This window comes from Roseofilum acuticapitatum BLCC-M154, assembly GCF_030068475.1.
In the GTDB taxonomy this organism is placed as follows: domain Bacteria; phylum Cyanobacteriota; class Cyanobacteriia; order Cyanobacteriales; family Desertifilaceae; genus Roseofilum; species Roseofilum acuticapitatum.
Genome location: NZ_JAQOSP010000124.1, coordinates 1 through 57,671, shown reverse-complemented (window position 1 = coordinate 57,671; position 57,671 = coordinate 1). Strand labels below are relative to the sequence as shown.

Genomic DNA, 57,671 nt, shown 5'->3' with positions numbered 1-57,671 from the left:
GGGAGATAATTTTTCAAACTGGGCGAATCTTCTAAGGCGTACAGAATGCGGGTGCGATACTGGGTAATGCTTCCCGACCAACTACCGGTGCGAAATTCGGGCTGAAACTCCCCCTTTAAAAGATGCATGAGGACAACGGTCAGATTGCTCTTGATGCTACGGCGTTCGCTTTTTCCCATATCCTCAATTTCTTCAAGCAAATTCTGCCAGTCTACCTGGTTGTAGTCGCGATCGCGTAACTGTTGTAAAGTGGTTTCAATCCACAGCAGGTAATCAATCTCGTAAAGTGTCGTTACTTTTTCTGGTGATACAGCAGTTTTCGCGCTTTATGTGGGACATCTTGATCCCCCTTTCATGTCCGCTTGCGGAAAATCCCCCTTAAAAAGAGGGGGACTTTCCTATTCCCCCCTTTTTAAGCAGGGCAAGGGGGGATCTTTTCCTACTGTCCACCGATACAGCGCAAAGCGCTGTAAGGTCATCACTCATGGCCCTTCAATTTCTTCAACCGCTTATATCAAGTCCGGTTTCCGCAAGCGGACTTGAAAATTTGTTAAGAAGCGGGCAAGATGCCCGCACTCCTCGAATTCTTTGATATGACTGGAGTGGGAGCATCTTGCTCCCTGGATTTTTAATTAGGGTATTTCCGCTTCGCGGACATGAATAAGCGAACTTGATATTACTTCATCGTTGAAAGATCCAGCGCATCAAAAGATTGCAAAAAAGTGAGTAATTTACGAGCAATTTTAGGGACTCCCCCGCTCACATTCGATTCGATATTCAAGGGAATAACTGGATCGTGAAGAGACAAACGCAACAGAAACCAGCCCTGTTCTTCGGGAGCAGTGCAGGAAACTCGTACACCTTCATAATTATGGGGAACCACGCTCCAGCTAGGTTGGCTATTAGCAAAGGTAGAGAGGGCTTTAATGACCTGATTTCCATAGGGTTTAAAATCATCTAGGGCGAGTTTAATACGGAATTCTTGGCTTTCAACGGGTTCTTTAAGGTTGGCGATTAAATCGGTGAGCGATCGCCCTTCTAATTTCCCTTTAGCCAATTCGATCGCCAGTTTACTCACTAAGTAGGCTCCGTCATCCAGAAAGTAATTTTCTTTCATCGCCCCATGACCGGAGGTTTCAATCGCCAACCAAGATTCTTGACCTTCTCCATTCAACCGTTGGGCTTCATTAATAACATTTTTATACCCGCGCTTAAACCGATGATGGACTCCTTTCAAGTCTTCAGTAATGAACCTCGTTAAACCATCCGAAGTAATGGAATCCGTCACCACCGTCGAGCCAGGATGTTCCCGCAGCACAATGGCAGAAATCAAAGCAATCAGGCGGTTGCGGTTCAGTTCTTTACCCGTTTCGTCTACGGCTCCGCCGCGATCAACATCTGTATCAAAAATAATGCCAAAATCCGCATTATTCTCAATGACAGCTTGACAGATAGCATCCATCGCTTTCCCATTTTCCGGATTCGGCACATGGTTGGGAAAGTTGCCATCCGGGTCAAGAAATTGACTACCTGTCGTGTCTGCCCCCAAGGGTTTTAGCACTTGACTGACGTAAAAACCCCCTGCCCCATTCCCGGCATCAACGACAATTTTTAGACCTTTCAGGGGCTGCTCGAAGTCCGTGGGATGGTTCACCCCTGCGCGGATTTTCTCTACCAGTTGCCCCGAATAGACGCTCATAAAGTCTTTGGGGGTAATGGTTCCGGGGGTGGATGCTGGAGTAAAGTCAGCTTCCGAGCAGAGCGCCAGAATCTCACTAATATTTTGTTTTTCCAAGCCCCCTTTCGCGGTAAAAAACTTACAGCCATTCCGATTCGAGGGTAAATGACTGGCGGTGAGCATTATTGCTCCATCGCACTCAAAGCCAGGAGTTACCGTACTCATAAACATCGCAGGGGTGGAAGCCAGTCCGAAATCATACACCTTAGCACCAAGTGCGATAATGCCTTCCATCATAGCCTTCATCAGCTCCGGCCCAGAAATCCGGCTATCGCGTCCTAGAGCGATGGTTAATTCTGTTACTGGTTTTTCTAAACTTTGACTCAGCCAAGTGCAAAAACTTTGACCAATTTTCCGGCACACTTGAGCCGTTAAATTAACCGGTTCATCAGGGATAGAGGGAAGTGCAACCCCCCGAATATCCGAACCATTTTGTAATTTTTTCCAATTGATATCGTTAATCATAGCGAGTCAGCATAGGTAAAGCTAATTTGTACATTACCCTAAGTTGCGCCTTTTTCCCCTAAGCTTAAGATAATTTACCGAATATTGATAGAGTCGTTATGCAACCCATGTTAACTCTCGATCTATTATGTCAAGAAGCAAAAAAGTTTGCTCAACTTGAGTCTAATCATCATGAATCTTCTCTCTATGGTGTTACCGATGGTAAAGCCCTCGGAACCTACTTTGAGCATAAGTTTCAAACTTATCTAGAAACCTGCTACACTTTTGAGCGAGGAAGTTCAGCTAAAGGTATGGATTTTCCGGGATTAAATGTAGATATGAAAGTAACCAGTTATCGGCAACCCCAATCCTCTTGTCCTTTCCAATCTGCACGTCAGAAAATTTATGGTTTAGGATATAATTTACTGATTTTTGTCTATGATAAGACTGATAACTCCAATACTAAAACCGGTCAACTGAAAATACTAAATTCAGTTTTAGTCACTGGAGAAAGGACAGCAGACTACCAAACAACACGGGGAATTCAGCAACTCTTAGACAATGATGCAAACCTAGATGACTTAATCGCTTTCTTTGCCGAGCGGATGCTTCCTCTCGATGATATTCAAGCTCAACAACTAGCGGAAGAAATCATGCATAATCCTCCTGATTTAGGCTATTTAACCATTTCCAATGCCTTACAATGGAGGCTTCAGTATCGCCGTGTGATTGCCGAAGCAGGTAATATACCGGGAATTATTCGAGTTTTATAATATGACTATCAGTCAACGGAAAAAAAAAGAATATGGTGATTTTCAAACCCCCTGGGAACTCAGTCATAAAATATGTAAACTGCTGTATAATCAGGGAATTAGACCTCAGTCAATTATTGAGCCAACTTGTGGTCAATGTAATATATTGATGGCTGCTATGGAATGGTTTGATTCTGTAGAATTTGGCTTAGGATATGATATCAATGATTGGTATATCCAGCAAGTAAAAACTAAACTTTGCGATCAGCCTTATGCGGGTAAAATCAAAGTTGTTAACGCTAATTTTTTTGCTCTTGACTGGAAAAGTATCACCGCTCAATTGCCAGAACCGATATTATTTATTGGCAATCCTCCTTGGGCAACAAATTCTTTTTTGGGAGGTTTAGAGAGTGGCAATCTACCAGCAAAAAAGAACAGCGATAAATATTGTGGATTAGATGCACTTACGGGTAAAAGCAATTTTGATATTTCGGAATGGATGTGGCGCTATCTTCTAGACTCTCTAGGGAAAAAGTTAGGTTGGGTTGCCCTGCTGACTAAAACAGTTGTTGCTCGTAAAATTATCCAATATAGTTATAAACATCAGTTGCCAATTATGCAATCTAGCCTCTATATAGTTGACGCGAAAAAATATTTTCATGCTGCGGTAAGTGCAGGTCTACTTGTGTGTCATTTAGGTCAGGAAAAATCTAATTATAGTTGTTCGGTTTATGAAAACATTGAAAATCCAGTGAAGCAGTCAACTTTTGGTATCCATGAAGGACACTTAATTGCAGATTTAGCGAATTTCAATCAATGGCAGCATCTTCAAGGAAGGACGGTTTATCAATGGCGATCGGGGATTAAACATGACTGTGCTAAAATCATGGAAATGACGGGGAATTTTGCAGATCTTAAAAATGGATTGGGAGAACCAGTGAATCTGGAAAATAATTATTTATATCCTCTGTTGAAAAGCTCTGATATTGCTCATCAGAAAAGCAGTTCGCGTTATGTTTTAGTGACTCAAAGTAAAGTGGGAGCAGAGACAGACTCGATTGCTATTCATGCACCATTGACTTGGCGGTATTTAAGTCAATATCAAGCATTTTTTGATCGGCGCAAAAGCTCGATTTATAAAGGTAAACCCCCTTTTTCTATTTTTGGCGTAGGTGATTATTCCTTTGCTCCTTGGAAAGTGGCTATTTCAGGACTGTATAAAAAACTGGCTTTTTGTCTAATATCACCTCATGAAGGAAAACCGGTTATGCTGGATGATACTTGCTATTTTATTGCTTGTAAGACGGAATCAGAAGCTGTTGTCCTGGAACATTTATTAAATTCAAAAGTTGCCCAAGAATTCTTGAGCGCTTTTATTTTCTGGGATGCCAAACGTCCGATTACTGCCTCGCTGCTTAATCGTCTGGATTTGTTTAAACTGGCAGATGAATTAGGTAAAGGTGAGGAATTAAGAGGGTATCATGATTTCTGTGATGGTTCACCTATAATTAAGGGAATGATGCAGAGATAGGAAAGTGGGAATGAGTCAAGTTTTTCTGACGCTAGGATCGAGTTTAGCGGCGATCGCCGTTGCCGGGGGTGCTTTTGCCTCCCATGCGCTCAAAGGACAACTGAGCGATCGCTCCCTGGAAATCTTTGAAACCGCCACCAAGTACCAAATGTATCACGCCCTCGGCATCATCCTGGTTGCCCTCTGGCTCTCTTCCCTGCCTACTGCTAATCCCTGGATGGTAACGGCAGGATGGGCATTTTTTGCCGGAATTCTCCTCTTTTCCGGTAGCTTATATGCCCTCAGCGTCACCGGAATTAAGATCCTCGGAGCCATTACCCCCTTGGGAGGAGTCGCCTTTTTAATTGGTTGGGGCTGTTTAGCCGTTTCTGCGTGGATGAAATAAGTAATACAGCCCTAATTTAGGCGCTAGGGAGAGAGCTTAATTTAGGCGTTAGGGAGCGAGCTTAATTTAGGCGTTAGGGAGCGAGCTTAATTTAGGCGTTAGGGAGCGAGACGCTCCCACTCCAAAACAGGAGTGCGGGCATCTTGCCCGCTTCATAACCAATAACTTAATTTAGGCGTTAGGGAGCGAGACGCTCCCACTCCAAAACAGGAGTGCGGGCATCTTGCCCGCTTCTTAACCAATAACTTAATTTAGGCGCTAGGGAGCGAGACGCTCCCACTCCAAAACAGGAGTGCGGGCATCTTGCCCGCTTCATAACCAATAACCAATAACTCATAACCCCTTACCCATAACTCATAACTCATAACTCATAACTCATTCTCAAACCTTACCGAAACTTCCCCCAAACCCTCATATCGCGCTCGAATCATCATCGGCTCCTTCACCGGAGTTAGGGGGGTAATCGTTCCCAGCGATAACAAATCTCCCGGTTTGAGCTGAATTCCCGCAGCATTCAAATCCTCTTTCAGCCATAATACCGCTTGCAAGGGATGCCCTAACAGTGCCGCACTGCTGCCTTCCGATAACGTCTCACCTTCTCCATTTTCCATCACCACCGCAATTTCGCCTAAGCGCTTTTCCCATGCGGGAGTTGCTGCGAGTGCCACCGGTTCCCCCAACACTCCTAACCTCGCTCCAGCATTGATGGCGACTAAGGCGGGGGCATTTAAGGGTACAGTGCGATCGTACATCAAATCCGCCAGCTCAATAAACGGAATCACGGCATCTAAACTTTCTAATACCTCTCGGTGAGTTGTCGCTTGATTAATCTTTTCATCTGCTACACGCACCATTAAATCAGCTTCAAATACCCCACGAGCGCCAAAGTTAACTGGAACCGTTGCCCCAGTAGAGAGTAACATTTGTTGTAATAACGTTCCCCGCACCGGATGGGAAACCCCAAAGCGCTCCTGAGCCACAGGACTCGTTAAAGCAGCCTTATAGCCGACAATGGGGCCCAGTTGGGGAATTAGGGCTTGTACCAATTGTTGCTGAAATTGGGCAGCTTGTTCTAAAGTCCAATTGGGGGCGATCGCCGAAACTGGAGTACCATTAAGATAATCCGTCGCCAAACGCTCCACAGCACTCGGCATCGAACGCACCTCAGCCCAGACACTAGCCGTGAAGAGGATGCCCCCAGAAAATCCGGCTACTAAAGCTTTCCCCGATTTCCACACCATTATTCTCTCCCATCTCTCCTTCTAGCTTCAATATCTCACGTTTTGGGCAGAGGGCTATTCTCCATTCCCTGCTCCCTGACAGTGATGATCGTGAAGCGCGATGTGGCACAATAAATGGGAAGCGCAAGAAATAGGGTAGAGTTCGGGAAATGACCAAGTTCGTATTTGTCACCGGGGGTGTAGTTTCCAGTATTGGCAAAGGAATTCTCGCCGCCAGTTTAGGACGACTGCTCAAATCACGAGATTATTCCGTCTCCATTCTCAAACTTGACCCCTATATTAATGTAGACCCCGGCACGATGAGTCCCTTTCAGCATGGGGAAGTCTTCGTCACCGAAGATGGAGCAGAAACTGACCTCGACTTGGGACACTACGAGCGCTTTACCGACACCTCCATGTCTCGCCTCAATAGTGTCACCCAAGGCTCCATCTATCAAGCTGTCATTAATAAAGAGCGTCGGGGAGACTACCAAGGGGGAACCGTACAAGTCATTCCCCACATTACCCACGAAATCAAAGAACGTATCCACCGCGTCGCTCGCAACTCCACCCCCGATGTACTCATTACCGAAATTGGCGGAACTGTCGGTGATATTGAATCTCAACCCTTCTTAGAAGCCATTCGCCAATTCCGTAAAGATGTGGGACGCAACCAAGTTATCTATATCCATGTTACCCTCGTGCCCTGGATTCCTTCGGCTGGAGAAATGAAAACCAAACCCACCCAGCACTCTGTCAAGGAATTGCGCTCGATAGGCATTCAACCTGATATTTTAGTCTGTCGGTGCGATCGCCCCCTACCCGACTCCCTAAAATCCAAAGTCTCCGAATTCTGCGATGTCCCCGTAGAATGCGTCATCCCCGCACAAGATGTCAGCAGTATCTACGAAGTCCCCCTCAGAATGGAACAAGAAGGGTTAGCCACCCAAGTCATCGACCGACTGCGCTTAGAACAGCGTCCTCCCCAGCTCCAGAAATGGCAAAGCCTCGTCCAGTGTCTCTCCAATTCTAATCGCTCCCTAGAAGTGGCGATCGTCGGCAAATACGTCCGCCTCACCGATGCCTACCTTTCCGTCATTGAAGCCCTACGTCATGCCGCCATTACCATTAACTCCCATGTTAATATTCGCTGGGTCAACTCAGAAGACTTAGAAGGAGACGGATATGAACAACATCTCCAAGGTATCCATGGCTTAATTGTCCCTGGAGGCTTCGGTATTCGCGGCGTAGATGGCAAAATTCAAGCCGTAGAATATGCCCGCGTTCATCAAATCCCCTTTCTGGGTTTATGCTTAGGAATGCAATGTTGCGTCATCGAATGGGCGCGAAATGTAGCCAGCTTAACCCATGCCCATAGTGCCGAATTTGAACCCAAAACCCCCAACCCCGTCATTAACTTACTACCCGAACAAGAAGATGTCGTAGACTTAGGCGGAACCATGCGTTTAGGACTCTATCCTTGCCGAATTTTGCCCAATACCTTAGCGGCCCAACTCTATCAAGAAGAAGTCATTTACGAACGTCATCGCCATCGCTATGAATTTAATAATGCCTATCGCAACCTTTTGTTAGAAACCGGATATCTCATTAGCGGTACTTCTCCCGATGGCCGGTTAGTCGAAATCATTGAATATCCCCAACATCCATTTTTTATTGCCAGTCAATTCCATCCTGAATTTCAATCTCGTCCTAGCCATCCCCATCCCCTATTCCAAGGGTTTATCAAAGCTGCCCAAAAGTATACAGGAGATCCTTTGCAAACTTCAGAAATACAGAAAATAGACGATCTTGAAACTCCACTTCCAGCCAATTTAATTTAAGTTCTGAATCTGGAGGTAAACCGGTGGCATTCTGGGCTAAAATTCCATTTGAACGTCAAATTTATGTGATCGACTTAGATCGCATAGATACATTTATTTGTGCCACTAATGGAAAAATTTCCTTTTGGTTACCCGACAGTCAAACCCCCATTGTTCTCACTCCCCAAGGCGAATCTGAAAGTTACTTAAAAGTGCAAAAGTATATTCACCACTGTTTAGAAAGCCGAAAGGATAAGAATTGGCTCAAGTTTCACTATGACCGAAATGATTATTTTATTAATTTGATTCAGATTAGTCTGTTTGCCTATCATCCAGGAAATAAAAAGCTTACCTTTTGGTTGCCTAATAGTCAGACGGAAATTGTCCTCAATCCTAAAATTCATGAGGAAGCCTATCATGAAGTGATCGAGTATATTCGAGAACAAACTCATTATTCCTTAAATGAGTAATCAGTAAGAGGGATAAATACTTACCATTGAATTCAAGAAGCTTCTTTATCTTTTTTTTAATGTTGATGAGTGAAAATCACATTACTATGGTAAGCTAAAAACTATTTCCCTATCGATCGAGACATCATGGCCAATTCAACCCATCATCAAATTGTAATTGTGGGCGGAGGTTCCGCAGGGATCACTGTAGCAGCCCAGCTCTTAAATGCTAATTCTAGCTTAGATGTGGCAATTATTGAACCTTCAGATAAGCATTATTATCAGCCCGCTTGGACATTAGTGGGGGCAGGAGCTTATGCGGCGGAAGATACGGTGAAACCCGAAAAAGAATGTATTCCAGAAAAAGCAACTTGGATTAAAGCCTATTGTCAGCAATTTGAGCCAGATAAAAACCAAGTCACAACCCAGGATGGAGCGGTGATTACTTATGATTATCTGGTGGTTTGCCCTGGACTGCAAATCCATTGGGAGTGGGTGGAAGGGTTGCCCGAAACGTTAGGCAAAAATGGGGTGTGTAGTAATTATGCCTTTGACCAAGCTCCCAAAACTTGGGAAATGATTCGCAATTTTAAGGGCGGTACAGCCATTTTTACTTATCCAGGGACGGCGATTAAATGTCCTGGTGCGCCCCAGAAGATTATGTATTTAGCGGATGAAGCCTTCCGGAAAAATGGGGTTCGCGATCGCTCGAAGATCATGTATTGTACAGCAACAGGGGGAATTTTTGGGGTTCCTGCCTATGCCAAACCCTTGATGGAAATTGTGAACCGTAAAGATATTGAGATGAAAGTTAAATATAACTTGAAAGCGGTTAAAACCGATCCCAAAGAGGCTATTTTTGAGGTGACGACAGATGAGGGAGTGGAGTCGGTGAGTATTCCCTTTGAGCTGCTCCATGTCAGTCCACCGATGAGCGCTCCAGATTTTATTAAGAATAGTCCTTTAGCGGGTACGGAAGGGGCGGCTAAAGGGTGGATTGATGTGGATAAGTTTACTCTCCAACATAATCGCTATCCGAATGTGTTTGGTTTGGGTGATGCGTCTTCTTTGCCTACCTCAAAAACGGCGGCAGCAGTGCGCTCAGAAGCGCCGGTGGTGGTGAAAAATTTGTTGGCTCTGATGGAGTCTAAATCGTTGAATAATAAGTATGATGGTTATGCCTGTTGTCCGTTGGTGACGGGGTATGGCAAGGTGATTTTTGCGGAGTTTGATTATGATAAGAATCCGAGTCCGACGTTTCCTCTCGATCCGACGGAAGAACGCTATAGTATGTGGTTACTGAAGCGCTATGGGTTGCCTTTCCTCTACTGGAATCGGATGCTTAAGGGTAATAATTTTGAGCGATCGCTGCTCAAAAAATAGGTAATATCGAGTCCGGATAAAGGGTGAAGAAGCGGGCAAGATGCCCGCACTCCTCTAATCCCTTGATATTACTGGAGTGGGAGCATCTTGCTCCCTACTATGAGGCTTACACCTTCAAGGAGGGTAAAAAGCTGACAATCCCAGGGAAGAGAATCAATAAAACCATGACAATTAATTGCAGAATAATAAAGGGAATTGCCCCTTGATAAATCTCTTCGGTTCGCACTTCTGGGGGGGCAACACCGCGCAGATAGAAGAGGGCAAAGCCAAAGGGAGGAGTGAGGAAGGAGGTTTGCATGTTTGCGCCTAAAATTACGCCAAACCAAACCAAATCTAGGTTAAATTGTTGGGCGATGGGCACAAACATGGGCACGACGATAAAGACGATTTCAAAGAAGTCGATAAAGAAGCCGAGGATAAAGACGATCGCCATACTGATAACCAGAAATCCGATCGCTCCTCCCGGTAGATTGGTAAACCATTCCCGGACTAGGCGCTCTCCCCCTAAACCGCGAAAGACTAAACTAAAGGCTTTGGAGCCGATTAAGATAAATACCACCATGCAAGTAGTGCGTAAGGTAACATCGCAGACTTCTCGCAAACTGCTCCAGTTGAGTTGCCTATTGGCAGAGGCTAAGACGATCGCCCCTAAACACCCCACTGCACCCGCTTCTGTGGGGGTGGCGATGCCAAAGAAGATACTGCCCAAAATCATGAAAATCAGTAAAATGGGGGGGATCATGACTTTAAGGACACGCATGGCTAAACCTGGTGCTTTGCGGACTTCAGCCGGTAGGGGGGGAGCTAGATCGGGACGAATGGATGCAATGACGAATACATGAATTAAAAAAGCGGCGGTAATCATCAAGCCCGGAATAACCGACCCCAAAAACAAATCCCCAACCGATACCCCTAATTGGTCTCCAAGTACCACCAATACGACGCTAGGGGGAATAATCTGCCCTAGGGTTCCCGATGCGGTAATCACCCCGGCAGCGAGGGCATGATTATACCCATAACGGAGCATAGTCGGTAAAGAAATTAACCCCATGGCGACGACGGTGGCGGCTACGACTCCGGTAGTGGCAGCCAGGAGCGCTCCGACAAGGATAACGGCGATCGCCAAACCTCCCCGCACTCTCCCAAACAAAATCCCCATGGTTTCCAGAAGATTCTCAGCAATACCGGACTTTTCCAGCATCGAGCCGATAAAAATAAAATAGGGAATCGCCAGCAACGTAAAATTATTCATAATGCCAAAAATCTGCTCTGGCATCGCTGACCAAAAGATCGGATCAAAAGTCCCCACCGCCATACCGATGAGGGTAAACAGAAGAGCAGTAGCGCCGAGGGAAAAGGCCACCGGATAGCCGATCGCCAGCAGAAACAGCGCTCCGATAAACATCAAGGGGCCAAGCCAATCCATGGGAGATGACGAAAACGGAATGTGACTACCCTATCATTAAATGGCCTAGGAATGGCTAATGGGTAATCCGTCATTAGTAATCCCCAGAAATTTCGTCAGGTTTTTCGGAGTGATTCAAGACAAAATTTAAGTTTTTAATTGCCTCAGAAACTCCTTGTAAGATCAGCAAACCAAAACTCACCAAGATCATGGTTTTAATGGGATAGCGTATCAAACCACCGGGATCGGGGGAATTTTCCAACAGTTTCCAAGAATTGACCACTGACCCGGTAGAATAGAAGATAATCATGGTACAAAAAGGGATTAAAAATAGCAGAGAACCCACGAAATCAATCCAGGCTTTTTGTTTAGGATTTAAGCGACTTTGCATCACATCTACCCGGACATGATTGTTATGTTTAAGGGTATAAGCTGCACCCAAAAGAAAGATCAGATCAAAGAGATACCATTGAATTTCTAGAAGGGCATTGGAGCTAAGATTTTGACCGATCGCCCGCCCTACATAGCGCCCAAACACATTCCAAGCCCCAACCCCTACCATAACCAAGGTTAACCAATAGGTAGCTGTGCCAATCCTCTCATTTAAGCGATCGATTTGCCCAGACAGACGTAATAAGAACTTCATGCACTCTTACCCTAGATGATGTATTATGAACTCCGATCCAAAATTTGGACTTCAATCGGTAAAGTAAACCAAAACTGTGTCCCTTGATTTAATATGCTATCCACACCAATTTTGCCCCCATGGGCATGAATAATCTGGGAACATAAATATAATCCTAATCCTAATCCACTTTTGCGTTTTTCCCGATCGCCCCTCGTATAGGGTTGAAACAAGGTTTCACATTGCTGGGGACTCATCCCTGTACCATTATCACCCACGGTACACCGCACAACATCCCCCTCCACTGTAGCCCCCACCGTAAGCGTCAAACCAGGGGGATTATGCTTGAGAGCATTGGCGAACAAATTTTCAAATACTCGCCAGAGTTGCTGGCGATCGCCATCAATCAGAGGTAAACTCGGCGGGATATCATACTCTAAACTCGCCTGATTTTGGCTCAACAGGGGTTCCCAATCTGCCCCTAACTGCTCCATTAAAGCCAGTAAAGACAAGGGTTCACACTTGAGCGACACCCCCCAAATCTCGCTGCGCTGGGTTTCCAGCAAAGAATTAATTAAGTTTAACTGGCGATCGCAACTATCCGCCATCCGCTCCACCATCGAGCGCGTCAAGGTAAACGAATCCCGTTTCAACAAATTCTTAAACACCATCAACATCCCCGTCACCGGATTCCGCAAATCATGGGAAACCGCATGTAATAAAACCTTCAAACCCGCTTCCGCCTTTTGCCGTTCCACAATTTCCCCTTGCAACTGAATATTTTGCGCCTCTAACTGTTGCTGCAAGTGATGAATCTGTAAATGATTGGCAACCCTTGCCAACACCTCCGGCGCTTGAAAAGGTTTGGTAATATAATCCACGCCTCCCACATTAAACGCCCGCACCTTATCCACCGCCTCATCTAAGGCACTAATAAAAATTACTGGAATATCTTGGGTACGAGCATCCGCTTTCAGAATCTGACATACTTGATAGCCATCCATTTCTGGCATCCGAATATCCAATAAAATCAAATCCGGTTTCACGACCTCAATCGCTTTGAGTGCCCCTTTCCCATCCACCGCCTTACGCACCTTATAGCCTTTTTCCGTGAGCATTGACGATAACAAGCGTAAATTATTAGGCGTATCGTCCACAATTAACAAATCAGCGAGAACCTTACTGTTCATCGGTTAATTCTACCAAAGCATTGAAATGGAAATGATGCACCCAATCAGACAGAGTATTGATTAAAGCTTGGTGATGGGGAGGAATTTGGGCAATGAGTTGTTGAATTCTCTCATCATCTCCACTTAAGGCCGATTCATGAACAGCCTGAATCCACTCTGATGGCATTATTTTAAGCCGATCGGGGGTCAGGGTAAAGGATTGGGCACTCTCTGTTAGCGGTGAGACTTCCTCATAGACATACTCTAGATGTAAATGTTTTGCTAAGGTATTCCAAATCGTTTCTTCCTGAAAGGGTTTGGCAATGAAGTCATCACATCCAGAAGCAAAGACTAGCTCTCGTTTTTGGGAAAAAGCACTAGCTGTCAGGGCAATAATAATGGTTTTGTGGGGCAAGGCGGCTTGATGCTCTAACTCCCGAATTTGACGGGTAGCTTCGTATCCATCCATACCCGACATGCGGATATCCATCCAGACTAAATGGGGGTGATGCCGTTGCCAAAGGGCGATCGCCTCTTCTCCCGTTTCCGCTTCCGTAATCTCAAAAGCTAAAGGTTGTAATAGACGCACCAATAACAGCCGATTTTCCGGGATATCATCGACAATGAGCATCCGATATTGAGGTTGTCCAGGAGCTAAACCCATCACTCGATTACGGAGAATTACAGGTTCTACATCCTTTTCCCTGGCTAGGGTTGCCTCAATTTCAAACTCAAAACAACTGCCTTGACCGAGAACACTCTGGACTTTAATTTCGCCTCCCATCAGTTGGACAAATTTTTGACTAATTGATAACCCTAATCCTGTCCCTTGATGCGATCGCCTTCCGGACTCCGTTTGCACAAAGGGATTAAACAACTGCTCTAACTCCTCTTTGGCAATGCCAATTCCGGTATCTTCAACAGCAAACTTTAAGCGAACTTTCGGATCTTCTCGCACTTGAGATATGCGTAATTCAACGGTTCCTTGATCGGTGAACTTAATCGCATTTCCCAGGAGATTAATTAACACTTGGCGCAATTTTTGTTCATCGGTTTGGATATATTGTACTAAATCTGGGGGGCGATCGAAAGTCAAGGTTAAGCCTTTAGAAGTCGCCCGGATATGTAACATCCCTTCCAAGGTTTGTAATAATTGCTCTAGATCGAACGCAGAAGATTGAAAAGTAATTCGACCCGCTTCTATTTTAGACATCTCCAAAATATCATTAATCAGATCCAATAAATGTTCGCCACTGCGGTTAATGATATTCAGTTCTGAGGCTCCCGCCGCAAATTTAGGATCGTTGGCCATCAGTTGACTAAAGCCCAAAATTGCATTCAAAGGTGTGCGTAATTCATGGCTCATATTGGCCAAAAATTCACTCTTTGCCCGGTTCGCCATTTCTGCCGCTTCTTTGGCTTGTTGGAGGGCTGTTTCTGCCTGTTTTCGGGCGCTAATATCTTCAGAAATACAGAGTAAATGGGTTGCCTCTCCCTGCCGGTTATAGAGGGGTAATTTCAGGGTTCTCAGGAGAATTTTACCTCGCGTCAGGGATTGAAAGGGATGCTCGGCAATCTCTAGGAGTTTCCCTTGTTGCAGGGCTTGCAGGTCATAGGCACTACATCGGGCTGCTTGTTCTAGGGGGTAGATTTGGGCATCGGTTTTACCAATGACGCGATCGCTCGATAAGCCAAAAATGTCTTCGCTGGCTTGATTCCAAATCAGATATCGGAAATCCTGGGTAATATCCTTGGTATAAATGGCTAGGGGAATATGATCGATAATACTGTCTAAAAAATGTTGCGATCGCACTAATTCTTCTTCTAGATGTTTGCGATCGGTAATATCCGTGGTCACCGAAAGTAAACACACTTCTCCATTTACGGTAATTACATCGGAGGAGAGCAGAGCGATCCGATATTCTCCGGCTTTAGTCCGATAGGTAAATTCATAATTTTTTACCTGTTGTTTATCCTGAATCAGGTTAAACAATTGCATTCTTTCTTCTACATGAACCCAGAGATTTAACTCTAAGGCTGTGCTACCAATCACTTCTTGATTGGTATAGCCGGTTAACTTCAGAAAACTATCACTGACTTCCAGATGTTTCCCATCCGCTAAACGAGTAATGGTAATCGGGTGGGGAGTGCGACGAAAGGCTTTAGAAAATTTTTCTTCTGATTCTCGTAAGGCCCTTTCTACCATTTGCCTCTCCCGGATTTCTTGTTCGAGTTCTTCCGTTCTAGCTTGGATTTTGGCTTCTAAAGACCGAGAATAGGATTGCAGTTGACGATGGGATCGCTTAAGCTGATAGCGCATTCGCTCGAAAGCTAAAGCTAAGTTACCGAGGGCATCCGTGCGATTGTACCAAGGATTAGCCGTGCGATCCCAGTTTCCCTCAGAAAGGGCGATCGCCACGTCTGAGAGTTGGCGAATAGGACGGATAATGTGGTAACTGGTGAGCCAACCCACTACAGTTGCAGCGATCGAGGCCATCAAACCTAAGATGAAGATGGTATTGCGTCCTTGCTCAATATCCTGCATCACCGTATCTTTGGGGACAAGGATCGCAATCAGCCAATTTAAGTCTTGATGATGACTCAGAGGACTCAAGTAAAGAATGTATGGGGTATCGAGCAGGTTTACTTCCCGTTGAGTCGCTACTTTTAGGCGGGAGTGCTGGTCTAAATCGGATTTGAGATAGTCCCCAACCTTATCGATCAGGGGATAGCTTGGCCCCAGGGCAGTTAAAGCAGGAACAAGGATCTCATTGGTCTCACTGAGAATGAGGATGTGCCCGTCTAGATGATTGTCCAAAGTGGCTATAAATTGCTGAATGGGGGAGAGCCAGATAGAGGCCGAAAGTACACCGGTCAGGGTTTCATGGCGATCGGTGATGGGCAAGACCGCATCAATACTCATCTCCCCACTCTTGGAGAAATAAGGGTCTGTCCAAGGCTGCCTAGAATCCCTGTAGAGGATGGCATTGCGGGTCGCTTCTTGATACCAAGAAGATTTACGGGGGTCAGAGTTAGGGAGCGATCGCAACAATGAGCTATGCTTTCCAGGTTCGATAGCATAAACATGCAGTTCCCCCCCAGTCTCGGAGGAGGAGATCTGCATTTCTAAAGCCGTCGGACTATCGGCTCGATGGCACAAAGCCACCCATTCCCCTTCTGGATTGGCAAAGCGGATTTCACTCACAGTCGGTAATAACTGGAGTTGTTCCTGAAAGGTTTGGCTTAACTGCTCAAAGTTGTTAGGATCGATTTCCCCCCAGGCAATCGCCCTAGCATTGACTTGATTAATGCGATCGGCAATAGAAAGGATTTGAGCCAAATGCTCGTCTACATGGGTACTGATTGATTCTTGTAAGCGATTAGTGACATTTTCGACTGCTGTTTGTCCATGATCTAATGAAAAATACCCAGTTAAGCCCACAGCTACCATAATTTGCAGGGCAAAAGGCACAATTAAGGCCACTGCTAGGGGTACAGTTTGCAGAAGTCGATGAAACTGTTGCTTAAGGCGAAGCATGGCATTAATCGCAATTGTCTATGGACTTAATGCTAGTATCGGAGGATTCCTGATCGATCCCTTTCCATTGCTTAGGAAGGGGAAGTCGAATACTGACTTAATACTTCTTTGGAACGCCGTACCATATGTTCTGGCCCTTCAATCATCAGGAGATATCGCCCCTGTTGCAGGTGATGGCGATAAATACTAGAGGTGTTGCCTTCACCAAAAAAGCCCATAAGCGCTCCGACGAGACTGCCACATAGGCCACTCATGAGTCCAGCAGACAGAATGACTAAGCTCCATTCTAGGCGATCGAAATCGGGGATTTCTAGCTTTACGATCCAGAGGAGCATCGCAGCGATCGCACTCCCGGCTAAAGCTGAGAGCAGCCCCAGTCGATAGGCCTTAGCGAAGATAATCTTCATGGGTTTATATAATCCTACCCATTCGGGAGGATTATATTCTCGCCCCACAATGGCTAAGTATTCGGGGGATACACCTTGGCTATAGAGTAATCGGTACGCAGCAAAGGCTGCATCGACATCGGGAAGCACGGCGATCGCCAAGTGGGGACGGCGTTTAAATTTAGGTTTACGACCAGATAAATTCGGGGACATTGTGTAACATGCTTAAGAGAGAGCCGCTCTACTCTTTTTAGATTAACCGACATTATGCAACCTGCCCATATGATCGGAATTTGTCTTAACAAAGAGTAAAGGGTGGGGAGATGGGGGGATAGCTTACGACTCTAACTGAGCGATTGGCGCGATCTTGTTGGCGATCGCGCTCGAATTCAGCACTCTCTGCTCTTTTCTCTGGAGTTAGGTAGCGATCGCCCTTCGCAATGACATCCTGTAACTGATTATTCGGATTTGATATTACATCTATGTCTGCTTGCGGAAATCCATGGGAAAAACTATAGTTATAGTATGGATTACCACACTAATCACTTATGGCTTTTACTTTTTTAGATGAGCAATTAGCCAATATTGAGCTTTCGGAGCAAGTCCGCCAGAGAGCTATCGAGAGAGCAAAGGAAGGTTATGTAATTGCACTCTTGGAAGTTGGAGAAATCAGTAGTGGACGAGCGGCAAAAATACTGGGTATCTCCCGTTTAGAGATGATGGATCGAATGAATAAATGGGGGATTTCTGTCTTTGATGATTCACAAGATTTACAGGCGTTACGCCAGGAAGTGGAGCAAGCTGAGTCTATATTAAATCAATCGATTTGATCCATGATTATTGTTTCAGATACTACTCCACTGAGTGAATTAGCTAAGGTGGATTATTTGTATTTATTACCTCAACTCTTTGGGAAACTGATGATTCCCCAAGGCGTTTTTAATGAGTTGGTTGTGGGAGATCATCCAGCAGCGCAACAAGTACAGCATTTGTCGTGGTTACAAGTGGTTACTGTAAACAATCACGAGCTTGTAGATGAGTTACAGGCATCTTTTCATTTAGATTTAGGAGAGTCAGAAGCAATCGCCTTAGCAGAAGAAACTAAAGCGGATCAATTACTGATTGATGAACGGGCGGCTAGACAAGTTGCGCTAGAAAGAAAGTTACCGTTAATTGGAACCATGGGTGTTTTGCTATTGGCAAAGCGCCGAGGGTTACTCTCTAACGTTAAGGATGTTTTAGACCGGATGCAAGATGAGGGTACAAGGATTTCAGAGCATCTCTATGAACAAGTTTTAACTTTGGCCCAAGAAATATAGCATCAGGGAACAGGCTATACTAGAAATTCTGGCTCGTTAAACATTATTCATTGTGCAACCGGTTGATTTTACAACGTTGATGGCCCTTTGTGCCGATTTGCGCGATCGCTCTTTACCCGCTCGCTTAGAGCAAGTTTTTCAACGCGATCGCTTTACCCTATCCCTTGCCCTGCGGACGCTTCAGGGGCGGGGATGGTTAACCCTATGTTGGCATCCACAAGCAGCTCATTTAGCCATGAGTAGCCCTCCCCCCAAAGCCCCCGATACCTTTACCTTTAGCGACCAATTGCGCCATCAACTCAATGGGTTAGCACTGGTTGCCATTGCTGAAATTGCCCCTTGGGAGCGAGCCGTTGATTTGCAGTTTGCCCAACGACCCGGCGATCCAATTCTTTGGCATTTAATCGTGGAGGTGATGGGTAAATATAGTAATGTGATTTTGGTCAATCAGGAGCATATTATTGTTACTGCTGCCCATCAGGTGAGCCAGCAACAGTCGAGTGTACGCCCCATTTTGACGGGACAACCCTATCTGAATCCCCCAGCCTTGACCAATCGGATACCGACTTTAGAAGAGTCCTTCAGTGCTTTTCGGGAACGGGTGGCTCTGATTCCAGGGCCGATTAATCGCCAGTTGCTGCAAAGTTATCGGGGGTTAAGTCCCCGATTGATTGAGTCTTTGCTGTCGGGGACGGCGATCGCCCCCCATCAACCCACCGACAGTTTAAGTGATGACAATTGGTCTCTTTTATACGAGCGCTGGCGCTATTGGTTACAGTGTTTACACCAGGGCACATTTACACCAGGATGGACACAAAAGGGCTATACAGTCATGCCTTGGGATCGGATTGAGGCAGTGTCCGTCCAGAATTTAATCAGTCAGTATTATAACGATCACTTAAACCGCCAACAGTTTAGTCAATTACATCATCAATTACAGCAAAAGGTGCGATCGCACTTAGGCAAGCTCCATCAAAAAGCTCTCCTGTTCCGAGAGCGCTTAAACCAATCCCAGGATGCCGATCGCTATCGCTATTTAGCTGACTTACTCATGGCCCACTTGTATGAATGGCAACCGGGAATGAGGGCGATCGAACTGGCCGATTTTGAAACCGGAAAACCCGTTCAAATTCCCCTCAACCCCGAAAAAAATGGCGTACAAAATGCCCAAGCTCTCTACAAAAAACACCAAAAACTTAAGCGCTCTCAACTGGCCGTTCAACCCCTCCTAGAAGCCGTTGAAGCCGAACAGCGCTATCTCGAACAAGTCGAAACCACCCTACTACAAGTCTCTGAGTATGGAACACCAGAAGATTTATCCACCCTCGAAGAAGTGCGCGACGAATTAATCGAACAGAACTATTTAGACTCTCCAGCATCCGACTATCAACGCAGTAGCAACGACTCCCAACCCCATCGCTACCAAAGTCCGAGCGGGTTTGAAGTTCTCGTTGGTCGCAATAATCGCCAAAACGATCGCTTAACCTTTAGACTCGCAGGAGCTTACGATCTGTGGTTCCATACCCAGGAAATTCCCGGAAGTCATGTCTTGCTCAGAGTCGATCCGGGACAGGTTCCCGATCGCCAAGATCTCCAGTTTGTGGCGAATCTAGCAGCCCACTATAGTCAAGGACGGCACAGCAAGCAAGTTCCCGTGATTTACACAGAGCCGAAATCGGTGTATAAACCAAAAGGCGCTCAACCGGGAATGGTGATCTACAAGCACGAGCGTATTCTCTGGGGATGTCCCCAGAAAGCAGCGATCGAAGCATAACTCCGATCTTTGATTATAAATAGTTATCAAAAGGGAAATGGTTAAGTATGAACTTTTATTAAAAAAATGCGTATTCTCTGTTACGATTAGTAAAGAGAGACAAAAGAGACCGATTCCTCCTCGTGTTGTGGGAACGCGCAGTCAGGATTTTCGGAAACGACAATTGATATTCATGATATCGATTCAACACCAGCTAGAACCTAGCTGGTTTTTTCTCATTTCAGCCTAAAGCTCTGTAGGTCTGCACTCCACTAAGCTAAATTAAGGTAATCACCGTTAATTCTGGAGGGCAAAACAATCGCCCAGGGGGATAAGTCCCCAATCCCCGATTAACATAAAGACGATTTTGATTGAGTTGATACAATCCAGCATACCATTCCCAATGTTTAACGATGCGATCGCACTTGCGTTGCAGTAAAGGTATCCATTCCCGCAGCCAAGAGGGTGTTGCCATGATTGCTCGTTCTTGATAAGCAATCAATGGCCCCAATTCAGGTAACACAATTTGCCCCCCATGGGTATGACCGGATAACTGTAAATCCACGCGCCATTGCTGCAAAACTTCCGCACTATCCGGTTGATGGGAAAGCACAATTCGCGGAAGCTGAGGATCGAGATCGTTGAACACCGAAGCAGGATTAAATTCGGCTGACCAAAAATCAGGCAGTCCCACCAAAGCTAATCCCTTTCCCAGAGGATAAATTACTTCATTGGATAAAACCTGAATCCCCGTATCGGTTAAAGCTTTAATAATCCTTGATTTTACACTATCATAGTAACTATCATGATTGCCTAAAACCGCATAAATCCCTTTACGAGCCTGAAGTAACTTTAATCGCTTCACTAAGGTGTAAATTGGCTTGGGATCGTAGGTAATAAAATCCCCTGTTAAGACCACGAGATCGGGATGAACACTATTACTGGTCTGAATGGCTTCGCCTAAGAGTTCTTCAGAAAGTTTGACTCCATCATAATGAAAATCAGAGAACTGGGTGATTTTCATCCCTCGTAACTCTGGGGGTAAATTATCAACAGTAAGGGTTAGATTCTCAACGGTTAGGGGCCCAGAAAAAATGGGGTGCATAAGCCTACTGAGTGCAAAGGATTTCTTTTAGGATAGCTCAAACTTTTAGGAGTGGGAGCGTCTCGCTCCCTAAGTTTTTAATCATGGTATTCAAGGAGAACATGAACCTCAACCCAATTCAAAAAAGTCAGGCGAAGTGGTTTCTTTGTTTTGACTTCAATTGACTTCCCACGACCGGCGATCTAAATTCAGATCCCCAAAGGCTAGATACTCGCGCTCTGATTTTTGCGATCGCCCACTTCATCCTTAGCAGTCAGTAAAATAACAGGAATATTCTCCCCTGTCTGGCGTAAACGGCGACAAATATCAATCCCACTTAACCCCGGCAACATCCAATCTAAAAGCACCAAATCCAGCTTTAACTCTCAAATGCAGGTTAATCCCGTCCAACCATACCCCGCTCACGTTACCTGGTATCCTTCATATTGAAGTTCCCATTCCACAAAACGAGCCAGTTTCGCTTCATCTTCGATCGCTAGGATATGGGAACTCATGACCTTAGACCTAATTGGGAACTTAATCCACCATAATACTATGGTAAGGGCGAAAGATTTTTCGCCCCGACGGAGAGATCCCCCCAAGAGAGTCATCCAACTCAGACCCTAAATCACCATGGGGAAATCTAACCTGCTATTCTGAAAGATGCAAGGAGTAATGCCTAGCCTTATCGCCACCTGCTACTGAGTTGTAACACCCCCATGATTATTCTTATCCCCTCTTAAATCAAGATTCTGGATTCCCCAGATCTTCAGACGTACTCATTAACAATTCTCCTAACTCAAAAGACTAACTCTAAAGAACCCTATGGATATCTCACCAGATGCACAAGTGATCGTTCCCGAACTAGCCCAGATTTATCGAGAGCTGGAATCAAAGCTCGATGAAATGGATCGTCATCGTCTCCCTTCCTTACAAGAATCTTGGGTGGAAGGAGAAGAAGAAAGGGTTATGATCCTTGAAGACCGCTCAGACTGGAAAAAAGTGGTAGAGCTGTGGCGGGAAGAAAATATGCCCTCAGAGCAAATCATCTTCATGTTTCATGAAATGCTCGATCTCTGGGAACAGCTTGAAACTGTCCATTGTCGTCAAAGCCTCCTAGAAGTGAGCAATCTCCTACTGGATGAAGATGAAATTCTCTGCCTCCAATGTTTACATCTGGATACTAACCCCGAAGCAGTGAGCCTCAAAGAGTTAGGTAAATTGTGGCAACAACTCTTTCAGCAGTCAGAGATGACTCAAGTGGGATCTTTACTCTCTCTCTTGCAAGACCTACAAGCGGAAAAAATGACCTCCGTTGACCAAGTGCGCGATCGCCTAGAAGAAATTTTAGCCGAAGAACAGGGCGATCCAGACTTTGACCACTCCCCTGAAAGCCTCGCCTCCCTTTATCCCGAAGAAGAAGCCGATCAAGACAAAACCCAACCCATTGACTATAGCGATTACAGCCCCTCTGGATTTAATCTCTCCACTCCCAATCCAATGCCCAGCCCGCCTACTTCTCCCTTTGAGGACATGCCCACTGTGGTGTTACCCATGCAACTCTTTAGCCTCGATTATGCTGGAGTAACCGACAAGGGAATGCAGCGAGATCACAATGAAGATAGCTTTCTCATTCATACCCAACTAGAACGCATTGAAGATAAAACCGGGCGTACTATCCATGCGAAAGGTTTATATATTCTCTGTGATGGTATGGGGGGCCATGCAGGAGGAGAACAGGCGAGTATGATAGGAGTAAAAACCCTGAAAGAGTATTTTCAAACCCATTGGTTTAATCTACCCCATTCTGACTCCCGTCTTCCTTCTACTGAATGTATTGAAGCAGGAATATTTCAGGCTAATCAAGCCATCTATGACATTAATCAGTCCCAAAGTCGTACTGGAAGTGGGCGCATGGGAACGACCTTGGTTTTGGTCTTAATTCAAGATGTGCATGTGGCCGTTGCCCATGTGGGCGATAGTCGGTTATATATGTTTAGTCGTAAACAGGGGTTAACGCTCTTGACCCAAGACCATGATGTGGCCCAACGGGAAATTAAACGGGGATTAGAGCCGGAATTAGCCTTTGCTCGCCCCGATGCCTATCAGTTAACTCAAGCCTTGGGGCCACGACATAATGATTTTGTCAAGCCGGATATTTATTGCTTTGAACTCAATCAAGATAGTCTGTTACTCTTAAGCTCCGATGGACTCACCGATAATGATTTGGTTGAAAAGCATGTGGGGACGCATATTGAACCCTTGATGAGTTCTCGTGCCAATCTGGAACGGGGCGTGGGTGATTTAATTGATTTGGCTAATGAACATAATGGCCATGACAATATTACGGTGGTTCTGGTGCGGGCTAAGGTGCGTCCCAATTTGGGAGGGTTGAGTCGCTAGTTAAGGATGGGAGAAGGTTGATGTTGTTTGAGGTTCGATGATGCAAGGGACGATCGCCCTTACCCTATTAGATCCCAAGGAAGGAACACCCCTGCAAACTTGGGAGTTTCCTCCCCAAGGGAAGGTTCGGATTGGCCGGGCCCAGGATAATGAGGTGGTGCTTTCTAATGATTTGGTGTCTCGGTATCATTTGGAGTTAGAACCGGTTCATCATCAGGGTGGGGCGATCGCCTGGAAGGTCACTAACCGAGGCACAAATGGCACATTAGTGAACCATCAGGCGATCGCCCAAATTGTGGTTGAGGATAAGAGTCTGATCCAGTTGGCGGCTGGAGGGCCGATTTTAGAGCTGACTTTTGCCCATCAGCCGGTGTCTCCCCCTCCCACTGCATCAGGATGCACCCATGAAGGGAATGCGCCGAATAATCTGTTCTGTATCCATTGCGGTCAACCTTTGCATATTGAAAAGCAGGTGCGGGATTATCAGATTTTGCGAATTCTGGGTCAAGGGGGGATGGGGACGACTTATCTGGCTTATCCTCCCCCTTCTGGAAACCATCCATCGGGGTTAATTGTTCTCAAGGAGATGAATTCAGATTTGGCTCGTATACCCAAGGCTAGGGAGCTGTTCGATCGGGAAGCTCGTACCCTGAAGGGGCTGAATCATCCGGGAATTCCTCGCTTTTTTGATTCGTTTATTGAGGAGAGTAAAAAGTATTTGGCCATGGAGTTGATTCATGGTGAAGATTTAGAGCGTTTGCTCTATCAGCAGGGGCCGTTTTCTGCACCGGTGGCTGTTGAGTGGATGATTCAAACTTGTAAGATTTTGGGTTATTTACACCGCCAATCCCCTCCGATTGTGCATCGGGATATTAAGCCGGCCAATCTGCTGCTCCGTCGTTTGGATGGTCAGATTGTGGTGATCGATTTTGGGGCAGTGAAAGAGATCGGAACGCCTTTGGGTACAAGGATTGGTGCGGAGGGTTATAGCGCACCCGAACAGGATCGGGGACAACCGGTAACCCAATCGGATTTGTATGCGATCGGGCCAACTTTAGTATTTTTGGTTACGGGAGAGCAGCCGCTTAAGTTTTATAAGCGCCGCCGCGATCTCTCCTATCGTTTAGATTTACAGTCGGTGGACGCTATTGCTCCCCCTCTGCGGCATGTGATTGAAAAGACTACGGCTCCTAAACCTCGCGATCGCTTCCAAACGGCTGAAGACCTAGCACAAGCCTTAGAATCGGCGATTTCGGCTTTGACGGAGTGAAGCCATAAACCCACATTCCACATAGCATAGGAAACTGCTGTAATTGTTAATTGTTAATTGATATAAAGTCCGGCTGACCTTCGTGCTTGTTGTAAGTGTTGGCTCAATCCTAGACGATTTGACCAATCGTTTAGGTAGTTAAAGTCCAGAGATTCTCCTTGTACTTTCAATATTCCTAAAATATCTCGCCATTGTTTATCCGATTCAGTTTGACTTCTCCACTGAAGTTTATTAAGAATAATATCTTCTGGGGATGCTAGATTAACCTCAATTCCACCTGGAATTTTGTATTGTTGTCTGCGTTCAAATTGAATGCGCTCAAATGCATTATCATCAGATAAAATGAGGTCTGCACGGGAAATAGTTTCAATATCAGTGACTTGTAATATTCCCATCCGACCCTCAACAATATCCTCTACACCAGGAACATAAAACCCAACAATTTCTAATTCAGTTGCTAGTTCGGTAACCTGTTGAGGCTGAATAAAAATAACCATATCCACATCACGAGTCGTGCGAACTTCCCCATATGCGATCGCTGCCACTCCGCCTGTAATATAATAAGGGATATTGAGGGATTCAAAAATTAGGTGTAACCGCCCTGCTAAGGCAATTGAATCTTGAGTCCAATTCATTGGATTTTTAGTCGTTATAGCATCGAGAAAATGCGCCTCTCCTAACCAAGCTTGAGCTAATTTCTGAGCCAGTTGTATCTCAGATAAGTCAGAAAAGCGTTGGCGGAAACAGGAGAGAGAAAACTGACGAGCATTCTGATTCATCCCAGCTCCCATTGCCAGCCGTTGTGATGGGGTACGTTCTTGCAGCAATCTAAAACCCAATATATCAACTTGAGGAGTGGTGTCTGGCGATTGAGATTGATAGCCCGGTGTGACAGCTTGGCTTGATAACTGACCAGGAATCGGTTTATTCATTTAAAATTGTGTCATATCAAGTTCCATTAATATCAAGTGCGGGTAATCAGTTAAAGTATAGGAGTCAGGTGGGCAGGGTCTTTGGGTAGAATTTGAATGATATGGCTTCTTCTGTTGCCCACCCTACGATGAGCTAGGGGCGGCTCTGAGTGGAACTCTACCCCTAGACCGGAATTAGTCTTCCCATTCTTCTACAGCCAGGAGTTCGCTAACGGGGTCTTGCATAGAGAAGTCATAGGCTTGCAATTCTTTTTTCCAATATTGCCACCGATCGCCATACAGAAAGGCCATTTTCCAGATGCCATCTGTTGGTTTCAGGATATTGGAATCGACCAATGATTTCACTTTGGCTTGCAGTTTAAACATTGGGTGAATAACCTGCTGGTTCATACAACCTTGATTCATATTTGAAGTTTGTCAAATCTTTTCTATGTGTACTGATCCTAGTGGCGAGTGAGAGTTCTCGTGATGATTCTGCAGAATGAGAGAACAAGAATAGCCTAGGAACCATTTTTCTTGTTACTTCTTCACAATAGCATAACACTCTAAGAAAAGGAAGACTTGCATAGAAAAGTTTTTTTTATCAGTGGGGAGTCGGGAGTCGGGAGTCAGGAGTCGGTAATAGATTCCCCCTATCCCCCCATCCCCCTATCTCCCCATCTCCTTACTCTACCGTCACCGATTTAGCCAGATTCCGGGGTTGATCGACATCGAGGCCTCTGAGGGCGGCAATGTGATAGGCCAGTAGCTGGAGCGGAATCACTGTTACTAGGGGGGAAAGAGACTCATCAATGGTGGGAATGGCTAGGATTTCGTTGAAAATATCCTGAGCTTCTAGGGAGTCTTTCGGGGTGACTCCAATCAGACGAGCATCTCTGGCTTTGGCTTCTTGGGCGTTGGAGAGAACTTTTTCATAGAGGAGTCCGGGAGTGGCGATCGCCACCACTGGCACTTTAGCATCCAACAGAGCAATGGGGCCATGTTTCATTTCCCCAGCCGGATAGCCCTCGGCATGAATATAACTGATCTCTTTGAGCTTCAAGGCCCCTTCTAGGGCAATGGGAAAATTGATCCCCCGACCCAAAAAGATAAAATCGCTGGTTTCATTAAATTGATGGGCTAACTCGCCAATATAGCGATCCTGCTCCTCAATCAGCCGTTCAATCAGCCCTGGCAATTCCCGTAACTTCTCGATCAGAGTCTCAATCCTCTCAAGTTTGAGGCTCTGACGGCGATCGGCCAAATCCAACGCTAGAGCATAAAACGCCATCACCTGAGCGCTAAAGGTTTTCGTCGCTGCCACCCCCACCTCTAAATTGGCATGGGTATTAATAATATAAGGAATCAGCCGACCCAACGAACTCTCCGGCCGGTTCGTAATCCCCAGCATTCGCGGTTGATAAGCAGGAGAATGGTGAGCCTTGCGTCGCTCCTGTTCCATCGCCAAAGCCGCCAGAGTATCCGCCGTTTCTCCCGACTGAGTGACCCCAATCGTCAGCGTATTCCCCGTTAACGGTGGAGGAGAGTAGCGAAATTCCGAGGCATATTGAACAAAAGTGGGAACCCCCGCCCATTGTTCCAGCAAATACTTCCCGACTAAGGCCGCGTGCCAACTCGTTCCACAAGCCACAATCTGGATCTGCTCTAAATTCTCATACAGGCTCTGGGGTAAATTCAGTTGCACTGGGCCCTGGGAAGATGCAGGCACAGAAGCCTTACTAGAACCCTTTTTAGTCTGGCTTTGGGGATGCCATTGGGGGTCAAAATAGGCATCGAGTTGAGTTCGCAGAACCGTGGGTTGCTCATAAATTTCCTTGAGCATAAAGTGGCGAAACCCTTGTTTTTCCGCACTGCTCGGATTCCAGTTCAAGGTTTGGGGATATTTCACCCGTCGCTCCCCCCGAAAATCATACACTTCTACCCCCAAAGGAGTCAGGCGAGCCATTTCCCCATTATCTAAGGGCAGAATAATGTGGGTGTGGGAAACAAGAGCAGGGGTATCGGAGGCACAGAAAAACTCCCCTTGACCAAACCCAATCACCAGGGGAGCTTGTTGGCGCACCACAATCAACTCATCGGGAAATTGGGCACAAATGACGGCAATGGCAAAGGCTCCTTCTAACCGATTCACCGTTTGCCTCACCGCTTCTAATAGGGAGTGAGGGTTGACGGATAAATAGTCAGAAATCAGATGGGGAATCACCTCTGTATCGGTATCGGAGACAAACTCATGGCCCTTAGCTTTCAGTTCTTCCCGCAACTGGCGATAATTTTCCACAATTCCATTTTGGACAACGGCTACTGTTTCCTGCTGATTGGTATGGGGATGGGCATTATACTCTTCTGGTTTACCATGGGTTGCCCATCGGGTATGGCCAATGCCCACCCGCGCCTTGTCTTCTACCCCCCTGAGCTTATCGCGCAAATTATACAACTTACCTTTCGCTTTGATGGCGTGCAGTTCACCTTCGGAAATCAGGGCCACGCCTGCCGAATCATAACCTCGATATTCCAGCTTCTCTAGTCCAGAAAGGAGAATATCTTTAGCTTCTTGAGTACCAATGTAGCCAACAATTCCACACATTGAATCGATTACTCCGGGTTGTTAGGTTGACTAAAGGCAACAGTTGCAGTCAATGCGATCGCCCCAATTTATTAATGCAAGTTGATAGAATAACCCTAATTATAGCGCTTCTCTCTTCTATCGAGTTCAGATCCAGTAGGGTGCGTTAGCGAAAGCGCAGGGCAAAAAATAGAGCATTGTGCAGGAGTTAAATTTTTCCACCGAGCCAGAGGAAGCGGTATAATCCTAAAAGAAATATCGCCTCCTAGCCATGCGCTGTCTCTCTTGCCATACCGATGGCATCCCCCTATCTACCGAAATCTGCCCTAACCCGGATTGCGGAATGCATCTGCCTACCCTGCTGCGAGATTGCCTACCACCCGGCACGAGATTGCAGGGAGGGCAATATCAAATCGACTACGCCCTAGGGCAAGGAGGATTTGGGATTACCTATCGGGGGATTCATACCCACCTAGAGAAATTAGTCGCTATCAAAGAATACTTCCCCCAAGAGAAAGCCTTCCGAGATGCTAGGGGCAGCATCACCATACCTCGCCCCCAGGTAGAAGACTTTAATAAAGGAAAAGCAAGATTTCTCAAGGAAGGGAAACTGCTGGCAAAAATTAACCATCCCCGTGTTGTCAGAGTAGAACATTACTTTGAAGAAAGAGAGACAGTCTATTTGGTGATGGAGTTGGTTGCGGGGAAAACCCTGAAGAAATATCTGGAAGAGAAGAAATCTTTGTCAGAAAAAGAGATAGAAAATATGATGGCGCAAGGGGTAGCGGGATTAGGGGCTGCCCATAGGCAAGGGATTTATCATTTGGATCTCAAGCCGGATAATCTGATGATAGACCCAGAGGGGAAGGTCAAAATAGTTGATTTTGGGGCAGCGAAACAATCTCTGGCGACAAGGGCGGGCAGTCGTCGCAGCACCACCCGAATGTTTACAGAAGCCTATACAGCTCCAGAGGTGATGGGCTTACGAGCGATCGGGAGTTTCAGTGATATTTTTGAAATGGGGATGATTTTGCATGAAATGGTGACGGGTAAGCTACCCCCTTCAGCCCTTGAAAGGTTATTGGTTGAGAAAGATTGGCAGCCGACAGGAATCGGGGAGCCGTGGTTAGGGTTAATCCGGGCAGCACTACCCATGGAGCCGACAGAGAGAGCGCAGGAAATTGAGGGATGGTGGGAGAGTCGGCAGCACGGGAAGCGGACGGCTACTCCATCGCCTGCTCCTGTGCCTCCACCAGGGGATGATTTAAGGTCAGAGCGGGGGGTAGACTATACTCGCTTGCAGCAACTGTTGCAGCAGCAGAAATGGAAGGATGCGGATGAGGAAACCTACCGCAGAATGCTGGAAGCAGCGAAACGGGAAAAAGAGGAGTGGTTTCGTGATGCAGATTTGAAAAACTTTCCGCGCACTGACTTGAGAACCATTGACCAGTTATGGGTGAAATATAGCAAAGGTCAATTTGGCTTTAGCGTGCAAAAGCAGATTTGGCTTGACTTGGGAGGAAAGCTGGGAGAATATGATTATAATACTTATGTGAGGTTAGGCGATCGCGTCGGCTGGCGTAAAAACGGTTCATGGTTAAGCTACAGTGATTACACCTTTACTACAAACGCACTACAAGGTCATTTGCCCGTGGTGTTTGGAGTGGGTTGGGTTGGTTTGGTTTGGTGGGTTTCGGGGGGGGGAGGTGGGGGGTACTCTTTTCTCTTCTCTAGACTCTAGCACATAAGGGTTTCCCAGCATTCATAATTATTTCTTATCAATCTCATCGGTACGGTATTCCTACGTTTGCGGATTTCAAATCAATTAAAAATTAAAAATTAAAAATTAAAAATGATGAATATCTTATGAGCAGGCCCTTTCATCAGTAATAAATCAAATCCGAATAATCAGTTACAGTATGTCATTGCGAACGGAGCGGGTTTCCGCAAGCGGACATGAATACAAAAATAGTCGTCAGTCTACAAGATTTGGGTATAACCCGCCCCTACAGAGATCTGTAGTGTAAATAAATAGATTTGATATTACTAAAATCATAGAAAAATCCCGGCTGCATATTCGCCGCTTTGGGATTAGCATGAATATAGCGAATTGTGTTGAGAGCGCGTCGGCTATCAGAGGTGAGAAATTCCGTCTTATGGTAGCGTTTCTCCCAAAAATGCCCACACCGCTTCAACATCCGATTAAAACACATGGCAGAATACCAATTGAGGTAATGCATAATTTTCGGAATATCCCCAGGATTTTGTGGCTCAATCAAATAGTGAATATGATTGGACATAATGCATAAACTATAAAGCCTAAAGTTATATTTGAGGATAGCTTTTTTGAGGATATAGAGAAAGACTTGACGGCATTCTAACCGGGTTAAGCGAAATTCCCGATTATTACAGCGCACCGTAATATGATAACAAGATCCAGACATTTAAAGATTTGATATTGAGGGCATTGCCCTGTAGGGGCGGGTTATACCCAGATCTAGGACACCAACAAATCAATGAGGTAAACCCGCCCCCACCAACAGATACTATAGGGGCGGGTTTAGGATATTAATTGGTGGGAGTCCTAAATTTGGGTGAACCCGCCCCTACAAAACCCATTCATTACAATAGAAGGGAAATTGGGAGGAACACAACGATGAGTTACGATTTTGATTTATTTGTGATTGGTGCAGGTTCCGGGGGAATTGCCACCGCTAGACGGGCTGCTGAATATGGCGCTAAGGTGGGGATTGCAGAATTCGATCGCCTGGGGGGAACCTGCGTGAACCGAGGTTGTATTCCCAAAAAGCTAATGGTGTATGCTTCCCATTTTCCCGGTTGGTTTGCAGATAGCCAAGGCTACGGCTGGAGTGCGGTGGAAAGTCAGCTCGACTGGACAAAAATGATTGGCGCGGTGAATGGGGAAGTCGATCGCCTGAATGGGATTTATCAGGGCATGTTAGAACGCTCTGGAGTGAAGCTATATCAAGGATATGCCGAGTTTGTCGATCCCCATACGCTGAAAATTGGGGAAGATACGGTAACGGCGGATAAAATTTTGATTGCGGTGGGGGGTAAACCGGTTAAACCGGATATTCCGGGGATTGAGCATACCCTCATTTCCGATCAGATTTTCCAGCTTGCGGAGCAACCGAAACGAGTAGTAATTTTAGGCGGGGGATATATCGGTGTGGAGTTTGCTTGTATTCTCCATGGACTGGGAACGGAAGTAACGGAAGTAATTCGCCGCGAGCATATCTTACATGGGTTTGATGAGGATATTCGTACCCATATTCAGTCGGAAATGGAGCGCCATGGGGTGCGGGTTTTGAATAAGAGTGTGATTAAGCAGGTGGAAAAAACCGATGAAGGTCTGGCGGTGACCATTGAGCGGGAAAATGAGGAGGAAATCGTCATTGTGGATGCGGTAGGGATTTCGGCGACGGGACGTATACCCAATTTAGAGAAATTAGGGTTAGAGAAAGTGGGGATAACGGTGGAAAATGGGGCGATCGCCGTGGATGCCAATAGTCGTACCAATATCGAGCATATTTACGCCGTCGGAGACTGTACAGATCGGGTGAATTTAACCCCGGTTGCTATTGGTGAAGGTCGCGCTCTTGCTGATACCCATTTTGGCGGCAAACCTCGGCAGATGGCTTATGATAATATCCCCACAGCCGTCTTTTCCCATCCTGAAGCGGGAACCGTGGGCTTGACTGAAGAAGAAGCCCGCGCCCAATATGGGGATAAAATTAAGATTTATCGCGCCAAATTTAGACCCCTTTATCATACGGTGAGCGGCCGAGAAGACCGTACTCTGATGAAATTAGTCGTGAATGAAGAAACGGATAAGGTTTTGGGAGCGCATATGGTGGGCGAACATGCGGGAGAAATTATCCAAGGGGTGGCGATCGCCCTAAAAATGGGAGCCACAAAAGCCAACTTTGATGCCACAGTTGGCATCCACCCCAGTTCAGCCGAAGAATTTGTCACCATGCGCTAATAGCTGAATGTCACAGGTGAGGGAAATGCCCTCTCCCTATATCCCTCTCCCGTGGGAGCTAATCTTGTAGGAGTTTCATTGAACTACGATCTGGTATGTAGGGGCGAACGGCCGTTCGCCCCTACAGATTGTCAACACACCAGCAAACCTGGTGATATTGGATGATTTTTAGCCAAATTGAGAGGGTATCTTCAAACCCCTACAAGACAAGCTCCTGTGGGAGAAGGGGGTAGGGGGATGAGGGGCAATCGTTACACAACTCATTTAGGTTGGCTATATGAAGAAGTGTAAGGGGCGATCGGGGGGCTAACCCCCTTTTTTTGTCAGAAATAAGTCAGTTAAGATCGATCTATAGACTACATCCTTTTTGGCTTTCTTCCGGAAGAAAAGAAAAAATCCAATCCCAAAAACTTAAGGATCGGTTTTTTAGTCTCTATCTCAAACTCTAGCAACGCTCTTAATCGAAACTTCAAATAAAAATCCGTAGTTGCTCGGTTAGGGATGGAAAGGAAAAAAACTAAACTGGTTATATTAGGGCTTCTCTCCTTACAACTCTGTGGATTGGCAGAGAGAAGAGGATCTAAATCTCAAAAACGCCTTTAGTGTGTCCATCGTAGAATACAGGTCATCAACAGTGAAAAAGAACACCCATTTATCAAAAATTACTTATCAGTTAGCCACCTTAACCTTCTTGGCAACTCTGGGTTGGCAAAGTGCCTCAACTGCCCTCCCTAGACCCAGCTTTGAAATCGCCCAAGCCTTTAATCCTCCAGGCAGAGGAGCGCCCCCCAGAACGGCAGATGTGGGTACTCGTGGCTGTAGTGTTTCTGATGCGAATGCTGAACCCTTAACGGCTTTAGTTCCAGTCAAAGATTTAGCCTTAACTTTAGAGAGCCATCCGACTTTATTTTGGTATGTACCGAAAGCAGAAGGTAAAACGGTGAAATTTACCTTATTGGACAAAAACGACCAAACCATTATCTACGAGAAAGAACTACCTGCTCCTTCTGCATCGGGAATTGTCGGTATTGAGTTATCTCCAGATGAGATGGAAGGATTAAAAGAGAATGAGCTTTATCATTGGTACTTATCCGTAGTTTGCGATCCTCAAGACCGCACGGGTGATATCATCGTGGATGGCTGGATTGAACGTATGGAAGCTGATGGCGATCTAAAAGCTCAAATTCAAGCCGCTAATCCAGAAGCTCTACCCAAGATCTATGCTGAGTCAGGGATTTGGCATGATGCCCTATCTGCCATGGCTAAGTTGTATAATGAGAATCCCCAAAATGAGGCGATCGCCAGTCAATGGGAAACCCTACTGCGCTCTGTTCAACTGGATGCATTTGCCAATACTCCCATTCTTTCACTGAGTGAACTTCAATAATCACCCATGTCCTTGCGGATAAACGGATTGAATCCCCTGCTCACCCTTTGCCTGTGGTTATGCGGAAACTATTTCCTCATGGCACAAGCTCAAACGATTGTACCCGCTCCTGATGGTACAGGAACTACGGTTATTCCCCAGGGGAATCAATTTTATATCCAAGGGGGCAGTTCTTCTGCTAATGGTGCGAATTTATTTCATAGTTTTATTCAATTTGGACTCCATCCCCATCAGGTAGCCAATTTTTTATCGACACCGGGAATTGAGAATATTTTCAGCCGCATTAATGGGGGGAGTCCATCTACCATTAATGGGTTAATTCAGGTGTTGGGAGGGACTTCAAACCTCTACTTAATTAATCCTGCCGGTATTATTTTTGGCCCCAATGCTCAACTGAATGTTCCCGCCGCATTTCACGCTACAACGGCTACTGGCATTGGTTTTGGAGAAAATCAATGGTTTAAGGCTTTTGGGGACAATAATTGGCAAGTTTTGACCGGTAAACCCCATGCATTTCGGTTTGATGGAGCAAGTCCCGGCGTAATTTTGAATTGGGGGGACTTAACGGTTAATCCGGGTCAAGATTTGAGCTTAACCGGTGGTACAGTGATTAACTTAGGTACGCTCAATGCACCAGGGGGAACGATTACCTTGGGTGCAGTTCCTGGCAATCATAGCCTACGGATTTCCCAAGAGGGCCATTTACTGAGTTTAGAGCTTCCGGTTGGCGATCGCCAGTCCGTTCCCTTTAACCCCCTCTCCCTTCCCGAATTGCTCTCTGGGGGAGCATTAACCCATGCTTCCCAGATTGAGGTGAATGCTCAGGGAGAGGTGATGTTAACCGGTTCTAGAATTAGAATACCAGACAATCCAGGAGTGGCGATCGCCTCTGGAACCCTCGATGTTTCCCATACCCAACCCACCCTCAACCCCGGAACCATCAACGTCATCGGCACTCAAGTCGGTGTCATTGACGCAACCCTTGACGCTTCTACATCAGAAAATGGCGGTCAAATTTACATTGGTGGATCGTACCAAGGACAAGGCCCCCTACCCAATGCCCAACAGACTCTAGTTAGCCCGAATTCTCACATCCGTGCTAATAGTTTAGATCTCGGACATGGGGGAGAAATTATTATTTGGTCAGATGGAACCACCCAGTTTTACGGCACAGCAGAAGCGCAAGGCGGAGAAACGGGTGGAAACGGCGGATTAGTAGAAGTTTCCGGTAAAGAAACCCTCACGTTTTCCGGCACAGTAGATGTCAGCGCCCCCAGTGGAGAATGGGGAACCCTCTTACTCGATCCAGAAAATATTACCATCACCAATAGCTCTTTCTCTGTGCCTTCAGAAGTTGAGGATGAATTACCCACCATTGGCTTTAATGATTTTGCGGGAGATGATATTACCATTGCGGCCGAAGTCTTAGAAAAACAAACCGGTAATATAGAACTGCAAGCCACCAATAATATTACCATCTCTAGGGGAGTTTCCCTTGATTTTGTCGAAGGCGGATCGATTACCTTTACCGCCGATGCAGATGGGGATAACAATGGTTCATTTAGGATGAGCTTGTCTTCAAGCATCACCGCTCCCGGTCGAGACATTAACATTTCTGGAGCTAGTATTAGCTTGGGGAACTTGGATACCAGTGATAATCAACAAGGGGGAAATATCTCCCTAAGCGCTTCTGCGGGGAATATTACAACGGGAAATTTGAATACTTCCACTACAACCGGTAATGCTGGTTCAATTGAATTGATTACCGATCAAGGCAATATAAGTACAGGAGAACTAAATTCAAGCGCTAGTTTAGGCAATGGCAATGGGGGAAATATTCAGATAACTGTTGAAACCATAGGGAACATTACAACCGGTGGTCTTCTTGATGCGAGTGCGGAAAATGGGAATTCAGGAGATATTACCTTGGCAACTCAACAAGGGAATATTATAACCAGTGGTCTTCTCGATTCGAGTACGGAAAATGGGGATTCAGGAGATGCTACCTTAGAAACTCAAGAAGGGGATATTACAGCCCAAGATATTGATTCAAGCACAAAAAATGGTGCGGCGGGTGATATTACGCTAAGAATTATATCGGGAAATGGGGCGATCGCCCATGGAACCTTAGATGCGAGTGCTAAGAATGGTGCTGCTGGCACAATTACCCTTGAACCCAATCCTAACCCAGCACCGACTCCATCTCCAACACCAGCGCCAACACCAACACCAACACCAACACCAACGCCATCTCCAACACCAGCACCAACACCAGCGCCAACTCCTGCACCAACACCAGCGCCAACTCCTGCACCAACGCCAGCGCCAACTCCTGGACCAACGCCAGCGCCAACTCCTGCACCAACTCCTGCACCAACTCCTGCACCAACACCAGCGCCAACTCCTGCACCAACACCAGCGCCAACTCCTGCACCAACGCCAGCGCCAACTCCTGCACCAACTCCTGCACCAACTCCTGCGCCAACACCAGCGCCAACTCCTGCACCAACGCCAGCGCCAACGCCAGCGCCAACTCCTGCACCGACTCCAGCACCGACTCCAGCACCAACACCAGCGCCTGCACCAGCGCCTGCACCAGCGCCTGCGCCAACTCCTGCTCCAGCGCCTGCACCAGCCCCGACTCCAGCGCCAACACCAGCACCGACTCCTGCTCCAACTCCTGCACCGACTCCAGCGCCAACACCAGCGCCAACACCAGCCCCGACTCCTGCTCCAACTCCTGCACCAACGCCAGCGCCAACGCCAGCGCCGACTCCTGATCTAACTCCCAACCCACCATCAGGGAATGGGGAAACAGTCAATAGTGGCAATAGTGAGATTAATATTCTCCAGAATCCGAGTAATATAATTAACGGGATTAATCGGGCGATCGCCTCCACACCCCGTGAAACCTCCGATGATTTATCCTCTTCCTCAGTCACCATTGATTCTCAGCAAGCCGCAACTGCCCTGGTTAGCCGAGGGAGTTTCCGCAGGTTACTTGATGAAGGACAATTACAGCAAGCGGTTGAAGTGGGCGATCGCCTCTTGAGCGAAGAATTTGCCGATTACTTCAATAAACCCTTACCCCAACAGCAACTCACCTTTCCCCAGATTCAAGAGCAACTCGAAAAAATAAGCGCCCAAACTCAGAACCCTTCAGCCCTACTCTATATCATTTCTAGTTCTGAGCAACTCGATTTAGTGCTAGTACCCCCCACAGGAGAACCCATTTATCGCTCAATTCCTGAAGCCTCAAACGCCGTATTAATGGCCAAAATCCAAGCCTTTCAAACCGAAATTGCCGATCCCACTCGCCGCCGCACCACCAGTTATTTACAAGCTTCACAACAGCTTTATCAATGGTTAATTAAACCCATAGAACCGGAATTAGAAGCCCAAGGCATTACCACCTTATTATTCAGCTTAGATAGTGGACTGCGTAGCCTACCCATTGCTGCATTGCACGATGGCGAACAATTCTTAGTAGAAAAATACCAATTTAGCTTAGTTCCTAGCTTAAGCTTAACTGATACGAGCTATCAAACACTGCAAAATACGCCCATCCTCGCCATGGGAGCGTCTGAATTTAGCGATCAATCTCCCTTACCTGCTGTCCCCGTTGAACTCAGTACCATTTCGGAACAACTTTGGCCAGGACAAGCCTTTTTGAACCAAGAATTAACCGTTGAAAACTTCAACCAACAACGCACTCAATCCAACTATGGTATTATTCATTTAGCTACCCATGGTCAATTCAAACCGGGTAAGATTGAAGAGTCTTATATTCAGTTTTGGGATCGTAAACTGAGACTCGATGAAATTTCTGACTTAAACCTAACTAATCCAACCGTAGAATTACTGGTATTAAGTGCCTGTCGTACTGCATTAGGCGATCCCCAAGCCGAATTTGGCTTTGCCGGTTTAGCCGTTCAATCTGGGGCAAAATCAGCCTTAGCCAGCTTATGGTATGCCAGTGATTTAGGCGCATTAGGCTTAATGTCGGAATTTTACCATCACTTACAAACCGAACCTACCAAAGCTGCGGCTCTGCGTAGGGCGCAGATAGCCCTATTGCGCCAAGAAGTGCAAATTAAAGAGGGTAAATTAATTGGCAATTTTGGCGAAATTGATTTACCCCCCGAACTCGATACCGGCGTTCAACTTAATCTGATTCATCCCTATTATTGGTCAGGATTTACCCTTATTGGTAATCCTTAATTTGCCCTAGTGCCGTGAAAACCCTAAAATGGTGGGTTATATCAAGTTCGCTTATTCATGTCCGCGAAGCGGAAATACCCTAATTAAAAATCTAGGGAGCAAGATGCTCCCACTCCAGTCAGATCAAAGAATTCGAGGAGTGCGGGCATCTTGCCCGCTTCTTCACCCTTTATCCGGACTTAATATCAAACTTTGGCAAACAGTTCAGAAAAACTGTTTTCCGTTGCTTGTTCTTGGGTAACAATTTCCACAATTTTATTCCGAGATTCTGGACAAAAAAGAGCTTCTACGCAGACTTGAGCCACTTTTTGGCGGGGAATACTCCCTTCAAATAAACTATCCGCTTTAGACATAACAATCGCCTGGGTATTCTCTTCATTTTTTAGTCCTCCAGGGCGGACAATGGTGTAGGGTAAGCCACTTTGGATTAAATAATCTTCACCCTGTTTTTTCCACCATAAGACTAACCAAAATAGATTGAGGGGATGGAAAAACTGAGATACACAGAGGGAAGACACCAAGACTAAGTGTTGAATCTGCTTTTCTTGGGACACTTGTACCAGGTTTTTAATCCCTTCATAGTCTACCTGATAGGGGCCGGTGGGATCTAAACTCGGTCTTGCACCCAGAGCGCTTAACACCACGGTACTATCCCCTAATGCTTGTTTGAGACTGTCTCGATTGAGAAGATCGCCTGTGACGAGTTCAACTTCATCGGGGAGAATGGAGCGAGCCGCTTGCAGATCGCGCACAAAGGCGATCGTCGGAATCTCCCGCTTAACTAACTCATGCACAATCCGTTTTCCGGTTTCTCCAGTTGCTCCAGCCACAAATGCTTTCATGGTTTTCTCGGTTTTTTTAAGATTTCTCTACAAATATTAACATTATAGGCTAAACCTTGGTTTGATAAGGGTTTTGAGATGTTTATCGATCGAGATCGCTACTCAGGTGTGATCTGGATTATAGGAAAATTAGAGTAGATTTGTACACTAAAACATAGGTCAAATCTCTTGACTCAATTCAGCCAGAAATAGGAGATCGCATCATTTTCATAATTGAGTAAATATGCTGGTGATAGTTTCTCGGCCAGCAGCCAATTGTCCAAACTATGGGGAGAGTTTAGAATTATGAAACTTCAATCAAGTTTAGAACAAGACCAAAATTCATCCGACGTGGTTTTGGGTGCAGTTCCAGAGTACACTGGCTGGGAAAATGGGCAGGAAGAGAGCCTGAAGGAACCCTTCCAATTTTCTACCTTAGCCCAAGGGAAGCTTTTATTTAATGCCCATCCCCAAACGGTTGCTGACTATCTCGACGATCATCAGGGATGGTTTTCCCGTTGTGCAGCTCCGATGACGGTACGGCCGATGGGGAAGAATGGCTATGCTTTGGTTATTGGTAAATTCGGTTCGTTTGGCTATGAAGTGGAGCCGAAAGTGGGTTTGGAAATGAAACCTCAATTGCAAGGAGTCTATACAATTGAGTCTATTCCACTGCCGGATGATGGGGAGCTGGGATATGAGGTGGATTTTCGCTCTGCTATGGAGTTAGTAGAAGCGGTGGATCGGGTGAGTGAAGAGGGTGCAATGACCTATGCCCAATGGACGTTGGATTTGAAGGTGAGGGTTTATTTTCCTCAGTTTATTCATGCTTTGCCCCAAGGTTTAATTCAAAAAACGGGCGATCGCCTCTTAGCCCAAATTGTCCGTCAGGTTTCCAATTGTCTCAATCATAAGATTCTCAAGGATTTTCATCAGACCTACGATCGCCCTTTTCCTCGCCAACCGAAAAAATAACCCCCAATTTTGGTAAGGTGGGCACTGCCCACCCTATTGGTATGGAGTTAAGAGAAAATTTTCTCTAATATTCGGTTAACAATATCCAAACCAGTAACGGCTTGCCAGGCAAATAAACCCACTAAAACGGTATTAAGGGTAATGTGGCTATAACGAGCGAGATCGTTGCCTTTTTGCATCCAGGGGGTAAGGGCAGCAGAAATAGAAATAATGCCAGTCATGGCTAAACCGACGATTAAATGGGGGCCGACAAATAGCTTACCGTTATTGATGTAAGTAACGGCCATTCCTCCTAGGGTTCCCATCACCATCAGGGCTAAAATAATGGAACTGATTTGATGATGTCTGGCGTTAAATTTCCCTTTGATGAGTTCTTTTCTGGCATCGCCGGTAGCGCTGCGGGTTTCGCGAATTTTGAAACCCAGATACATGCTATAGAGAATTAGGGCAAGTAAAACCCACATTAAGAAGGGATGGAAGAATTGACTCCATACTTTAATGGATTCTGGAATCTCCATGGGTGTCTCCGTGAGAAGTCGTTTACAAAACTTAACTTATCACAAAACGATCGCCTAGGGTAAAGGGCCATTAATCTGAGCCTGAAAGCCATACACTTGGCGACTCCCGACGAAGGGAACGAGGGTGACTTCCCGCTCATCTCCTGGCTCGAAGCGGACGGCGGTTCCGGCTGGAATATCGAGGCGCATTCCCAGGGCGCGATCGCGATCGAAGTTCAGAGCCGAATTGACTTCATAAAAGTGGAAATGGGAGCCGACTTGAATGGGTCGATCGCCGTGATTAGCCACCGCAAGGATGACCGTGGGGCGATCGCGATTCAGTTCAATTTCTCCTGCTTCAACCAACAGTTCTCCAGGAATCATGGTCTTCACCTCATGCACGAATGGGATTGTGAACCGTAACTAATTTTGTGCCATCGGGAAAGGTCGCTTCGACTTGCACTTCAGCTAACATTTCACTGATGCCATCCATCACATCTTCTTCGGTTAACAAGGTTGTGCCGAATTGCATCAATTCTGCTACCGTTTTTCCTTCCCTTGCTCCTTCCAAAATGGCTGATGAAATATAGGCCACGGCTTCCGGATAATTTAGCTTCAGTCCTTTTTCTTTGCGTCTTTCTGCCAACAGAGCTGCTGTAAAAATCAATAATTTATCTTTTTCTTGGGGAGTCAGTTGCATAGTCGATTCGCCGGTTAACCTATCTTTTTTTATAGCATTTCTTGACAATTTTATCTCAAAATGGCAAAATTAAGCTTGAGTGTTAAATTGGCCATGCTCTAGGCCTAGACCAGTTTCCCTGTCCATTGGCTTGAGCCAAAAGCCTCCAAACCTCGATAAACAAACGCTTTCCGGCTTCAGTAGAATCTCCTCGATAGCGACAGAGGAGACCTTGAGGCAGTCGGGTGACCCCAACGGAGAACTTTTTTTCAGAACGAGGAAAAACAGCGCGTACCTCTTCCAGGAGCGATCGCCCGATCGCCCCACCCAACCAGCAGAATGACCCCACCACCGGATAGCCTCCCAAACCATAATCAGACTCTAAAGCGTCCTGGGAAATCGAGCTACTCTGAGCATCTATCCAGAGGGGAATTCCCTGCTGGTTGACCTGAGTGCGGGAGCGCCATTGTCCGCGATCGAAGCCCTCCCCTAGGGCAGTGCGTCCCAACCTTGTCCACTCCCACCCACACCAAATCGCCCCAGGGGACAACTCCACCTCAAGCTCTTGCTGATAGAGAGCGCCATTAAACAAAATCGTCTCTAGAGGAAACCAAGTAAAACTTGCACCCGCTTCAATCCTCATCTGTACCTGAGTTTGAGCCATCTGTCCCCCAGAGCGATATACCTTAGTCGCTGAAGGCGTAGTCCAGAATACAGACGTTTCTGGCATTAAATGCAAAGACAAAGAAAGGCGATCGCCCCCAACCAAACCCCCAGCCGTATGCAAAAGAACACTTTGGCAGTTTCCCGATCCCAGATTGTAAAATGGACGTTGAAGCTTCAGAGGCGCAACCATCTCCTCAACCACAGGATAGGTTCGGCCCCCAGACAGCCGGTACTGAACCGATAACTTTCCCTGCCATTGAGTAGACCGGATGTTTAATCTTGCTCCTGTAGAATCAAGCATTTACCCATTGTAAAAAGTTGTAAACAGAAGTGAACGGGATCTTCGGGTAAAATTTAGGTCTAGCATCTACCCTAAAATATCCAAAACCAGACCCCGATGGGAAGACATCCTGAAACTAGATATCTGTGATTGGCTAGGCCCTGATTCTATCATGACCAGTCATCCCCTTAATTGCTGACGGACTCAACAGTATGGCACAATCTGAATTTACCGACCTGACCATGATACCCGAACCCTTCCTACTCTCGGTCGCCTGGAATCAAACCTCAGTAGCTATGGGCATTCTTGACCAGGAAGCAAACTTAATCGCTCTCAATTGTGCTTATGCCGAACTCCATAATGCTAAGGTAGACGAACTACAGGGAAAACCCCTCAAGCTCTTTTTTCCCTGGGATCTGGGCCAAGCGAATCTAGAGGACATTCTCCCCAAAAGCGATCGCCAACACTATACCTGGACGCTCAAACAGACTCGCGTCAAGTTTCTGGATGTAGAAATCACTCCCTTATTCCAAGCGCCCAAACGCTGGCTGATTCAACTCAAGCCTCAATCGCCGCCAACTGGAGAAGTCAGTCAACTCGCCCTCAATATCCCTGGCATTATCTATCAATTTCGCCTCACTCCTGAAGGAACAGCCAGCTTTCCCTACATCAGTCCCAGTTGTATTCATTTATTTGGCTTTGATGCCGCCACCATTCAAAGCGATGCCTATACCATTCTAGACCGGGTACATCCCGCAGACCAATCCTATTTTCATCACCTCATTCAACAGTCAGCCGACCAACTTACCCCTTGGAAATGGGAAGGAAGATGGTTGCATCCCCAAAAAGAAACCTGCTGGTTACAAGGCGCTTCCCAGCCCACCCTCATGAGTGATGGTAGCGTAGTTTGGGATGGATTACTGATGGATATTAGCGATCGCAAACAAATAGAAACCCAGCTTCAAGAGAGCGAAGAACGCTACCGTCTCATGACTGAAAACACGCGAGACTTTATCGCTCGCTATAGTCCCCAAGGGATTTGTTTATATGCCTCCCCCGCTTGTGAGAACCTCCTCGGTTATACCCCCCAAGAACTGCTCGGAAGCCATGTAGAAGACCTATTCCATCCCCAAGATTTACAACGCTTACAAAAAGACCATCAACGTCTTCTCGATCCCACTGATATTGCCACCCTCACCTATCGCATGGCCCACAAACAGGGGCATTATTTATGGTTTGAAACCACCATTGGCCGTTTATACGATCCCCAAACCCATAAACTCCAAGAACTGATTACCGTTGCTCGCGATATTACCGAGCGCCAAGACACCCAAACCACCTTTGAAAAACAGGCCGAAAAAATCACTAAGATTTTAGAAAGTATCAGCGATGCCCTCTTAACCGTCGATCGACAAACTCATTTAACCTATGTCAATACCCAAGCCCAACAGCTATTCTTTGCCAAAGAGCAGGAACTGTTAGGCAGCCTCCTATGGGATTTATTGCCCCAATTTTGGGAAAACATCTTAAAGCCTGAATGCGATCGAGCCATTCTGGAGCAAAAAGCACGACATTTAGAAACCTTTAATCTCAATTTACAAAAATGGTTAGATGTCGCCATTTATCCCTACACAGAAGGGTTATCGATCGCCATTCGGGATATTTCCGAGCGCAAAGAAGCAGAAGCAGCCTTATTAGAGCGATCGCAACTCTCTACCTTAGCGGCTGAAGTCGGCAAAACCCTCGGACAAGGGGGAGATTTACCCGCACTTTTAGATCGCTGTACCCAAATTTTCGTGGAGCAACTCGGAGCCATTGGCGCTAGAATTTGGACATTTGATGCCGAAACCCAAATGTTAGAATTACAAGCCTTATCGGGGCCCATTACCTTAACCGATCCCCTACAGGCTAGAATTCCATTAGGCATTTCTGTGATTGGATTTATCGCCACCCGCCAACAAGCCTATTGCACCAATCATACCGCCAATGATGTTTGTATTGGCGCTCCCGCCTGGATTTCTGACCAAAATATTCAAGCCTTTGCTGGATATCCCTTAATTGTAGAAGAACGCCTCTTAGGAGTCCTAGCCGTCCTCGGTCGCTATCCCTTCAGCGAAGAGCTTTATCAGATGTTAGCTTGGATTTCCGATGCGATCGCCTTGGCCATCGACCGCTCCTGGGCCAGAAGTGAATTAATTAGTCGTCGAGAAGGCCTATTATTTGGATTAGCCAGTCAAATTCGCAAGTCTCTAGATCTCAATACCATTTTAGATACCGCCGTCCATGAAATTCGCAATCTCTTACAAATCGATCGCTGCCATTTTCTCTGGTGTATTTTACCCGGAAGAGAGAGCCAAATCGAGCATCCTCCCATCTTAACCATTACCCATGAATCTCAAGACCGAGATTTACCCAGTTTATTAGGGGATTATCCCATTACTCAAGTGGGTGAATTGATCGAAAAATTTCAATCTTTGGAAATTTTCCGCATTGATGATACCCGCATCAACAGCGATGAACATCCCTATCATCAAGAATTATTAGACCTATTTGGCATTACCTCCGAATTATTAGTTCCTTTGCAAACCCATACCGGTCAATTGGGTGCTATAGTCTGTAGCCAATGTCATCAATCACGAGTCTGGACTGATAGCGAGGTGGAACTGTTGCGAGCAGCCTGCGATCAATTGGCGATCGCCATTGACCAATCTGAACTCTATACCCAAACCCGTGCCGCCGCCTTCCATGCCCAAGCCCAAGCCCAACAATTAGAACAAACTCTCAAAAAACTCAAACAAACTCAAGCTCAATTAGTGCAAACCGAAAAAATGTCCGGCTTAGGGCAAATGGTCGCGGGAATTGCCCATGAAATTAATAATCCAGTTAATTTTATTAATGGTAATTTACTTCATACAGGAAATTATATTCAAGACTTACTAGGACTCTTGGAACTCTATCAAAAACACTATCCAGAACCTGACGATGAAATTCTTGAAGAAGAGGAAGATATTGATGTAGAATTCCTGCGGGAAGATTTACCTAAAATGCTCGATTCAATGAAGGTGGGAGCCGATCGGATTAGTCAAATCGTGCTGTCCCTGCGGAACTTCTCCCGCTTAGATGAAGCAGAAATGAAACCGGTTAAAATTGATGAGGGTATCGATAATACCTTGCTGATTTTGCAGCATCGTTTAAAGTCAAAAGGGTCATTTAGTGGGATTGAAATTATTAAAAAATATGGCGACCTACCCAAGGTGGAATGTCATGCCAGTCAGCTTAATCAAGTGTTTATGAATATTATTAGTAATAGCATTGATGCTCTGGAAAATCGAGAAGATTCCAGAGAAATTACGATTACCACAGAAATGGGTAAACCCAATGAGTGGAAAATTCCCCATGTGGTGATTCGGATTCAAGATAATGGCCAAGGCATGACGGAAGAAGTCAAGCGTCGATTATTCGATCCGTTTTTTACGACTAAACCCGTGGGCAAAGGAACCGGGTTAGGGATGTCGATTAGTTATCAGATTGTGGTGGAAAAACATGGGGGATTGATTGATTGTTTCTCAGAACCCGGAAAAGGCACGGAATTTGTGATTAGAATCCCGATTAAGCCCCAGGGGATGAGTCATAAGTGAGAAATAGAAGGGATAATGGTTAACTTTTAAGTTTTTGACCCAGATAGTGGCGACAATCTAAGGGCCGTGCTATAATGAAAGATGGTGTCTTAAAAACAGAGGTAAATCAATTACCCATGGCTAAAAAGGGTATGATCGAGCGGGAAAAGAAACGCCAAAGGTTAGTACAGAAGTATGCTCAGAAGCGTCAAGAGTTAGTTGAGCAGTTCCGGAAAGCCGATGATCCAGGGGAAAAATTTGAACTCCATCGTCAAATCCAACGTCTTCCCCGCAATAGCGCTCCCAGTCGTTTGCGTAATCGCTGTTGGGCTACGGGCCGTTCCAGAGGATATTACCGCGATTTTGGCCTATCTCGCCATGTGATTCGGGAAATGGCCCATGAGGGACTATTACCCGGTGTGGTTAAATCGAGTTGGTAGATGGAGATCAGGGAAGGGATTGGTTGCCAATCCCTAGCCTTGACCACAACAAGTATCAATCCCTAGACTTTGCAGCAAGAGATCGCTAACCGCATTGGCGATCGCAAACTCGCCATAAAAGCTTTCAGAAAAATCAAATCCCTGCATTTCAGTGACAATGGCAATCACCAGGGAACCGAGATCCGTTTCCCCTTCCAATCGATGTCTGACATAGACTTGGGTGGCTCGTTGGGCAATTTGATGATTAACCGGTTCCGGTAGAAACTCTCGATCGAGCCACTGATGCAGGTTTTTTTGCAACCACTGTCCCTCCTGTTGAGCATCTCCAGCTAGAGGTAAAGTAATCGGTTGAATCGGTTCAGTCATATCGGGTTGTGCCTTCAGATGGACGTATTATAATAGACTATTATGGATTATGATATCCCCTTAATTATCGACGGGTATCGCCAAGGCATGTTTTTGATGGCTAATGATGAGGATCATGAAGATTCCTCAGCTTTAGGTTGGTATTCGAGTAATGCTCGTACTCTGATCCCCCTCGACGATCGCTTTCGATATCCGAAATCTCTGCAACGAGTTCTGAATCAAAATCGCTTTTCTGTTGCCATTAACCGCGATTTTGAGGCAGTTGTAGAAGGTTGTGCCGATCGCCCCTCCACCTGGATTTCCCCACAGCTTAAACAAGTTTATTATGCTCTCCACCGCGTTGGATGGGCCCATAGTTTTGAAACTTGGCAGAATGATACCCTGGCTGGAGGCATTTTAGGGATTGTCATTGGTGGAGCATTTATCGGGGAATCCATGTTTTTTCAGATTCCCGATGGCTCCAAAGTCGCCATGGTTAAATTAGTGGAGTGGTTGCGCGATCGCCAATTTACAATCTTTGACGCGCAGATGATGAATCCCCACTTAGCCCGATTCGGTGCTTATATTATTAGCAATCCCCAGTATCAGACTCTATTACAAAAAGCCGTTAAGCAACCTTGCCGATTTTACCCCTGATTGCCTCAGATCGCTTCTTCAATTGACCCGTTGCTCTAAGGGAGTATATTGGCGAATTTCTGTTCTATAGTCAATTTAAATAACAATGAGACATGATGTAACTCAATGTGTAAGGTGGGCACTGCCCACCCTACTTGTGAGTGTCTCAACCTTAATTGAATCAACTATATATCCAATTTCTTGCCAGCAATAGCTTCCTTTTAAATGAGTTTCCAACCGAGATAATAATTCTTCTGCTTCAAATGAGTTCAGTAAATAATCGATTTGATAATCCCAATAAAAGGGATATCGTTTAAAAAGTTATCAATGACTAAAGTCGTTTTCTCAGTTGTCCGCATAGTTTTTAACTCCTGGATGAAGAGGGGTCATTTTTTGGGAAAATGGTCAGCAAAATCAATTTTAAATTGAGTGATTTCTTGGGCTAACGCTGAGAGTTGTTCTTGCCCTTGGATCGCCAGAGTTTCTAAGGTGGCTACCCTTTGCTCTAAGGCTGCGTGCTGTTCGGGAGTCGGTTGGTCAGAGGGCAGTACCCCCTGTTCGACACAACGCATCATGAAGTTGATAAAGGCTTCTGTGGCTGTTGTTTTACCACAAACTGCTTTGAAGTCTTTCCAGAGTTTTTCGTCGGTCTTAAAGGTGACTAACTTACGTTTGGAGGTCATAGCCAAGCATCTATACACCATCTATATGATAGCATAGGTCGATGGGTAATGGGTATCTCCCCATCTCCCCATCCCCCTATCCCCCTATCCCCCCATCTCCGGATGAACATCGGCAGCATGATAGCTCCGATCTAGGATTTGGGGATTTTCATACTCTTCGAGAACCTGTTGCCAAACGCTGTAACCCTGACGACTCAGATGAATACCATCGGTTGTGAGGTTGCGGTCTAGGTTTCCTTGGTCGTCGGTAAAGCGGGTATAGAGGTCGAGATAGGTCGCTCCCTGTTGATGGGCGATCGCCGCTAAATGCTCATTGAGGTGACGAATACGGTCATTGGGAATGGCTGCTAACCGAGTGGGTAACAGGGATTGCAGGATAATTTCTGCATGGGGGTGTTGTTGACGCAAGGTTTGCACCAAGGTGCGCCAATTCTGGATAATCACCTCATCGGTGACTCCCTGACGCAAGTCATTAACTCCCGCTAAGACAAAGATGCGATCGGGTTGGGTGGGTTTGAGGAAATGCAACCGTTTGAGGATATGGCCGGTTGCTTCTCCAGACACACTTTGATTAAGCCATAATTTACCTTGGGGGAGTTGGTCATGGGGAAACCAAACGCTGAGGGAGTCTCCCACCAAGACATTTAAGCGATTATGGCCTTGACCGGTGGCGATCGCCTTAGCTTCTAGCTCTAATAACCACTGCCATTGTTGATGAGTCGGCTGTTCTGTGGCTTTTAGGGCGCGATCGGCAAAACTATCGGTAGGTAGACGAGTATAGATCTGGCCTGCTTGCAATGCAGCCAGTCGTTGTTGATAGAGCTGCATTCCCGATACCGGTCGCCAGTTGACCGGCATTGGGGCAACCCTTGGTTGAGGAGGAAAGAGCGGTAAAATTGGCGGTTGACTCCAACTCGACTGAACCCCCCTACCCACAGAACTAAACTGGGGTTGAAAGTCATCCACAGTGGGCAAAGTCTGCAAAATGTTCTCAACGATCCCGATCAAAGACTCTTCAGAGAAAGTCTGGGGTACGGGAGGGTCTAACTCATCGATTTGGGGAACTCTGAGCAGTCCGTCGCCGAGATCGGCTAATGTTCCTTGGGCGAGTAGACTCAGGGCCAATAAACTATAGTGACTCATACTAGGGGATGCTGACCAATAATCTTTTCTTTCTTTGACAGCCCTGAGTATGCAAGTCAGGATAAGTTTTTTGTGCTATTGGCGAGGAATCGAAACCTGTTTTCTCCGATTCCTCCCCTATCCTAATGAACAGTCGGCGATCGCCTTCTCAATCTTCCTCTAAAACGATTTGGCTTCTTGCCGGGCCCGTTCGGCTTCTTCGGGATGAATGCCTAAGCGCGTCAGATTCACTCGTCCTTTGTTGTCAATCTCGCGGACTTTAACAATCACTTCATCGCCGACGGCAACCACATCTTCGACCTTACCCACTCGTCGATCTTCCAATTGGGAAATATGGATCATCCCTTCTTTACCCGGAAGGAATTCTACAAAGGCTCCAATTTGGATAATGCGAGTCACTTTACCCAGATAAACCTCTCCAGCACTGAGGGTTTTAGTCATGCTTTCAATCATGAACTGGGCTTGTTTGGCTTTGTCTGCATCCGAACTATAGACCATGACTGTGCCATCATCTTCGATATCGACTTTAGCGCCCGTTTGTTCGGTAATGCCCTTAATGGTTTTGCCACCGGGGCCAATGACCAAGCCAATTTTATCTGGGTCAATTTTGAAACTAATGATCCGGGGAGCATAGGAGGACAAGTCCTGGCGGGGGGTGCTGATGGTAGCCATCATCTTTTCTAGAATGTGCAACCGGGCGGGTTTGGCTTGTTTGATGGCATCGGCAATGACGCTTACGGGCAAGCCAGTGATTTTCATATCCAGTTGCAGGGCGGTAATCCCGGAGTCTGTCCCGGCCACTTTAAAGTCCATGTCGCCGAGAAAGTCTTCGATGCCTTGGATATCGGTGAGAATTCGGACTTCATCCCCTTCTTTAATCAGGCCCATGGCTGCACCACTCACGGGTTTAGAGATGGGGACACCGGCATCCATCAGGCTCAGGGTGGAGCCACAGACCGATCCCATAGAGGTAGAGCCGTTGGAGGACAGGACTTCGGAGACGACGCGAATCACATAAGGGAAGTCTTCTCTTGCGGGCAATATGGGGATGATTGCTCGTTCGGCCAGAGCGCCGTGGCCAATTTCCCGACGGCCGGGCGATCGCATGGGTTTGGTTTCGCCGACGGAGTAGGGGGGGAAGTTATAGTGATGGATATACCGTTTTTGGGCATCGGGATGGAGGTCATCGAGTTCTTGGGCATCCCCGGAGGTTCCCAGGGTGACGATAGACATCACTTGGGTTAATCCTCGGTTGAAGAGGGCGCTACCATGAACCCTGGGCGGTAATAAGCCCACCATGCAGGAGATGGGGCGCACTTCATCAAGTTTGCGACCATCGACGCGCACGCCATCATCTACGATTTGTTTACGCATCAGTTTTTTGGTCAAGCTTTTGAAGGTTTTGCCGATCGCCTTATCATTGGCTTCTGCGGCTTGACGAATGGGGTTATCTTCGGCTAATTGGGCGATCGCCTCAGAAACTTCGGTGGCTTGAATTTCATCAAGGAGTTGATCGCGGGTGGGTTTATCCAGGTCGAATTGGGAGAGAACTCCTTTGATTTTCTCTGTGCCGCGATCGCTAATAAAATTAGTCAGGGTCGGGTCTTCTGCTGGCGGTTCTTCCGTCACTAATTCGATCCCCATGTCCGCCATTAATTCCCGTTGGGCATTGATCAAGTCGCAAACCGCTTCGTACCCAAAATCGATCGCCTCAATGATATCCTGTTCGGGCAATTGATTAGCTCCCGATTCCACCATGATCACCCCATCGGGCGATCCCGCTACAACGAGATCGAGGTCACCATTTTCCACTTCTGTATAGGTGGGGTTAATCACAAAATCATCCCCGACTAAGCCCACTCGCACCGCAGCCATCGGCCCGTTAAAGGGGATTTTCGCTAACATCACTGCTAGAGATGCGCCCGTGACCGCTAAAATATCGGGGGGAACCCGGTCATCCATGGATAGGGTCGTGGCCACAACTTGGATATCATCCCGTAACCAGGATGGAAACAGGGGACGCAAGGGGCGATCGATTAAGCGACTGGTTAATATAGCTTTTTCTGACGGTTTTCCTTCCCGACGCAAGAAACCACCTGGAACTCGTCCGGCAGCATAGAGTCGCTCTTCATAGTCAACCAGTAGGGGTAGAAAATCGATTCCTTCCCGTGCTGCTGCACGAGTTGCAGTAACTAAAACTGCCGTATCTCCCGATTGGATCAGAACTGAACCACCAGCTTGAGGCGCAAGAATTCCCACTTTTAGCCGAATATCCCGTCCGTCAAAGGATATTGACTTGTCTATCTCTACCATGCCATTCGTTACCTTTCTATAGACACTTCTTTTTCGTTTCTTCTCTGTGGCAATCCTAACATTGATGTTTACCCGATGGTGATAGCAATCGGGTTTTTGGCTACGTTAGCAGGGAGGACAGGGAAGTAAAGTCTTTATTTTATCAGGGTTTGGGCCAGTTAGGGTAGGTTAGTTCGCCACTTGCACCACCTGATGCTCCAATTTTGAGCGAGGGAGGCAAAATTGGCGATGGTTATCCTAGGTTGGGTTGAGAAAAATGATAGATATCTTGCAACACTTTGGCCCAACTTTGAGCCAGGGAGTCGAGGAGGCGATCGCCAATTTCTGAGGTTGCCCCCGTCGGATCGCCGAATACTCCACTTTTACTCAGTTCATGGGTTGCCCAAGCAAAGGGTAGCTTGCCTTCCATCGACAGTAGGCTATCTTCTGGGGGTAAGCCTTGGGGATATTCTTTTACCGCTCGCTCCATATGCACCTGCTCTGGGAGTAGGGACAGCAAAAGGCTAGTTTCGCCCAGATCGGCGTGAATACTCAGTTCCGGATGTTCCTGATTTTTCAGCAGTTCGCCAGATGCGTTGGGAACTCGCCACACAAAGAGGGGAAAAACCATTAGATCCGGGTATTGGATATGCAAGTCGCGGGCGATAATGTTAATGACCTCTGGCTGTCCTCCATGGGCATTGAGAAAAACCAGTTTGCGAAAACCGGCACGATAGATGCTTTCTCCCACTTCTTTAAGTACCGAGAGCAGGGTTTGAGCCGTGAGGGTAATGGTTCCAGGAAAATTTATATGTTCGTTGGATTTACCGTAATATTGCGTAGGTAGGGCGTAGACGGGGATATGCTCAGGGAGTTTTTCGAGTGCTTTACCGAGGACTCCGGTGGCGATCGCCGCATCGACAATTAAGGGTAAGTGCGGCCCATGTTGCTCGATCGCCCCTACCGGTTGCACAATCACCACATTCTCTTTATTGGGCATATCCCGAATTTCTGTCCAGGTTAGATAGGGAAAAAAGCGATGGGGTGGAATGAAATTATGCATGATTTTTAGGAAGATCTATAATAAGTCATCATACAATGGCGAAAGTTTTTCAACTCTCGATTCGATTATGACTGCTCTTACCCTGAACTTAAACTCAATTCACATGACTGACGAGCAATTTTTCCAACTCTGTCAGGATAACCGCAATTTAAGATTTGAGCGCAATGCTAATGGAGAATTAATTATTATGCCACCGACCGGAGGAGAAACGGGTAACCGTAATGCGGGTATCACAGCACAACTGTGGATCTGGAATGAGCAGACTCAACTGGGCCTAGTTTTTGACTCTTCCACCGGTTTTAAGTTACCCAATGGTGCAGATCGTTCTCCTGATGCTGCTTGGATACCGAAAGAGCGTTGGGATCGGTTAACCTCAGCAGAACGGAAGGCATTTCTTCCCCTGTGTCCAGATTTTGTGATTGAATTATTGTCTCCTAGCGATAGTTTCAAATCCACACAACAGAAAATGGCAGAATATCGAGACAATGGAACTCGTTTAGGATGGCTGATTATTCCCCGTTCAGGGCAAGTGGAAATTTATCGCCCTGGTCAAGAGGTAGAAATTTTAGAAAATCCCGATCGGCTATCTGGAGAAAGCGTTTTACCGGGATTTATTTTGACGCTCTAATTAATTGGATAAGGGCTGTTTCTTGATGATTAAACTAAACCAATATCGACCGGAATAAGCGCTGGAATGAGTTGATCTGGAGTTACGCCATTGACTATACCCAAAACTTGATTGGTTTGAGTGATTTTAATCAGGGTGGTATTGTTCAAAACCTCTAAAGTAACATCGACGAAGGTTAATCCTCCAGTCAGACCAATAAAGTCTAAGCCAATTTGGAAGTCTCCCACAATATCGGCTGAAGGAATATCATTGGCAGCCGATCCGGTGCGGAGGACAAATAGATCGATTCCTTCTCCACCAAAGAGGAGATCTTTACCTAAATCACCACTGAGGGTGTCATCCCCTTGATTTCCATAAAGGGTGTCTTCGTCTTGTCCTCCAAAGAGGATATCATTACCGGCTCCACCAGAGAGAATGTCTAGATTCTGGTTTCCGAGCAGGGAGTCGTTATCGAGGTCACCGAATAAAACGTCGTTATTGCGATCGCCGTTTAAGGTATCGTTATCTTTTCCTCCATACAGGACATCATTTTGTTGTCCCCCATGTATCCAATCCGCTTCGGTGCAGCCATAGATCGTATCATTATCTTGATTGCCGAAGAGATAATCACTACCGCGATCGCCCGATACAATATCATTACCGCGATCGCCACTGACGAGATCGCTATCTTGACCGCCATAGGCCCAATCATCGTCTTGACCTGCGAAAATCGTATCTCGTTCAGTCCCCCCAAACATAAAGTCGCCGCCCAGGTTACCAAACAGGATATCAAAACCGCGATCGCCTGATACCACATCCCGACCCCGGTCTCCAAACATGGAGTCCTCATTTTGTCCGCCAAACATGAGGTCGGTTTGTTGTCCCCCATGCATCGTATCATTACCGCGATCGCCAAACATCACGTCATAACAGGTATTCCCCATCAGGGAATCATCCCCATCATCTCCAGAAATCGTATCATTGTGGCGATCGCCAAACACCGTATCCTCATCTTGACCCCCAAACACCACATCATGGCCTTGTCCTGCGTGGATCACATCCCGGTTTTGATCGCCATAGATCCAATCTCGGTGCATCCCCCCCATCAGACAATCATTACCCAGATTGCCATGCACCGTATCATTGCCTAAATCTCCAAAGACCGTATCCGGGTGTTGACCCCCAAACAAGATATCCCAACCCTGTCCCCCGTGAATTGTGTCACTATTGAGACCGCCAAAGATAATATCCTGGTTGAAATGGCCCATCAGGGAATCATAACCTTCTTCCCCAAACACCCAATCATTATCGCGATCGCCGATTGCCGTATCATTACCCAATCCCCCCAACAGCCAATCATTCTGTTGACCGCCATAGAGCTGATCGTCATCCGGGCCGCCAAAGATCGTATCATTATCTTGATCGCCAAACAGAATATCAAACCCTTCCTGACCCAGCAGAATATCGTGATATCTCCCCCCATAGGCCGTATCATTACCCGTTCCGGCAAACACCGTATCATCCCCTTGATAAGCCATGATCAAGTCATAGCCACCATAGCCATAGATGCGGTTATTCACATGATCTGCTCGCAGCAGTTCCGCCTGTTCGGTTCCGAAAAAGTCTTGTTCGGCGATCGTATAATTCACCCGCGCTTCCGAAGGGGCATAAAACTCCCAAGGCTGATCGATACAATCCAGATGGGCCCCGATTCCTAGAATTGCCCCCCAGTCAAATCCCAAAAACGACAGGGTTGAAGTGGTTTCGATCACTTCAGTAATGGTTTGCCCAGCGCCTGATGGCACAAAACTGCCAATTGGAATAAACGGTGGCACACCTCCATCCGGTTGGGGAGTCACCCCTGCTGTTTCTCCCACCACAGGCAGGGTAATCACCCCAGGAACCGCGCTCACATTACCTCGTTCATCCGTGGTTAGAAATGTAAACGTGGCATCTCCGGTAAAATTCGGATTAGGAACAAACGTCAGTTGACTCGCTTGCTCTGGAGTCAGCAATTGTCCGGCAACCACCGGTTCTCCATTGAGGAATAAGGTTCCCTGTTCCGGCGTGGGTGGAGTCCCAATCGTAAAGAAAGAAACAATTCCATCTGGGTCTGAACCCGTCAGAGTTGGTACAGACGCGGGTTCGCTAGTGCCTTGAGCGATGGGTTCACTGGTGGCTGGATTCGCCACAGGAGGAGCTGTAGGAGTTGCACCCAGCACAGGAATCGTCACCGTTCCCGGATTGGTACTCCGATTTCCTCCATTATCGATCGCATCAAACTGGAATTGTACATTACCCGTAAATGTCGGATTCGGATCGAACACCAATTGACGAGCCTGATCCGGCGTAAAGCGATCGCCCACCTTCACCGGTTCACCCTTATAAAACAACGTCCCTTGAGCCGCAGTTGGTGTAGAACTAATTTCAATCAACGCCACCTCACCATCCGGGTCAAACGCACTCAGCGCCGTCACTGGACTAGGGGTATTATTCGGGACAGGTTGTTCCTGCACACTCTGCGGAACCGGCGGCACACTAGAAGTCGCCGCTTGAATCGGTAAAGTCACCGTAGCCGGAGTCGGGTCGGTATTCCCCACCCCATCAGTCACCGTATAATTAAACGTTACATTCCCAGCAAAATTAGGATTAGGACTAAAAATCAGTTGACCCGCCTGCTCTGGCGTAAACGTCTGTCCCGGTTTTACCGGCACACCGTTATAAAACAGTGTTCCTTGTTCCGGTGTCGGAATAGAAGTCACCGTAAAGAACGAAACATCACCATCTGGGTCAGTTCCGATCAGCGTTGGCACAGGACTCGGTTCATTATTCGGGCGAATCGGCCCACTTCTATCAATCGCCTCCGGGGGTAGTGTTGTCGATGGGCCAGACACCGGTAAAGTCACTTTTGCCGGACTTTGATCAGTATTTCCTACGGAATCCGTTACCGTATAATCAAACGTTACATCCCCAGTAAAATTAGGATTAGGCTGAAATACCAGTTCCCCCGCCTGGTCTGGCGTAAACGTCTGTCCCGGTTGTACCGGCACACCCTTATAAAATAGAGTCCCTTGTTGTGGTGTCGGAATAGAACTCACCGTAAAGAACGAGACATCACCATCCGGATCAGTTCCCGTCAGCGTCGGCACAGGACTCGGTTCATTATTCGGGCGAATAGGAGCCGTTTTATCCTGAGCCTCTGGTGGCGCAGTTATCACAGAGGCCGCTACCGGTAGAGTTACTGTCGCCGGAGTTAAGTCCGTATTCCCTACACTATCCGTAGCTGTATAGTTAAATGTGGCATTTCCCGTAAAATTAGGATTCGGATTAAATACCAATTGCCCCGCCTGTTCCGGAGTAAACTTCTGTCCCTCTTGTACCGGCACACCATTGTAGAACAGAGTTCCTTGAGACGGCGGCGGCAGCGTAGTCACCGTAAAGAAGGAAACATCACCATCCGGGTCAGTTCCCGTCAAAGTTGGCACTGGAGAAGGCTCATTATTCGGACGTACCGGCCCACTCCTATCCAGTGCCTCTGGTGGATTAGTCGGTGTGGGAGCCACTAGAGGTAAAGTCACCGTTGCTGGAGTTGGGTCAGTATTACCCGCTTCATCCGTCACCGTATAATTAAACGTTACATCCCCTGTAAAGCTAGGATTGGGATTAAACACCAGTTGTCCTGCTTGCTCTGGAGTAAACGTATCACCCGGTTTCACCGGTTCCCCGTTGTAGAACAGAGTTCCCTGACTCGCTGGAGGAATATTCGTTACCGTAAAGAACGAAACATCTCCATCTGGGTCTGTTCCGGTCAAAGTCGGCACAGGACTCGGTTCATCATTGGGACGTACCGGCCCATTCTTATCTTGAGCCTCTGGTGGGTTAGTCGGTGTGGGAGCCACTAGAGGTAAAGTCACCGTTGCTGGAGTCAGGTCAGTATTACCCGCTTCATCCGTCACCGTATAATTAAACGTTACATCCCCTGTAAAGCTAGGATTGGGATTAAATATCAGTTGTCCAGCTTGCTCTGGAGTAAACTTCTGTCCCTCTTGTACCGGCACACCATTGTAGAACAGAGTCCCCTGACTCGCTGGTGGAATCGTCGTTACCGTGAAGAACGACACATCATTATCCGGGTCTGTCCCGGTGAGCGTCGGCACTGGAGAAGGTTCGTCATTAGGACGCACCGGCCCATTCTTATCTTGCGCCTCTGGGGGATTGGTGGTTGTCGGTTCGACTAGAGGTAACGTGACCGTTGCTGGAGTTTGGTCAGTATTACCGGCCTCATCTGTGGCTGTATATTTAAATGTGGCATCTCCAGTAAAGTCCGGATTAGGGTCAAATACCAACTGTGCTGCTTGCTCTGGAGTAAAGATTTGCCCTACTTCTACTGGCTCTCCGTTATATAACAGGGTTCCCTGATTGGTTGGTGGTAGCTCGGTTACTGTAAAGAACGAGACATCATTATCTGGGTCAGTCGCCGTTAGGGTTGGTACTGGAGAGGGTTCATCATTGGGACGGGTGTCTCCGGTTTTATTCTGTGCCTCTGGTGGGTTTGTAGGGGTTGGTGCTACTACTGGGATGGTAACTGTAGCTGGAGTTGCGTCGGTATTACCATTGTTATCGGTTGCCGTGTATTTAAAGGTAACATCCCCAGTGAAGCTAGGATTGGGGTCAAATACCAGTTGTGCTGCTTCCTCTGGAGTCAGTTGTTGGTTAACCGTAACTGGATTGCCATTGAGTAAAAGCTGCCCTTGACTAGAGTCAGGAATACTGGTGATAGTAAAGGAATCAATGGTATCCCCAACATCTGGGTCAGTGGCGGTCAGAGTGGGAACTGGAGCAGGTTCATCATTAGGAATTGTTTCAGATAGCTTATTTTGAGTATCTGGTGGGTTATTATTTGTACCCGTAACCGTAACGGAGATATCGGCTTCATTTGAGGTGTTCCCGGCACTGTCGTTAACGGTGTAGGGGATGGTTGCTGTTCCTACAAAGGTGGGGTCGGGGTCGAAGGTGACGTTACCCGCATTATCTACACTAAAGGTGCCTTCTCCAGGAACGGTCAAGGTGTCTTGAATACCTGGAGTGCTGGGGTCTAAATCTACGGTGCTGGGGTCTAGGTCTCCATCTACATCGGTGTCGTT

General features: G+C 46.6%; 44 protein-coding genes and 3 pseudogenes (1 of these 47 running past the window's edge). 21 read left to right on the top strand and 26 right to left on the bottom strand.

Features of this window, described 5'->3' with window-relative positions; all coding sequences use genetic code 11:
* Window positions 1-278 carry the 5' portion of a DUF29 domain-containing protein gene (locus tag PMG71_RS20040; RefSeq protein WP_283755498.1) on the bottom strand. It extends 169 nt beyond the left edge of the window, so only the first 278 of its 447 coding nucleotides appear in the window; its start codon is at window positions 276-278; its stop codon lies beyond the left edge, outside the window.
* 398 nt (window positions 279-676) lie between these two features.
* Window positions 677-2,203 (bottom strand): phosphomannomutase/phosphoglucomutase, encoded by a 1,527-nt coding sequence (locus PMG71_RS20035; protein ID WP_283755495.1) that lies wholly within the window; start codon window positions 2,201-2,203, stop codon window positions 677-679.
* A gap of 98 nt (window positions 2,204-2,301) precedes the next feature.
* Here PMG71_RS20035 and PMG71_RS20030 point away from each other — a divergent pair, with 98 nt between their 5' ends.
* The 3 genes from PMG71_RS20030 to PMG71_RS20020 are packed head-to-tail and all read left to right on the top strand — an operon-like array spanning window position 2,302 to window position 4,850.
* Window positions 2,302-2,955: a type II restriction-modification system restriction endonuclease gene (locus PMG71_RS20030; RefSeq protein WP_283755494.1), complete on the top strand. Its 654-nt coding sequence runs from the start codon at window positions 2,302-2,304 to the stop codon at window positions 2,953-2,955.
* A gap of 1 nt (window position 2,956) precedes the next feature.
* On the top strand, window positions 2,957-4,465 hold the full coding sequence (locus PMG71_RS20025) for a hypothetical protein (protein ID WP_283755493.1): 1,509 nt from the start codon (window positions 2,957-2,959) through the stop codon (window positions 4,463-4,465).
* Between the two features lie 10 nt (window positions 4,466-4,475).
* Window positions 4,476-4,850 carry a DUF423 domain-containing protein gene (locus PMG71_RS20020; RefSeq protein WP_283755492.1) on the top strand — a complete coding sequence of 125 codons (375 nt, stop codon included), beginning with the start codon at window positions 4,476-4,478 and terminating at the stop codon, window positions 4,848-4,850.
* A gap of 368 nt (window positions 4,851-5,218) precedes the next feature.
* On the opposite strand, the gene PMG71_RS20015 is transcribed toward PMG71_RS20020, so the two are convergent.
* The gene (locus tag PMG71_RS20015) at window positions 5,219-6,091 is read right to left on the bottom strand and encodes a 2-keto-4-pentenoate hydratase (RefSeq protein ID WP_283755491.1); all 873 of its coding nucleotides are present in this window, start codon (window positions 6,089-6,091) and stop codon (window positions 5,219-5,221) included.
* A gap of 149 nt (window positions 6,092-6,240) precedes the next feature.
* Here PMG71_RS20015 and pyrG point away from each other — a divergent pair, with 149 nt between their 5' ends.
* The 3 genes from pyrG (at window position 6,241) to PMG71_RS20000 (ending at window position 9,722) form a co-directional block, all read left to right on the top strand.
* Window positions 6,241-7,911, top strand: coding sequence for a CTP synthase (gene pyrG / locus PMG71_RS20010; protein WP_283755490.1), 1,671 nt, complete (start codon window positions 6,241-6,243; stop codon window positions 7,909-7,911).
* Between the two features lie 23 nt (window positions 7,912-7,934).
* Window positions 7,935-8,360, top strand: a complete 426-nt coding sequence (locus PMG71_RS20005; protein WP_283755489.1) for a hypothetical protein — start codon at window positions 7,935-7,937, stop codon at window positions 8,358-8,360.
* A 126-nt stretch (window positions 8,361-8,486) separates the two neighbouring features.
* Complete coding sequence (locus PMG71_RS20000) at window positions 8,487-9,722, top strand: NAD(P)/FAD-dependent oxidoreductase (protein WP_283755488.1); 1,236 nt, start codon at window positions 8,487-8,489, stop codon at window positions 9,720-9,722.
* A 106-nt stretch (window positions 9,723-9,828) separates the two neighbouring features.
* Here the strand turns inward: PMG71_RS20000 and PMG71_RS19995 are convergent, their stop codons facing one another.
* The 5 genes from PMG71_RS19995 to PMG71_RS19975 all read right to left on the bottom strand — a co-directional run bounded on the left by PMG71_RS19995 (window position 9,829) and on the right by PMG71_RS19975 (window position 17,058).
* Window positions 9,829-11,148, bottom strand: a complete 1,320-nt coding sequence (locus PMG71_RS19995) for a TRAP transporter large permease (RefSeq protein WP_283755487.1) — start codon at window positions 11,146-11,148, stop codon at window positions 9,829-9,831.
* A gap of 73 nt (window positions 11,149-11,221) precedes the next feature.
* Window positions 11,222-11,773, bottom strand: a complete 552-nt coding sequence (locus PMG71_RS19990) for a TRAP transporter small permease subunit (RefSeq protein ID WP_283755486.1) — start codon at window positions 11,771-11,773, stop codon at window positions 11,222-11,224.
* Window positions 11,774-11,796: 23 nt separating this feature from the next.
* Window positions 11,797-12,942, bottom strand: a complete 1,146-nt coding sequence (locus PMG71_RS19985) for a hybrid sensor histidine kinase/response regulator (RefSeq protein ID WP_283755485.1) — start codon at window positions 12,940-12,942, stop codon at window positions 11,797-11,799.
* Complete coding sequence (locus tag PMG71_RS19980; protein ID WP_283755484.1) at window positions 12,932-16,459, bottom strand: PAS domain S-box protein; 3,528 nt, start codon at window positions 16,457-16,459, stop codon at window positions 12,932-12,934. The genes PMG71_RS19985 and PMG71_RS19980 overlap by 11 nt, the downstream gene beginning before the upstream one ends.
* A 71-nt stretch (window positions 16,460-16,530) precedes the next feature.
* A complete protein-coding gene (locus PMG71_RS19975) occupies window positions 16,531-17,058 on the bottom strand; it encodes a hypothetical protein (RefSeq protein ID WP_283755483.1) in 528 nt (175 codons plus the stop codon).
* A gap of 335 nt (window positions 17,059-17,393) precedes the next feature.
* On the opposite strand from PMG71_RS19975, the gene PMG71_RS19970 reads away from it, so the two are divergent.
* The 3 genes from PMG71_RS19970 to PMG71_RS19960 are packed head-to-tail and all read left to right on the top strand — an operon-like array spanning window position 17,394 to window position 19,938.
* On the top strand, window positions 17,394-17,675 hold the full coding sequence (locus PMG71_RS19970) for a UPF0175 family protein (protein ID WP_283755482.1): 282 nt from the start codon (window positions 17,394-17,396) through the stop codon (window positions 17,673-17,675).
* 3 nt (window positions 17,676-17,678) lie between these two features.
* Window positions 17,679-18,164, top strand: coding sequence for a PIN domain-containing protein (locus tag PMG71_RS19965; protein WP_283755481.1), 486 nt, complete (start codon window positions 17,679-17,681; stop codon window positions 18,162-18,164).
* A 52-nt stretch (window positions 18,165-18,216) separates the two neighbouring features.
* Window positions 18,217-19,938 (top strand): Rqc2 family fibronectin-binding protein, encoded by a 1,722-nt coding sequence (locus PMG71_RS19960; protein WP_283755480.1) that lies wholly within the window; start codon window positions 18,217-18,219, stop codon window positions 19,936-19,938.
* 256 nt (window positions 19,939-20,194) lie between these two features.
* On the opposite strand, the gene PMG71_RS19955 is transcribed toward PMG71_RS19960, so the two are convergent.
* On the bottom strand, window positions 20,195-21,022 hold the full coding sequence (locus PMG71_RS19955) for a metallophosphoesterase (RefSeq protein ID WP_283755479.1): 828 nt from the start codon (window positions 21,020-21,022) through the stop codon (window positions 20,195-20,197).
* Window positions 21,023-21,249: 227 nt separating this feature from the next.
* Window positions 21,250-21,516, bottom strand: a pseudogene (locus tag PMG71_RS24040) (response regulator); the annotation flags it as partial.
* A 310-nt stretch (window positions 21,517-21,826) separates the two neighbouring features.
* Between PMG71_RS24040 and PMG71_RS19945 the strand changes: the two are divergent.
* Together PMG71_RS19945 and PMG71_RS19940 are read left to right on the top strand one after the other, a co-directional pair.
* Window positions 21,827-23,404 (top strand): serine/threonine phosphatase, encoded by a 1,578-nt coding sequence (locus tag PMG71_RS19945; RefSeq protein ID WP_283755478.1) that lies wholly within the window; start codon window positions 21,827-21,829, stop codon window positions 23,402-23,404.
* Between the two features lie 40 nt (window positions 23,405-23,444).
* Window positions 23,445-24,674 (top strand): protein kinase domain-containing protein, encoded by a 1,230-nt coding sequence (locus PMG71_RS19940; protein WP_347179349.1) that lies wholly within the window; start codon window positions 23,445-23,447, stop codon window positions 24,672-24,674.
* A 53-nt stretch (window positions 24,675-24,727) separates the two neighbouring features.
* On the opposite strand, the gene PMG71_RS19935 is transcribed toward PMG71_RS19940, so the two are convergent.
* The 3 genes from PMG71_RS19935 to glmS form a co-directional block, all read right to left on the bottom strand.
* Complete coding sequence (locus tag PMG71_RS19935; RefSeq protein WP_283755476.1) at window positions 24,728-25,606, bottom strand: hypothetical protein; 879 nt, start codon at window positions 25,604-25,606, stop codon at window positions 24,728-24,730.
* A gap of 174 nt (window positions 25,607-25,780) precedes the next feature.
* Complete coding sequence (locus tag PMG71_RS19930; protein WP_347179348.1) at window positions 25,781-25,996, bottom strand: DUF4327 family protein; 216 nt, start codon at window positions 25,994-25,996, stop codon at window positions 25,781-25,783.
* A gap of 274 nt (window positions 25,997-26,270) precedes the next feature.
* Window positions 26,271-28,190 carry a glutamine--fructose-6-phosphate transaminase (isomerizing) gene (gene glmS, locus PMG71_RS19925; protein WP_283755474.1) on the bottom strand — a complete coding sequence of 640 codons (1,920 nt, stop codon included), beginning with the start codon at window positions 28,188-28,190 and terminating at the stop codon, window positions 26,271-26,273.
* Between the two features lie 250 nt (window positions 28,191-28,440).
* Here glmS and PMG71_RS19920 point away from each other — a divergent pair, with 250 nt between their 5' ends.
* Window positions 28,441-29,910 carry a serine/threonine-protein kinase gene (locus PMG71_RS19920; protein ID WP_283755473.1) on the top strand — a complete coding sequence of 490 codons (1,470 nt, stop codon included), beginning with the start codon at window positions 28,441-28,443 and terminating at the stop codon, window positions 29,908-29,910.
* Window positions 29,911-30,211: 301 nt separating this feature from the next.
* Here PMG71_RS19920 and PMG71_RS19915 read toward each other — a convergent pair.
* Window positions 30,212-30,613: pseudogene (locus PMG71_RS19915) on the bottom strand (transposase); the annotation flags it as partial.
* Window positions 30,614-30,825: 212 nt separating this feature from the next.
* Here PMG71_RS19915 and gor point away from each other — a divergent pair.
* The 3 genes and pseudogenes from gor to PMG71_RS24370 form a co-directional block, all read left to right on the top strand.
* Window positions 30,826-32,175, top strand: coding sequence for a glutathione-disulfide reductase (gor, locus tag PMG71_RS19910; protein ID WP_283755471.1), 1,350 nt, complete (start codon window positions 30,826-30,828; stop codon window positions 32,173-32,175).
* Between the two features lie 634 nt (window positions 32,176-32,809).
* Window positions 32,810-33,562: a DUF928 domain-containing protein gene (locus PMG71_RS19905; protein ID WP_283755470.1), complete on the top strand. Its 753-nt coding sequence runs from the start codon at window positions 32,810-32,812 to the stop codon at window positions 33,560-33,562.
* Window positions 33,563-33,568: 6 nt separating this feature from the next.
* A pseudogene (locus PMG71_RS24370) lies at window positions 33,569-34,252 on the top strand (filamentous hemagglutinin N-terminal domain-containing protein); the annotation flags it as partial.
* A 1,325-nt stretch (window positions 34,253-35,577) separates the two neighbouring features.
* On the opposite strand, the gene PMG71_RS24365 reads toward PMG71_RS24370, so the two are convergent.
* Window positions 35,578-36,507, bottom strand: coding sequence for a hypothetical protein (locus tag PMG71_RS24365; RefSeq protein WP_488199585.1), 930 nt, complete (start codon window positions 36,505-36,507; stop codon window positions 35,578-35,580).
* A gap of 325 nt (window positions 36,508-36,832) precedes the next feature.
* On the opposite strand from PMG71_RS24365, the gene PMG71_RS24360 reads away from it, so the two are divergent.
* Window positions 36,833-37,783, top strand: coding sequence for a CHAT domain-containing protein (locus tag PMG71_RS24360; protein ID WP_488199584.1), 951 nt, complete (start codon window positions 36,833-36,835; stop codon window positions 37,781-37,783).
* A 185-nt stretch (window positions 37,784-37,968) separates the two neighbouring features.
* Here the strand turns inward: PMG71_RS24360 and PMG71_RS19895 are convergent, their stop codons facing one another.
* Window positions 37,969-38,625: an SDR family oxidoreductase gene (locus PMG71_RS19895; RefSeq protein WP_283755468.1), complete on the bottom strand. Its 657-nt coding sequence runs from the start codon at window positions 38,623-38,625 to the stop codon at window positions 37,969-37,971.
* 285 nt (window positions 38,626-38,910) lie between these two features.
* Between PMG71_RS19895 and PMG71_RS19890 the strand changes: the two genes are divergently transcribed.
* Entirely contained in the window at window positions 38,911-39,579 is a 669-nt protein-coding gene (locus PMG71_RS19890; protein ID WP_283755467.1) for a DUF1997 domain-containing protein, read from the top strand.
* Between the two features lie 47 nt (window positions 39,580-39,626).
* On the opposite strand, the gene PMG71_RS19885 is transcribed toward PMG71_RS19890, so the two are convergent.
* From PMG71_RS19885 to PMG71_RS19870, 4 genes are all read right to left on the bottom strand, one after another.
* Window positions 39,627-40,097 carry a DUF4079 domain-containing protein gene (locus PMG71_RS19885; protein WP_283755466.1) on the bottom strand — a complete coding sequence of 157 codons (471 nt, stop codon included), beginning with the start codon at window positions 40,095-40,097 and terminating at the stop codon, window positions 39,627-39,629.
* 54 nt (window positions 40,098-40,151) lie between these two features.
* Window positions 40,152-40,460, bottom strand: a complete 309-nt coding sequence (locus PMG71_RS19880) for an urease subunit beta (RefSeq protein ID WP_283755465.1) — start codon at window positions 40,458-40,460, stop codon at window positions 40,152-40,154.
* Between the two features lie 10 nt (window positions 40,461-40,470).
* On the bottom strand, window positions 40,471-40,776 hold the full coding sequence (ureA, locus tag PMG71_RS19875) for an urease subunit gamma (protein ID WP_283755464.1): 306 nt from the start codon (window positions 40,774-40,776) through the stop codon (window positions 40,471-40,473).
* Between the two features lie 82 nt (window positions 40,777-40,858).
* On the bottom strand, window positions 40,859-41,722 hold the full coding sequence (locus PMG71_RS19870) for an urease accessory protein UreD (RefSeq protein ID WP_283755463.1): 864 nt from the start codon (window positions 41,720-41,722) through the stop codon (window positions 40,859-40,861).
* Between the two features lie 191 nt (window positions 41,723-41,913).
* Here PMG71_RS19870 and PMG71_RS19865 point away from each other — a divergent pair, with 191 nt between their 5' ends.
* Both PMG71_RS19865 and rpsN read left to right on the top strand, forming a co-directional pair.
* The gene (locus PMG71_RS19865; RefSeq protein WP_283755462.1) at window positions 41,914-45,339 is read left to right on the top strand and encodes a PAS domain S-box protein; all 3,426 of its coding nucleotides are present in this window, start codon (window positions 41,914-41,916) and stop codon (window positions 45,337-45,339) included.
* 116 nt (window positions 45,340-45,455) lie between these two features.
* Window positions 45,456-45,758, top strand: coding sequence for a 30S ribosomal protein S14 (gene rpsN / locus PMG71_RS19860; protein ID WP_283755461.1), 303 nt, complete (start codon window positions 45,456-45,458; stop codon window positions 45,756-45,758).
* Window positions 45,759-45,791: 33 nt separating this feature from the next.
* Here rpsN and PMG71_RS19855 read toward each other — a convergent pair whose 3' ends face one another.
* A complete protein-coding gene (locus PMG71_RS19855) occupies window positions 45,792-46,124 on the bottom strand; it encodes a hypothetical protein (RefSeq protein WP_283755460.1) in 333 nt (110 codons plus the stop codon).
* A 42-nt stretch (window positions 46,125-46,166) separates the two neighbouring features.
* Between PMG71_RS19855 and aat the strand changes: the two genes are divergently transcribed.
* A complete protein-coding gene (gene aat, locus PMG71_RS19850) occupies window positions 46,167-46,760 on the top strand; it encodes a leucyl/phenylalanyl-tRNA--protein transferase (RefSeq protein WP_283755459.1) in 594 nt (197 codons plus the stop codon).
* Between the two features lie 365 nt (window positions 46,761-47,125).
* On the opposite strand, the gene PMG71_RS19845 is transcribed toward aat, so the two are convergent.
* The 4 genes from PMG71_RS19845 to PMG71_RS19830 all read right to left on the bottom strand — a co-directional run bounded on the left by PMG71_RS19845 (window position 47,126) and on the right by PMG71_RS19830 (window position 51,920).
* A complete protein-coding gene (locus PMG71_RS19845) occupies window positions 47,126-47,422 on the bottom strand; it encodes a hypothetical protein (protein ID WP_283755458.1) in 297 nt (98 codons plus the stop codon).
* Window positions 47,423-47,506: 84 nt separating this feature from the next.
* The gene (locus PMG71_RS19840) at window positions 47,507-48,565 is read right to left on the bottom strand and encodes a GDSL-type esterase/lipase family protein (protein WP_283755457.1); all 1,059 of its coding nucleotides are present in this window, start codon (window positions 48,563-48,565) and stop codon (window positions 47,507-47,509) included.
* A gap of 159 nt (window positions 48,566-48,724) precedes the next feature.
* A complete protein-coding gene (locus PMG71_RS19835) occupies window positions 48,725-50,878 on the bottom strand; it encodes a polyribonucleotide nucleotidyltransferase (RefSeq protein WP_283755456.1) in 2,154 nt (717 codons plus the stop codon).
* 232 nt (window positions 50,879-51,110) lie between these two features.
* Window positions 51,111-51,920, bottom strand: a complete 810-nt coding sequence (locus tag PMG71_RS19830) for a creatininase family protein (RefSeq protein ID WP_283755455.1) — start codon at window positions 51,918-51,920, stop codon at window positions 51,111-51,113.
* A 67-nt stretch (window positions 51,921-51,987) separates the two neighbouring features.
* On the opposite strand from PMG71_RS19830, the gene PMG71_RS19825 reads away from it, so the two are divergent.
* On the top strand, window positions 51,988-52,548 hold the full coding sequence (locus tag PMG71_RS19825; protein WP_283755454.1) for a Uma2 family endonuclease: 561 nt from the start codon (window positions 51,988-51,990) through the stop codon (window positions 52,546-52,548).
* A gap of 29 nt (window positions 52,549-52,577) precedes the next feature.
* Here the strand turns inward: PMG71_RS19825 and PMG71_RS19820 are convergent.
* Window positions 52,578-57,671 (bottom strand): Ig-like domain-containing protein (locus PMG71_RS19820; RefSeq protein WP_283755453.1); only part of this gene is annotated, 5,094 nt, incomplete at its 5' end.

What these genes read in the sequence shown, in the direction of transcription:
- PMG71_RS20035 (WP_283755495.1), bottom strand. Translation starts at nt 2,203, where the DNA reads ATGATTAACGATATCAATTGGAAAAAATTACAAAATGGTTCGGATATT.
- PMG71_RS20030 (WP_283755494.1), top strand. Translation starts at nt 2,302, where the DNA reads ATGCAACCCATGTTAACTCTCGATCTATTATGTCAAGAAGCAAAAAAG.
- PMG71_RS20025 (WP_283755493.1), top strand. Translation starts at nt 2,957, where the DNA reads ATGACTATCAGTCAACGGAAAAAAAAAGAATATGGTGATTTTCAAACC.
- PMG71_RS20020 (WP_283755492.1), top strand. Translation starts at nt 4,476, where the DNA reads ATGAGTCAAGTTTTTCTGACGCTAGGATCGAGTTTAGCGGCGATCGCC.
- PMG71_RS20015 (WP_283755491.1), bottom strand. Translation starts at nt 6,091, where the DNA reads ATGGTGTGGAAATCGGGGAAAGCTTTAGTAGCCGGATTTTCTGGGGGC.
- pyrG (WP_283755490.1), top strand. Translation starts at nt 6,241, where the DNA reads ATGACCAAGTTCGTATTTGTCACCGGGGGTGTAGTTTCCAGTATTGGC.
- PMG71_RS20000 (WP_283755488.1), top strand. Translation starts at nt 8,487, where the DNA reads ATGGCCAATTCAACCCATCATCAAATTGTAATTGTGGGCGGAGGTTCC.
- PMG71_RS19995 (WP_283755487.1), bottom strand. Translation starts at nt 11,148, where the DNA reads ATGGATTGGCTTGGCCCCTTGATGTTTATCGGAGCGCTGTTTCTGCTG.
- PMG71_RS19990 (WP_283755486.1), bottom strand. Translation starts at nt 11,773, where the DNA reads ATGAAGTTCTTATTACGTCTGTCTGGGCAAATCGATCGCTTAAATGAG.
- PMG71_RS19985 (WP_283755485.1), bottom strand. Translation starts at nt 12,942, where the DNA reads ATGAACAGTAAGGTTCTCGCTGATTTGTTAATTGTGGACGATACGCCT.
- PMG71_RS19980 (WP_283755484.1), bottom strand. Translation starts at nt 16,459, where the DNA reads ATGCTTCGCCTTAAGCAACAGTTTCATCGACTTCTGCAAACTGTACCC.
- PMG71_RS19975 (WP_283755483.1), bottom strand. Translation starts at nt 17,058, where the DNA reads ATGTCCCCGAATTTATCTGGTCGTAAACCTAAATTTAAACGCCGTCCC.
- PMG71_RS19970 (WP_283755482.1), top strand. Translation starts at nt 17,394, where the DNA reads ATGGCTTTTACTTTTTTAGATGAGCAATTAGCCAATATTGAGCTTTCG.
- PMG71_RS19965 (WP_283755481.1), top strand. Translation starts at nt 17,679, where the DNA reads ATGATTATTGTTTCAGATACTACTCCACTGAGTGAATTAGCTAAGGTG.
- PMG71_RS19955 (WP_283755479.1), bottom strand. Translation starts at nt 21,022, where the DNA reads ATGCACCCCATTTTTTCTGGGCCCCTAACCGTTGAGAATCTAACCCTT.
- PMG71_RS19945 (WP_283755478.1), top strand. Translation starts at nt 21,827, where the DNA reads ATGGATATCTCACCAGATGCACAAGTGATCGTTCCCGAACTAGCCCAG.
- PMG71_RS19940 (WP_347179349.1), top strand. Translation starts at nt 23,445, where the DNA reads ATGCAAGGGACGATCGCCCTTACCCTATTAGATCCCAAGGAAGGAACA.
- PMG71_RS19935 (WP_283755476.1), bottom strand. Translation starts at nt 25,606, where the DNA reads ATGAATAAACCGATTCCTGGTCAGTTATCAAGCCAAGCTGTCACACCG.
- PMG71_RS19930 (WP_347179348.1), bottom strand. Translation starts at nt 25,996, where the DNA reads ATGAACCAGCAGGTTATTCACCCAATGTTTAAACTGCAAGCCAAAGTG.
- glmS (WP_283755474.1), bottom strand. Translation starts at nt 28,190, where the DNA reads ATGTGTGGAATTGTTGGCTACATTGGTACTCAAGAAGCTAAAGATATT.
- PMG71_RS19920 (WP_283755473.1), top strand. Translation starts at nt 28,441, where the DNA reads ATGCGCTGTCTCTCTTGCCATACCGATGGCATCCCCCTATCTACCGAA.
- gor (WP_283755471.1), top strand. Translation starts at nt 30,826, where the DNA reads ATGAGTTACGATTTTGATTTATTTGTGATTGGTGCAGGTTCCGGGGGA.
- PMG71_RS24365 (WP_488199585.1), bottom strand. Translation starts at nt 36,507, where the DNA reads ATGGTGACTGAGGAAGAGGATAAATCATCGGAGGTTTCACGGGGTGTG.
- PMG71_RS24360 (WP_488199584.1), top strand. Translation starts at nt 36,833, where the DNA reads ATGGCCAAAATCCAAGCCTTTCAAACCGAAATTGCCGATCCCACTCGC.
- PMG71_RS19895 (WP_283755468.1), bottom strand. Translation starts at nt 38,625, where the DNA reads ATGAAAGCATTTGTGGCTGGAGCAACTGGAGAAACCGGAAAACGGATT.
- PMG71_RS19890 (WP_283755467.1), top strand. Translation starts at nt 38,911, where the DNA reads ATGAAACTTCAATCAAGTTTAGAACAAGACCAAAATTCATCCGACGTG.
- PMG71_RS19885 (WP_283755466.1), bottom strand. Translation starts at nt 40,097, where the DNA reads ATGGAGATTCCAGAATCCATTAAAGTATGGAGTCAATTCTTCCATCCC.
- PMG71_RS19880 (WP_283755465.1), bottom strand. Translation starts at nt 40,460, where the DNA reads ATGATTCCTGGAGAACTGTTGGTTGAAGCAGGAGAAATTGAACTGAAT.
- ureA (WP_283755464.1), bottom strand. Translation starts at nt 40,776, where the DNA reads ATGCAACTGACTCCCCAAGAAAAAGATAAATTATTGATTTTTACAGCA.
- PMG71_RS19870 (WP_283755463.1), bottom strand. Translation starts at nt 41,722, where the DNA reads ATGCTTGATTCTACAGGAGCAAGATTAAACATCCGGTCTACTCAATGG.
- PMG71_RS19865 (WP_283755462.1), top strand. Translation starts at nt 41,914, where the DNA reads ATGGCACAATCTGAATTTACCGACCTGACCATGATACCCGAACCCTTC.
- rpsN (WP_283755461.1), top strand. Translation starts at nt 45,456, where the DNA reads ATGGCTAAAAAGGGTATGATCGAGCGGGAAAAGAAACGCCAAAGGTTA.
- PMG71_RS19855 (WP_283755460.1), bottom strand. Translation starts at nt 46,124, where the DNA reads ATGACTGAACCGATTCAACCGATTACTTTACCTCTAGCTGGAGATGCT.
- aat (WP_283755459.1), top strand. Translation starts at nt 46,167, where the DNA reads ATGGATTATGATATCCCCTTAATTATCGACGGGTATCGCCAAGGCATG.
- PMG71_RS19845 (WP_283755458.1), bottom strand. Translation starts at nt 47,422, where the DNA reads ATGACCTCCAAACGTAAGTTAGTCACCTTTAAGACCGACGAAAAACTC.
- PMG71_RS19840 (WP_283755457.1), bottom strand. Translation starts at nt 48,565, where the DNA reads ATGAGTCACTATAGTTTATTGGCCCTGAGTCTACTCGCCCAAGGAACA.
- PMG71_RS19835 (WP_283755456.1), bottom strand. Translation starts at nt 50,878, where the DNA reads ATGGTAGAGATAGACAAGTCAATATCCTTTGACGGACGGGATATTCGG.
- PMG71_RS19830 (WP_283755455.1), bottom strand. Translation starts at nt 51,920, where the DNA reads ATGCATAATTTCATTCCACCCCATCGCTTTTTTCCCTATCTAACCTGG.
- PMG71_RS19825 (WP_283755454.1), top strand. Translation starts at nt 51,988, where the DNA reads ATGACTGCTCTTACCCTGAACTTAAACTCAATTCACATGACTGACGAG.